Consider the following 57671-nt stretch of genomic DNA (forward strand, 5'->3'; position numbering starts at 1 on the left):
CGAAATGATGCCGGCAATCCGTAATGAGCAGAACGAATGGCAGCCCGTTCCTCCGGGCATTTCGGACGGTGACATGGACTTCCCATAATCCCGCATCGGGCCAGAATAACGGCTGATGCCACCGTGGTCTGGCTGACGCGGGAGGGATGAGGTTGGAATTTTCCGGTGAAAAGCCGGAAGGAGCGGATACTGTCACCGAAGCTGAATGTTTTTTCACTGCGCCAGGCCTGGATACGGGCATCGCAGCGTGTAGAGCCGCCCGGGGATGATAGTGTACGTTCGACCCGGCTGACATGACGGCCTCAATTTCTGGGGCCATTTTGCGGCAGAAAACAAACTGATAATCTAAAAACGCCATTACTGCCACGTCCGCTTTACCTGTTCCTGTGGACTATATATCCGGATCGTTCAGCCGGTGCAACATCAGCATGGCGGTGAGTATGCGCAGCTATTCAGGCATAGTTTATTCAATTAATCTCCCTCCACTAAACAATTTCGTAAACAAACACCAAACAACACGGTATTTAATATGTTGATATCAGTAGGAATATTGTTATGAGTAAGTTTCTTTACCAGGTCTCACAAATATATTAACAACTATAAAGTGAATCATTTTGTTTTATTTATCAGAAGATTATAGCTTCGTTGGCTTTGAAGTATAAGGCATAAGAAACCTCTCATTAACACGCTGCGCAATATTCTCTATCAAACCCAGGGTATTGATCGGCATTTCCGATCGATTAGGTTTTTGGTTATTATCCTCCTCAACGTAACTACAGTAGCTATTCACGCCTGGAAAACACCTGATGTTATCCGGGGTTTATTTTACAGAATAAAGGTCTGAGAAGCGCTTTTGTATTTAATAACCCTATTTATCCGATGTTTTACTTTTCTCAGGCGCACAACCTGGACTGAAAGGGCTTATTTCAATCAGCAAATGGGCGGCTTTGAATGCCATCCGGATAAGACACAGACCGGCCGGGTATGCAGCGGTTTTGACTGGCCGGGCATCTGGTTCGGGGCTGAGGGGCCCTCCATCGCTCTCCGGGCATTAAACACTCATCGCGAACGGCGCGTGCGGCTTTATGAGCAGGCCCGTGCAGGGGGATGTCTCATGAGGCAGCCTCTAAGCGGGTGCAGGCGTACGAGGCGCGATGGGCATCATGGGCTAAGGGGCTACTGCGTGTATGCAGTGCTCCCTGAGCCTGACTATCAACTTCTCTGACGTGCGAGTGACCCCTACGGGGGTAACACGCCGATGAGGAATACACTGCAAATGTTGACTAAATGAAACGAATTCTCCCCATACTATTCATGTTACCCTTGGCGGTGATGGCGAATGCCGATCTGACGAGCCAAACTACCGCAACGACATCATTCGAGCCGAACAAAACATCAGGTAACGACATTATGTGCAACGTTTCCCCAGAAGGTACCGCTAAACTAAGATATGCGGATAATTGGTATCCGCAGTCCATTGACTTAGACTTAGACGTGTGGGTGCAAGTGAGCAATATTTCAACTATTTTCCTTACAGCAACTGCCACGTCGAATACACCTCCTACCATAACCTGCGACTATCAGGCCAACGGCGTTACCAAGAGGGTGTGGGACATCACTTTGAAGCCATCTTGTACCTCCACCGTCAACGACTCTGCCATGGGGAACCTGAACCCGGGGACTAGCGACCACCACATTGGTGTCTCCGGCACATCGAATGGCACCGTCCGCTTTACAAGCCCGGATATGGACTCCTCCGGGGTCCTTCATCTCGGCGGGTCGGCCGACGTCTTAGTTCAACCCGATGCTAACCACATTAGTACATCGCCTGTCTCCTGGACCACTCCATCAGACTCAACGCTCAACACTCACGTAACTGTCAACACTAAGGCGAAAGCCGGGCCCCTGTCATCCGTCCTGACTGCCACGTTGACGTGCCAATAACTACCCGAATTCTGTAGGGAGCACCCACAGGGCACAGGGCTAAATAATAAACGTCGGCTTTTACCCGTAGGGTATCTCCTGCGATGGTCTGGGACGAAATGATGCCGGCAATCCGTAATGAGCAGAACGAATGGTAGCCCGCTCCTCCGGGCATTTCGGACGGTGACATGGACTTCCCATAATCCCGCATCGGGCCAGAATAACGGCTGCGAGGTCAGCTTCCAGAGTAATTCCAGTATGCATTCATCCGGTAGAATGAATGCATACAAACGCGGTAGTCTATTAGTAATTCAGCGGAGTAATATCTGAGCGTCAGGCATTTACTACCTTCATTAAATAAATAAGCCTGGACTTATCTTAACAAAAAGCCAGGCCGCATTTGCGGGCTCAGACCCAGCTAAAAGCGGAGAGAATGTTACCCAGATGACGGAAGGTATCGTTCATCAAATCGTAAAAGATAGGCCCGAAGTTGTACATCATTAACAAAAAGGCCCCCATCCCAACGGCGATAGAAAGCGGAAAGCCGATAACAAATATCGACAGCTGTGGCGTCAGGCGGTTCAACAAGCCCAGCGTCAGATTAAGCGCCAGAAGCAGAGTAATCATCGGCATACCGACCTTTAACCCACAGCTAAAAATAACCCCAGCCGTTTGTAGTAGAAGGTAAAATCCACCGTCGCTGAGAGGCGCGGCATTCACCGGCAATAACGTAAAACTCTCCGTCAGCACATCAATCAGATACAGATGACCATTAAATGCCAGAAACAATAAGGTGAACAGCACATTCATAATACTGCCAAGTACCGGCATCGTCTGGTTGCCGGAAGGATCAAAAAATGAGGCAAATGAGAGCCCCATCTGTAGACCGATAATCTCACCCGCATTGCGCATAGCAGCAAAAATAAACTGCATGGTCAAACCGATAGACGTACCGATAATGATCTGTTTAGCGGTGACCCAAAGTCCATCGATGGACCACAGCACAATATGCGCGTCTGGTAGATTTGGCCCAAGTAAAAATGCAATCAGCACGGCCAGACCGATCTTCACTTTTTTTACCGCCGTTTTTTCACTAAAGATGGGTGCCGTACTGAATAATGCCAGGGTGCGGACCAGAGGCCAGAAATAGTGACTGAGGAGGTTGTAGAGATCGGGTAATAAAAAGCTCTGCATATCTAACGAATTACATTGGGGATATTATTAAATACCGATCGCATATAGTCCATTAACGTTCCCATCATCCACGGGCCAATCGCGATAATGACCACAATGACCGTCAGCACTTTGGGAATGAATGAAAGGGTCGATTCATTAATCTGTGTTGATGCCTGCAATATACTCACAAGTAGCCCTGTCAGCATTGAGCAAAACAGCAAAGGTGCGGCTACGGTTAACGCAACCTTTATGGCCTGGAAACCTAGTCCCATTACGCTTTCTGGGGTCATAGTAGTACCTTACTTAGCTATAGAAACTCTGTGCCAGTGAACCAAGAATTAACTGCCAGCCATCTACCAGAACAAAGAGCATCAGCTTAAAAGGCAGTGACATCGTTGCCGGCGGCACCATCATCATACCTAAAGCCATCAGCACGCTGGCAACGACCAGATCAATAATTAAAAAAGGCACAAATATGGTAAACCCAATTTGAAAACCACTTTTTAGTTCGCTGGTCACAAACGCTGGCAACAGAATACGCATGGGGACGTCATCCCGGCTGTTATAGGCAGGCTGTTTGGCGATGCGAGTAAAAAGTGCAAGATCGGTTTCACGCGTCTGTTCAAACATAAAATTGCGCATCGGCAATGCACCTTTATCCAGCGCCTCCTGAATGCTGATTTTATCCTGCGACAGAGGCAGCCAGGCATTATCATAGACTTGCGAAAAAACCGGCGACATAACAAAAAAGGTCAGGAACAATGCCAGCCCCAACAGCACCTGATTTGGCGGTGACGACCCGGTACCGAGCGCATTACGCAGAAGGCCCAGTACGATAATAATGCGGGTAAAACCGGTCATCATTAACAGGACGGCGGGCAATAAAGTCAGTGACGTCAGCAACACCAGCGTCTGTACCGGTAACGACCAGCTTTCGCCATGCGCACCATGACCAATCACAACATCACCGCCTGCTGCCAGGACCGCATGAGAAGGTAGCATCACCAGTAGAAAACAGGGCAGAAAACGAAAAGCAAAGCGTAGAATTCTGCTCATAGATCGTTCCTGTGCTTAGTGGTGAAGGCCTTCGTCAAAGCTTGCTGAAAGCCGTCTGTCGCTGGATGAGCTGCCGTCTCTGAACTCTCCGCGTCTCTTTCGATTTCGGTAAGAAAAGTGACAGCGCCGGGCGTGACCCCGAGCAATAACCAGCGCTGGTCAACTTCCACCACCACGACACGCTCACGCTGACCTAATGACTGGCTACACTTCACAGTCAGAAGAGTCTTGTCTTTCATCAGCGCGCTACACCATCCGCTGCGCCGTACCAGCCAGGCAATGGCGAGAATTAGCATCAGAACGACTGCCAGCGCGCCGGTTAAATTCATCAGCATCGAGCCCGCAGATATCGGCGCGGCAAACTGAGAGGCCATAGGGAGTTGAGATTGCAGCGGTTGATTCATTATCGACTCAGACGCTGCATTCTTTCTGAAGGCGTAATAATATCGGTAATGCGCACGCCAAATTTATCGGAGACTACCACGACTTCGCCCTGGGCAATCAGATAGCCGTTAATCAAAATATCCAGCGGCTCACCCGCTAACCCTTCCAGAGGAACGACAGAGCCCAAACTCAAACGCAGCAGTTCTTTAATCGTCATCTTGGTACGTCCCAGCTCCACGGTCATTTTTACCGGGATATCCAGCACCAGATTAAGATCCTCTAACGCGTTCATCATTTGATCGTTTCTTGAGGAAACCGGCGCGGTGTCGCCGTTTTCGGTCGACAGCTGTTCGCTCATCGCCTCTCCCCAGAGATCGTCAACAGACTGCTCGCCGGCCTCTGAGGGCGGATTGGTAGCACTCATTTAGTTATTTCTCCTTATTAAAAGTTAGTAGAGAGGGGGTGAAAATTTTTTCAACTTTAATCGCCATTTGCTTATTAAGCTGGCCATATTTACCGGAAAAGACAGGGTGACCATCCGCAAAAACATCAACGATCTCTGGTTTATCCAGAGGAATTACGTCCCCTTTCTGTAACGTCATAACTCGGGAGATATGAGAGGGAATCTCTGCCAGTCTGGCGACCAAATCCAGCTCGGTGTCGCGGACCTGCACAGCCAGAGTATTATGCCACTGCTGATTTTCTTGCCTGGAGTTTTCAAGCGGCGGATTTGTTAACAGTTCCCGAAGTGGCTCAATAATGCTAAAAGGAATACAGATATGTAGCTCACCGCTATGCGAACCAATTTCAACAGAAAAAGGTGTCGTTATCACAATATCATTGGGTGACGATGTAATATTGGTAAATTTGATCTGCGTTTCAGAACGTACATATTCGGTCTGAAGTTTATAAATAGAACTCCAGGCTTCGTCGTAGGACTGCTGCGCCATCGACATAATACGCCTGATAATACGCTGCTCAGTTGGCGTAAAATCCCGACCGTCCACTTTGGTCGGGAAACGCCCGTCACCACCAAACAAATTATCGACAGCCATCGATACCATCTGCGGTGAAAAAGCAAAGAGTGCGGTTCCACGTAGCGGATTCATATGCACTAAATTAAGATTTGTCGGCACTGGCAGATTACGCGCGAACTCGTGGTAAGGCTGTATTCTGATATTGCCCGCAGTAACATCAGGATTACGGCGCAGCAAATTAAACATATCCATACGAAACTGACGAGCAAATCGCTCATTAATTATTTCAAGCGACTGCAAACGCTCGCGAATAACACGACGTTGGGTGTTAGGATCATAGGGCCGGATCTCATCAGTGCCCAGTGATTCCTGGGCACTTTCATTTTCTGTACTACTGCCACCATTTAAAAGATGATCAATCTCAGCCTGAGATAATAGACTGTCGGACATAAAATTTACCGTAGTATAAATGCATTCAATAATACATCGGTAACCATCACACTTTGCTGGTTCGCGAGTGGAAGGTTAACAGCGTTTTTTATTTTATTGATTAACTCAATTTTTCCATTATCCGTTGCCAGCTCATCGCCAGTTTGCCGAGAAAAAAGTAATAACAGCCGACTCCGCACTTCAGGCATAAATTGTTGCAGCAGCAGTTTGCTGCTTTCATCTTTTAGTTGCAAAGTTAAACCTATATATAAAACGCGATCGCCATCGTTTTCACCGGGTTTAAGACTAACCGTAAAGGTATCCAGTGAAATATAGATCGGCGAGGGCGCCGGCACGTTTTTTTTCGCAGACGAAGATTTTGTTATCTCTGCCTGTTGTGCCGATTGAATAATATGCATCTGATAAAACACGTACCCGACCAGTGCTGCTAACCCAAGGATGATTAACACCATCATCAAAAAAATAAAAGAGTGTTTTTTTCCGTTGCCGGATACTTTCTGTTTTGTTTTCGGCATTATGTAACGAAGTCCCGTTTATAATTCAGCCAGGTCAATTAAGCAATTGCCCCGATGAGCAGCATTCTATTATATCTGTCACCGAGGTAATTGATGTAAAAGTTAAAATTACTGCCAACAATTCCCCGAATAAACGAGGCGACTAGGCAAAAGTATTAACGCCAAGGTTATAACTTACTGTTGTGGAAGAAGTTTCAACATTATCGCCGACAAATGACAGCGCCTCGGGTTGATCCTGTCTGACAAAATTTTGTTGTGAAGACTTCTCCTGCTGCGATGAATCACTCCAGGAGGATGTACCGCTGTCAACACTGCTCTGACTCAGCTCAATTCCCGACTCGGCCAGCGAAGTACGCAAATGCGGCACTGCAGCCTCAATGGCGGCGCGGACCTGATGGCTATCTGAAACGAAGTGCAACTGTGCCTGATCATTTTTGAGCTGCAGATTGACCTGGAGTGAACCCAGCTCTTCGGGGTGCAGGCGCAGTTCGGCATGTTGGACGCCATTGCGCGTGAAACAGGCAATCTGCTGGCCCAGCGATTGCTGCCATCCTGGCGTGCCCATTTCCTGATTCAGAACTCCCGTATTAAGCGTACTATCCGCATTGATTGTACTGTTGTCAGAGCGGGATGGAGCGGGCGCTGACAATGTCAAATCTGGTTTCAATGATTCCTGACTCGCCTCATGACGGTCCGCGTTGACCTTTGCCATAAGCCCCTGATTTTCCAGTCCCGAAAACGGTGTCTTCATTGCCGGAGTGCTGGTCAGCTGGCTTTGTTCGACTGCCAGCGAAGCCCCTGGCTCGGTTTGCGACGCATTGTCACCGCTACCTGCAGGCAGAGAATGAAAGGTCGGATTGATGTTAACTCCAGTAACGGGTAGTGCATTACTGTCAGCTTTATTTATATCGAGCCCCGCAACCCGATCCTCGCTGAAAGGCGCCGGCATCCCGTCTGATGATACTTGCGCAGCCTCACCCGACAATACAGTAGTTGCAGGCTGTGGCTGTACTACATCGGCTGTAATCGCCTGTGGCAAAGGCTGAACGACATCATCACCCGGCGCGGCTTTACCTTTTTTCGCATCTCCCGCAGCCGTGGCTTCCCGCTCCTCCAGGGTCTGATTCAATAATGCCAGCAACGACTCCCCAGACATATCGGCCTCTGGTGAATCCGCGTCATCAGTTGACTCTTCTGCAGCGAATCTTTTCAGCCTGTCAACCAGTCCATTGCTCGCTGGCACAGTCGCTGGCCCCATTGCAGATGTCTTCTCATTGAGAAGGCTGGTGAACGCCTGTCCATCGTTTAACATTTCGCCCGACGCTGGCGTCCCCTCAGCCAGCGGACTGACGGCCGGTATTTTTGCAACCATCATGCGGATTTTTTCCTTAAAAAGATCTGGCTGGCAAACTCATCCATCAGCTTTTGTTCCTGACGACTCTCGTTCAACTTTGCAATATCATCAGCACGGCATTTTAGCGTGGTGAAGGCATTTAACCGCCGACTGTCATTTTTCCAGTCGCTAAGCGCCTGAGTAACAGAATCCTCGCAGCTCGCCACGCGCACACTACACTGCTCAACCACCTGATTTAACGAATTAATAAAAAACTGGTAGCTGAGAAGATGCGTGACAGCAAGGCCTTTCCCCTGCTTTCTGGCCACTAGCTCTTGCTGATATTCCTGCTGATAACACTGCAGCTGAGTCAGCTCAGCCCGGGCCTTCTCATAAGTCTGACGTACCTTGCCTAATTGCAGGGTGGCGTCATTCAGCTTGTCTTCCGCCCTTTCGCGCAGCAGGTCCATCACAGAACGTTGTGCCATGTCAAATACTCACTTACAAATCGGTTTTTTCAGGAAAAAGAGATTCCAGTTGTTCAAATGAGGGTTGATACTCACTGCTCTCAAAAATGCCCTGCTGCAGGTAGCTTTCAAGCTGCGGATAGAGCGCGATCGCTTCATCCAGGATGGGATCACTCCCAGAGGCGTAAGCACCAACGCTTATCAGATCGCGATTGCGTTGATAAGCGGAAAGAAGCTGTTTGAAACGCTGGACTTTCTTGTAATGGGCTGGCGCGATCAGCTCTGTCATTGCGCGACTGATAGAGGCTTCAATATCGATAGCCGGATAGTGCCCCGACTCGGCCAGACGACGCGACAGTACGACGTGACCATCAAGAATAGCGCGAGCGGAATCCGCAACCGGATCCTGCTGATCGTCGCCTTCGGTCAGTACCGTATAGAATGCGGTGATTGACCCGCCCCCTTTTACGCCGTTCCCCGCCCGTTCAACCAGCGCAGGTAATTTGGCGAACACCGAGGGCGGATAGCCTTTGGTCGCCGGGGGTTCACCGATCGCCAGTGCGATCTCTCGCTGCGCCATCGCATAGCGCGTCAATGAATCCATAATCAGCAGCACATCCATGCCGCGATCGCGGAAATCTTCAGCAATGCGCGTAGCATAGAGCGCACCCTGCATACGTAATATCGGCGAAACGTCGGCGGGCGCGGCAATAACGACAGAGCGACTCAGTCCCTGTTGCCCCAGAATATTCTCGATAAAATCTTTGACCTCGCGACCACGTTCGCCAATCAGCCCCACGACAATCACATCCGCTTTGGTATAGCGCGCCATCATCCCCAGCAGCACGCTTTTTCCCACTCCGGAACCGGCAAACAACCCCATCCGCTGCCCACGGCCAACGGTCAATAAACCATTAATTGCCCTGACGCCAACATCCAGCACATCTTTAATTGGATCGCGCAGCAGTGGATTAAAGGGCGCAGTAAAAAGTGACCCCAGCGGCTGGTTGGCTGGTAAAGGCAGGCCATCCAGCGGATGGGCTCTGGCGTCCAGCACGCGGCCCAGCAGCCCAGGGCCTAGTGGAAGCTGCTTGCCGCTTGTCATGGTGCCTGGCGGGGTGAAAACACGAGCACCAGGCAGAATACCTTCAACATTTTCCAGCGGCATCAAATAGAGGATACGATCGTTAAAACCAACGACTTCGCCCTCGACAAACGCCGTCTCGCCGCCGGACTCCCGCTCAATAAGGCATAGCGTCCCTATCGGTAACTTAAGCCCAACGGCTTCCATCACCAGCCCGGTCGCACGCAGCAATTTGCCGTACTGTTGGTATGGTGGAAGCGTCATGATCTGCCGCTCGCACTGCACAATCGCGTCCAGCCAGTGTTTAAAGCGCGTGGTCATCAGTGGTAATCTTCCATGGCCAAATTACAAAGCATTTGCCAGTTCGCGGAAAGCGAACCGTCCAGTTCACCCTCCTCTGCCGTAATGCGACAACCTCCGGGTACCATTTTCGCGTCGGCATGCAGCGCCCAGCCACGCCCTTGAAGCATTTCACCCAGATGCTCCTGCACCATAGGCAAATCTTCGTCGCTGACCCATAGTTCAATTTGGTTGGTAAATTGTAAGTTCTCCTGTAGTAGCTGGCGAATCTTCTCCAACAGCACCGAGGTATCACAGACAATTTGCTTACCCAGCATCGAACGTACCGCATTCAGGGAGAGCTGAACCAGCCGCGCGGGGATAACGCTGTCAAGACTGTCCAGAGCGGCCTGAAACTCATCGACCAACAGGGTAAAACGGCTGATTAACGCCCGTTGCTGGGTATTCGCTTCTGCCGTGCCCTGCGCCAGTCCCTCTGCCCGCCCATGATTGAACCCTTCGCGATAGCCCCTGGTCTGTCCCTCTTCCAGACCGTTGCGCTCACCTGTCGCATATCCTTCCCGCTCTGCCTGCTGGCGCAGACGGGCAAGCTCGGCCTGGAATTGCGCTTCTGACGCGGGATCAACCACAGCCAGAGCATCCGTTTGCGAAGGTTCAATAACCGGCGACTCAAAACTGTCCAGCAGGCTTTCAGGCTGCCAGAGTCGCCAGTCGCGATCAGACGTAGACATCGTCACCTCCGCCAATGACAATTTCACCCGCATCCGCCAGGCGACGAGCAATCATCAGGATATTTTTCTGTTCGGCTTCCACCTGAGACATACGCACCGGACCACGTGAATTGAGGTCGTCTCTCATGATGTCTGCCTGACGCTTCGACATATTGCGGAAGAAGGCGTCGCGCAGTGGCTGTTCAGCGCCTTTAAGAGCAATGAGCAAAGATTCATTTTCGATATCCTGTAGCAGACGCTGGAGGCTGCGATCTTCGATCTCGACGAGGTTTTCGAACAGGAACATTTCATCAATAATCTTCTGCGCCAGTTCGTGGTCAAACTCACGTACCGCGTCGATAGCCACCTCTTCCTGATTCGACTTCATCAGGTTGAGGATCTCGGCCGCAGGCCGCACGCCACCCATTTTGCTGCGCTTCATATTCTGGCCGGTCAGCATGTTATTCAATACTTCGGTGAGTTCCTGCAAGGCAGCAGGCTGCACGCCGCCAAACGTGGCGATACGCAGCATAATGTCGTTACGTTCCTTATCGTCAAATTTTGCCAGCACATCGGCAGCCTGCCCACGCTTGAGATGGACCAGAATGGTGGCAATAATCTGCGGATGTTCCTCACGGATAACGTCAAAGACCATCTGAGGTTCCATGAAGTTCAGCGTTTCGAGGCCATTAACATTATTGGAATGAGAATCAAGCAGATCCTCCAGCAGGCTGGAAGCGCGCTCCTCACCCAACGCTTTTACCAGCACATTGCGCAGGTAATCGTTAGTGTTGAAGTCCAGCGCCGCAAAATCGGATACGTCGCGCTCAAATTCTTTCATCACGGTGGCCAGGCTATCATGCGTGATGCCGTTCATGTTAAACATGGCGCTACTTATCTGGGTCACCTCGTGCGAATTGAGGTGCTTGAATACTTCAGCCGCACATTCATCACCCAATGTGAGCATCACCATGGCACATTTATCAGCTGCGTTCATTACGACTTCTTCTCCCTAATAAGCCACTTACGAATCACAGCGGCAAGAACATGAGGCTCCTGCTCTGCAAGGTTTCGCAAATGCTGCGTCGTGATTTCAGTATCCACCCGCTGCTGCGCCTTCTCTTTCTCAATGTTTTCGTTTTTACGGTTCTGGGCATCCAGTGCCGCCTGGCGAGCCTCTTTCTCCAGTTCAAGCCGCTGAAGCGCCAGTTCCTGATGTTTAATCCAGAAAGGCTGTACCGCTTTGCGCCAGAGAATCCAGGCCACCAGCGCAATAAACAGATAGCGTGCAACCTCCAGCAACATATTAATGAGGTCCGGCTGCTTCCAGAGCGGAACGGCAACGTCGTCATCGGAGTCGCTGAACGGTGAGTTAACCACGCTCAGGGTATCGCCACGCTGCGATGAAAATCCCATCGCCTCTTTCACCAGCGTGTTGATTTGATCCATCTGCTCTTTGTTCAGTGCGACAGGTTTGCCATCTTTTCCGACCATGTAGTTGACCACAACCGCCGCGGAGAGGCGTTCGACACCACCGGGGCTCTGGCGCGTATGTGTTAACGTGCGATCAAGCTCGTAGTTGACGGTTTCATCATTGTGATTGCTGTAGGGAACGCGTTTAACAGCGGAGGAATCTGACGTTGCAGGCTTTGCCTGATCGATCGGCGCCGATGCCGACTCCAGCGGCTGATTACTCAACGCGCCAGGTACTCCACCAACGGCCTCTTTTCCGCCCTGCTCACTACCGCTCGTCTGGCGACTACGGATGGATCGCTTATCCGAAGAGTTATTCGGCTGATACAGTTCTGCGGTCTGTTCATTGGTAGAGAAATCGATTTTAGCAGTCACCTGCGCCCGCACGTTATTACTCCCCACAATGGGGGCCAGGATGGCCTGAATACGATTTTGATAATCGTTTTCAACCTCGCTGGTGTAATTAAGCTGTGACGTCTGCGTGGCCCGGTCACCGCTTTGCGTTAGCAGATGCCCATTCTGATCGACGATAGTGACGTTATCGGCAGACATGCCAGGTACGGCACTGGATACCAGATGGGTAATGGCGCTAACCTGTCCTTCATCCAGGGTGCGCCCCCCTACCAGATTGAGCGTAACTGAGGCTGAAGGTGGCCTCTTCTCCTGCACAAAAAGGGACTCTTTCGGCATCGCCAGATGCACGCGTGAACTTTTTACCGGCCCCAGAGTATCAATAGTGCGGGAGAGCTCCCCTTCCAGCGCACGCTGAAAGTTAATTTGCTCACTGAATTGGCTGATACCAAACTTTTCTTGATCCAGTAGCTCAAACCCTACCGACCCGCCTTTAGGTAATCCTTGCTGAGCCAGTTTTAGTCGCAGATCGTAAACCTGTTCTTCCGGAACCATAATAGCCCCCTGCCGCTCATCAAAACGGTAGGACACATTCATTTTCGTCAGTTGGGTCACAATCTCGCCGCCATCACGATCGCTGATATTACTGTACAGCACGCGATAATCAGGGGTTTTAGCCCAAAAAAGCAGCGCAATAATAATAGACAGCGCGGCGGCAGCAGAAATAATAAATATAACTCGGGGATTCGAACGAACGCGCCCAAGGACAGCAATCAGACTGTCCATTGTATTCTTGTTATTACCGTTAGTTGCGGCATTCATGCCATGTTCCTGTAAAAATTATAATGACCCAATATGAACGAAACATTAAATTCAGATGCGCCATTCATTGGTAAGCACTCATGCCGTCACAGCATCCAAGGACAAATAAATCAGGCCGGGTATTATGTACAAACTGGGGGAAACTTTAGTCGGTGATAAGCTAACGCTTCTGTCAGCTATTCAAATTATATTTTCGCATTGTACTCCTGCTATTCTGTTTCGGTTGAACTGGCAAGAAGTTAACGCCGGGAAAAGTAGCGAAGGATTATAAAGATGTCTATTCAGTCAATGCACGGTATTATCGATCAAATTCAATTTCAGGCCCGTCAAGCGTCCGCTCTGAGTAAAGGCATCCAGTCCGAAGTCGGCGCAGCATCCACTAGCGGTGGTAACGCGTCATTTTCTGACATGTTGCTCGGCAGCATTAAATCTATTAGTCAGGTGCAAAGTACGGCCCAAAATCAAGCTGAGGCCTATATGAGCGGCGCATCAGATATTGAATTGAACGACGTTATGGTGTCTCTGCAAAAATCATCCCTGGCCCTTAACCTGGGCGTTCAGGTAAGGAACAAAATGGTCAGTGCGTACCAGGAAATTATGGGAATGTCATTATAACGTAAGTCCGTTGATGCGACGCATTGCACAGAGAATAATCGCCTGCATCTGACATTATTACCCATCAACACATAATGCTGTCTTCCGGACAGCATTATGTGTTGATGGGTAATGAATGCTATTTATAATTGCCTCCAACAGGTATTTAGCGCCGCTCCGTTCGGAAACTCCCGGTATTTTCTATGCCGGATTATTTGCCAACAGGATTTATTTTAGGATTACCCGGAATGCCTAACATCGCTCATAATAATAAAATCGAAATTAGCAATCAGTTTGTGCAAAATCATCTTTCAGAATCAGAATTAAACACGTTTATTGAGCTAATTTATCAGCAGGCTGGCATAGTCATTACCGCTCAGAGGCGGGATATGGTCTATAACCGTCTTGCACCGCGACTGCGTGCTCTTGGATTAAACAGCTTCAGGGACTATATACGGCTACTGGAAAATTCGCCTAATCATAATGAATGGCAGCAATTTGTTAATGCATTGACAACAAATTTAACGTCCTTTTTCCGTGAAGCCTATCATTTCCCCATTCTCACTGAGCATGCGCGTACCAGAGGTGGAGGATATAACGTCTGGTGCACGGCAGCATCAACGGGTGAAGAACCCTATTCTATTGCAATGACGCTGGACGAAGTATTAGGCCATTCAATTGTTGGGCCCCGCATTCTGGCCACGGATATTGACACCGGCGTATTAGAAAAAGCCCGTAGCGGCACCTATCGCATGGCTGATTTAAATAACTTATCCCTGGAGCAGAAAAAAAATTATTTTTTACGCAGAAATGATTCCGGGAAGCGGGATCAGGTGAAAGTAAGGAGCGTCTTACAAAACGCAGTGCATTTCCAGCAGCTAAACCTGATTTCAGCAAACTGGGATATCCCGGCGCCCTTTGACGCCATCTTCTGCCGTAACGTAATGATCTATTTTGATAAAAACACCCAAGATCAGCTACTTAACCGTTTTGCGAAACTGCTGAAACCCGGCGGACTGCTTTTTGTTGGTCACTCGGAACACTTTAGTAGTACGGCCAGCCCTTTCCGCCTGAAAGGTCAGTCGGTGTATTGTCTGAAAAAGGAAAAGGCATGAACAAAATAAAAGTACTCTGCGTCGATGACTCAGCCCTGATCCGCAATATCTTGACCAAAATAGTTAATCAGCAGCCGGATATGGAAATGGTGGCGACGGCGCTCGATCCCATTATCGCCCGCGATCTGATTAAACAGCATAATCCGGATGTTCTGACCCTGGATGTGGAAATGCCGCGTATGGACGGCCTTGATTTTCTGGAACGCCTGATGCGCCTGCGCCCCATGCCCGTCATCATGGTCTCTTCACTTACCAGCAAAGGATCGGATATCACCCTGAGCGCCCTCGAACTGGGGGCCGTCGACTTTGTGACTAAACCGCAAATGGGTCTGCAAGAAGGGATGATGCAATACAGTGAACTGATGGCAGATAAGATCCGTACCGCAGCGAAAGCGCATATCAGACGACGGGAAGGGCAAATAGCAGCGCCCAAAATCATCAATAGCCCGCTAGTCGGCAGCGAAAAAATTATCGCTATCGGCGCGTCTACCGGCGGTACCGAAGCCATACGCCACGTTCTGATGCCCATGCCTGCGTCCTGTCCAGGCATTGTCATTGCGCAGCATATGCCGCCAGGTTTTACCCGCTCTTTTGCTGAACGGCTGGATAAAATTTGCCAGATCACGGTTAAAGAGGCAGAGGATGGCGAGCGTGTATTACCGGGGCATGCCTATATCGCACCGGGCGGCAGGCATATGGAGCTCTGTCGTAGCGGCGCCAATTATCATGTGCGGCTCAACGATCTGCCACCGGTTAACCGTCACCGGCCATCTGTGGATATGTTGCTGCAGTCGGTCGCCGAGTCCGCCGGGAAAAACGCCGTCGGGGCGATCCTTACCGGTATGGGCTATGACGGAGCAAGAGGCCTGCTTGAACTTCACCAAACCGGCGCAAAAACGCTGGCACAAAGTGAAAAAACCTGCGTGGTGTATGGCATGCCACGTGAAGCCGTTCTCCTCAATGCTGTTGACGAGATCGTCGATCTCGATCAAATAGCACAAACCATTCTGAAAAATATCGTCGGGCAAGCCCGCAGAATTTAAGTTTGCTGCATCACTGTTATTCACTACCGCGTTCCCAGCAAGAGCACAATTAACCAGGACTCCATATATGGCTGATAAGAATTTACGTTTTTTAGTGGTCGATGATTTTGCCACGATGCGACGCATCGTACGCAATCTACTTAAAGATCTCGGTTTTAATAACGTTGAAGAGGCCGAAGATGGTCAGGATGCATTAAATAAAATGCAGCAGATCCCCTTCGACTTTGTCATAAGCGACTGGAATATGCCCAATATGGACGGATTACAGTTACTGACCGAGATCCGTAATTCGCCGACATGGAGCACCATGCCGGTATTAATGGTTACCGCAGAAGCTAAAAAAGAAAACATTATTGCAGCTGCGCAGGCTGGGGCCAGTGGTTATGTTGTAAAACCCTTCACTGCGGCAATCCTTGAAGAGAAGTTGAATAAGATTTTCGAAAAAATTGGGTGGTAAACAAGTGGACAATCAACCAAATAATCCGGCGGCGGATAGCTTTAAAAGTATTTTTTCCCGCATTGGCCATTTGACACGTCAGCTACGCACTAGTATGAGCAGCCTCGGGCTGGACCGCGCCATTATGGATGCCGCCGAAGCTATCCCGGATACCCGTGATCGCCTGAACTATATTGTCAGTAAAACGTCCCAGGCCGCCGACAGAGCGTTAACTTCTGTGGAGGTGGCTCGTCCTTTACAAGATCGTCTGAATGAGCGGGCCTCTGAGCTAAACGGACGCTGGGATGAATGGTTTGCAGAACCTGTCGAACTTCCTGTTGCCCGCGATTTGGTTAGTGACACCCGCGATTTTTTACAGGAAGTGCCAACGCTGACCAATAAAACCAATAACGAACTGATGGAAATCATGATGGCCCAGGATTTTCAGGATCTTACGGGTCAGGTCGTTCAACGCATGATGCTTCTTATCGAGAATATTGAAAACGAGCTGATTCAGGTGCTGGTTGAAAATATTCCGAATATGACCATCACTTCCGACCAGGAACAGGAAAGCCTGAAAAATGGTCCACAAATTGATCATACCCTGACTGGCGTGGTGGCCACACAGGATCAGGTAGACGATTTGCTCGCCGATTTAGGTTTCTGATGCATGTCTGAAGCAAGCGACGAAGACAAAACAGAAGACCCCACCCCCCAGCGAAGACAAAAAGCACGGGAAGAGGGACAGATCCCGCGCTCAAAAGAACTGACTTCGCTACTGATGCTGCTGGCGGGCTGGTCGCTGATTTTTATCAGCGGAGAAAACACCGCTGGCCAACTTGCACAGTTACTGCATGACGGGCTAGTTTTCGATCGCCTGCTGATAAGTGATACAACCAGTATGCTGCACAAATCCAGCGGATTACTGTCGCTGATGCTAAACGCCCTGCTGCCGCCGCTGCTGGGGCTGTTTTTTGTCGCTATCGCCTCTTGCGCCCTGATTGGCGGCCTGCATTTCAGCACTAAATCATTAAAATTTGATATTACCCGTCTCTCCCCTGTTTCGGGTTTTAAACGCCTCTTCTCGTTTCAGGTGTTATCAGAGCTGGCAAAAAGTTTGATGAAAGCGGCGCTGGTTGGCTGCGCCTGCGGCTTATATTTTTTCACCAATAAAAGCCAGTTCATCCGCCTGGTTAATGAATCACTCTCAGACTCTCTGAGCGACTCACACCTACTGATATCCCACTGCCTGCTGGTTGTGATTAGCGCACTGGTACCAATGGTAGGCTATGACGTCTTTTATCAATTAATGCGCAATATCAAAAAGTTGCGCATGAGTCGCCAGGAGATCCGCGATGAATTTAAACAGAGCGAAGGCGATCCACATGTGAAAGGACGTATCAGACAGATGCGCCGCAGCCTGGCGCAACGCCACATGATGCTGGATGTCCCCAAAGCGGACGTCATCGTGAACAACCCGACCCACTATTCCGTCGCAATCAGCTGGAAAGAGGGAAAAATGGCTGCGCCGACCGTCCTTGCAAAAGGTGCAGGCGAAATCGCTTTACGTATCCGCGAAATGGGGCTGCAGCATAAGGTCCCCATGCTTGAAGCCGCGCCGCTAGCGCGTGCGCTCTATCGCCACTGCGAGATAGGCGATCCAATCCCGTCTGAGCTTTACGGCGTGGTCGCGGAAGTCCTCGCCTGGGTTTATCGCCTGAAGCACTGGCGTAAATCAGGCGGAAAAATACCCAATAAACCGGAAAACCTTTCAGTGCCGCCGGCGCTGGATTTCACCCATGAGAGCCAGGAATGATGGCCAATTTAACCACCAAACTACGCTTACCAAATTTTAAAGAGACACAGTGGCAAATACTGGCAGGGCCGGTATTGATCATGATGATCCTGGCGATGATGGTGCTGCCGCTGCCCGCCTTTGCACTTGATACACTGTTTACTTTCAATATAGTGCTGTCGCTGATGATATTGCTGGTAGCAATGTTTACACAGAACACGCTAGATTTTTCATCTTTTCCCATCGTGTTGCTGTTCTCCACCTTGCTACGTCTGGCGCTCAATATCGCGTCTACCCGCATCATACTCATGGAAGGTCATACTGGCGCTTCCGCTGCAGGCCGGGTGGTAGAAGCTTTTGGGCACTTTCTGGTTGGCGGTAATTTCGCTATCGGCATCATCGTCTTCACTATTTTGATCATCATTAACTTTATGGTGATCACCAAGGGTGCGGGGCGTATCGCCGAAGTAGGTGCTCGCTTCGTACTCGACGGGATGCCGGGAAAACAGATGGCCATTGATGCCGATCTCAACGCGGGCCTGATTGGCGAAGAAGAGGCAAAAAAGAGACGTCGTGAAGTCACCATGGAGTCCGATTTTTATGGCTCCATGGATGGTGCCAGTAAATTCGTACGCGGAGACGCCATGGCCGGCTTGTTAATCATGGCGATTAACATTGTTGGCGGCCTGATTATCGGTATCCTTCAGCACGACCTGTCATTTGCCGACGCCGCACAAACCTATACGCTTCTGACCATTGGCGATGGCCTGGTCGCGCAGATCCCGGCCCTAATTATCTCGACAGCTGCAGGTGTCATCGTTACCCGTGTATCCAGCGAAACCGATGTTGGCGAACAGATGGTTAGCCAGTTGTTCAACAATCCGCGCGTGATGCTGCTGGCTGCTGGCGTCATCGGCCTGCTTGGTATTATCCCCGGAATGCCCAACCTGGTATTCCTGCTTTTCACTGCGGCGCTGCTTGGCCTGGCCTGGTGGCTGCGCGGCCAGCAGATGGCAGAACTGAGCGGCACAAAACGGAGTACCGGCATGGATAGCGCAGAGATCAGCGAAGCCGTTCAGGCACCTGAAGCCTCCTGGTCCGATGTTGAAATGGAAGATGTGCTGGGACTGGAGGTGGGTTATCGGTTGATTCCGATGGTGGATAATACTCAAGATGGACAGTTGCTGACGCGTATTCGCGGCATCCGTAAAAAATTTGCCCAGAAGATGGGCTTTCTGCCGCCCGCAATCCACATTTGCGACAACCTCGATCTCAAACCGACCGAGTATCGCATCTTACTGAAGGGAATAGAGATTGGCGGTGGGGAAGTCAAACCCGAACGCTGGATGGCCATCGACCCTGGCTGTGCGGAAGGAAAACTGGAAGGGCTGCCCGGCATCGACCCCGCCTTTAATTTGCCCGCCGTTTGGATTGACGAAGTCATGCGGGAACGCGCCCTAACGTTAGGCTATACGGTGGTCGATCCGGCATCGGTCATCGCTACCCATCTGAATCATTTGATCGATACGCATACGGACGAACTTTTCAGCCGTCAGGAAACCCAGCAATTGCTGGAACGTATCACCAAAGAGATGCCCAAGCTGATAGAGGATTTAATTCCGGATACGATATCGCTCTCCCTGTTCCATAAGGTGCTACAAAATCTACTGGCGGAGCGAATCTCAATCCGCGATATGCGTACGATTATTGACACCCTGGCGGAACATGCTCCAACACAAACCGACGCTGATGAGCTTACCGCTCAGGTCCGCATCCGCCTGGCGCGAGCGATCACTCACCAGTGGTTTGGTAATAGTCCTGATATTGAGGTCATTGGGCTGGATCCTAATCTTGAAAGGTTGCTGATTCAGGCCACGCAGAACAGCAGCGCCCTTGAGCCTGGCATCGCGGAAAAAATGATTGAACATGCCGGGCAGGCCATCAGTCAGCAAAGTACACTTGGCGTGGCGCCAGTGCTGTTAGTCAACCAACCGCTGCGGCTGATGCTTTCACGGTTCCTGCGCCGTGTTTACCCGCAGTTAGTGGTGCTGTCTAACTTTGAAATCAGCAGCAACCGCACGGTACATATGTCTTACACTATCGGAGGCGCGCAGTGAAATACCTGCCGTTAACGCTATGGTTTGTGATCCTTCCGGTAGCCGCTACTGGCGGTAGCTGGACCGGCAAAAGCGTCGGCGGTAGCGTCAGCGTCGGCCAGCAGATCTTAACCAGCCGGCCGTTGCAGGCGCAAGGTCCGCTTTCGAGAGCGGCCACCATTACAAGCGTGGTCTGGCGCATTGAGCTGCTCAGCCCGCCACCGACAGGTCTGCAGATTAAGCTCTGCGCGCCGTCTTTTTGTATTCCGCTCAGAGATCTGACGGGCACACAGCAGGTTAGCGTTCCCCTTTCAGCGGGCAACACTTTTCGCTTTCTCTACTCTGTAAACAGCCGCGGGCCGCTGATGCCCGCACTTCAGGTGGTCAGCAATCAGCTAACGGTTAATTACCGCGCGCCATAGACAACGGGGGATATCGGGAAAGGTGTCGTACCGGCTTCAGAGCGAGGCCGGTGAAGATTCAGGCAAAGCGACGGGGCATCTGCTCAGCATAATACCGACAGCCCGTTTTCCCGTGCTGCAGTTTGAGCATATTCTCTCTCAGCATCTGCATTCGGGCCTGCAATCGCCTGCCGATTTCAGCTTCGCTGGCTTGCAGGCTGGCTATCAACCGGGCCAGTTCTTCTTTTTTTCCGGCTTCAGCGCTCTGTTGTAAATGGGCGATCGTCGCCTCAACGGCCTGACTATATGCCGGTGAGATATCGGCAAGCACCTCCCACTCTTCCCGCCTCAGCGTTTCAAGCAGCGTCAGGTGCATCTGCAGAATATCCTGCAAAGGGGAGTTGGATGAATCCGTCATCGTTGCCCTGCCTGATTCAGGGGCGAAATTGCTTCCCATGTCTCTGAAATGTCAGTAATCAATTTAGCGGCCTGCTCAAGCTTTGCCACATCGCTATGCAGATTGGCCTGCATCAGCAAACGTGAAATATACTCATATAACCGCTCAAGATCGGCAGCGATTTCCATGCCTTTTTTGTGATCGAGCGAGGCTCGCAACCCATTGTCAATAATGTTAATCGCTTTAGAAATCATCTCGCCGCGCTTCGCCACTTTGCCATCTTCAAAATAGATCTTTGCCCGTAAAATGGCACTGCGCGCGCCGTCAAACAGCATCGAGATAAGCTGATGCGGAGAGGCACCAGCCAGCTTGCTCTCCAGAGAGACCTGTGCATAGGCCTCAGGGCCTTGTGAGTGATACATATGGGTATTCCTGGATATAAACAGGGCGCACAGCCCTGTATCAATAATCGATTAATCAGACAACCGGCATCACAATTGGCTAAACATGGTGGCCAGCGTATTCTGTAAATTGTTCGTCTGGTTAACGATAAGATCCGCATTGGCAAACTGCTTCCTGTACAGCTCAACCTGAGAATCGATCAACACTTGGGTCTTTGTAATCTGATCGCCGATGTCAGTCAGCTGGGTATTCAGGTCGTCGGTGGTAGTTTTTATCATTCCGCTGGTTTTGCCATCACCCTCATCCCCCGCGAATTTGGTGATAATCGACTCCAGCGATGATGCCAGACCCGCAGTTTCGCCGCTGCCTTTGAATATTTTGCCAATCTGATCCGAATTATCCGCAATAGCCTTATCCAGCTTATCCTCATCAAGGGTCATCTGGCCGTTTTGCGTATCGATGGAGATGCCTAAATCAGCCAACGAACTGTAATCACTGCCGGTGTCGCCATAGGTACTGGCAACCGCGTTGCGGAAGCCACTTACCAGGCTTCGTAGCGTGGAGTCGCCCATCAGCACCCCGCTTTTCTCGGTGCTGCTACTGCTGGTATCAAGAGGAACAAACTTGCTTTCCGCAGAGGCTTCCGATAACAACGCATTGTACTGTTTGACAAAGTCCTGCAACGTCGTTTTGATGGCAGAAGTATCAACGCTCAGGGTCAACTGTTCAGGCGTGTCATCTTTTGATACTGCATTCAGGTTCAGCGTTACGCCATCAATGATGTCGCTGATATTATTGATGGAGCGGGTATATTGCGTGCCATCAACGGTAACCTTCGCGTCTTGTGCGGCGGAGACTTGGGTCATTTTGTCATTCCCGGTGCCGCCGTTGCTGGTATTAAAAAGAGCGCCCAGTTGCTCATCACCCTCGACGCTGACGGTCATTTCACCGTCTTCTCCGGTTTTTTTCGAACTCAGCATCAGCTGATACTGGCCGTCACCGGTACGCTGAACGGATGCGGAGACGTCGCCACCCTTATCGTTGATCGCTTTGGCGATATCATTCAGCGATGTCTGTTCGTCCTTCAACTCAACCTGCACCGACGCGCCGTCCTTCTGCGTGATAGTCAGGGTACGTGTCCCGCCATCCTGGCTTCCCAGCGCCTTGTCACTGCTGTCAAAGGTTGCAGTTTTCAGTTTATGCGCAACGGCAAGCTGATCAACTCTTACAGAATGCGTATCGGCGTTGGCACTGTCAGTGGCCGTCGCGGTAAAGGCGGTTGTCTCACTGACCTTCATGGTATTGAATGCAGAGTTTTCAAGCTTCTTTACCGTCCCCTGCAGTGTGGTCATTAAGCTGCTGATGGTTCCCCAGGCGGAGATCTTGTTCTTACAGGTGGACTGCGATGTGGTGTAGGGCGTCAAACGTTGCTGTTCCAGGTCGGCCAGATTATTCAGCAGGGTGCTGTAATCAAATCCGCCCACACCTGGTATGGCCGTTGCTGATGATACTGCCATGGTTATCTCCTTTAGGCTTAAACATACATTTTGCCAATGTCATTAGTTAAATATCGGCACAAGGACAAATAAATGAATATCTGGATAAAAATTTTCGCATCATCCATTACCAGCAAAAAAACAATGCCATGAAATACCAGCAATCGTGTTTACTAATCATCGAAATGAAAAAATATGAGCATATACAGAAAACCCTCTTCCATTAAATACACCAGCACCGACAAAATTAACACCTTCAAACAATAAAGGAAGAGCACCCGTTTTCTTTTCAGTAATAAAGCAATCCGCAATAAAAAAATTTCAGAATATTTTTCCCGCGCCGATATTTTAGATTATGCGAACTAAAAACGCATGAGTGATTTAATACCCCATCATGAACAAAGGAAATAAATATGACCCAGGTCGTTAACACTAATACCCTGAGCCTGATTGCACAGAACAACCTGAACAAATCTCAGTCTGCACTGGGCACCGCTATCCAGCGTCTCTCCTCCGGTCTGCGTATTAACAGCGCAAAAGATGACGCAGCAGGCCAGGCGATCAGTAACGGCTTTACTTCCAGTATTAACGGTCTGACCCAGGCTGCGCGTAACGCCAACGATGGTATCTCAATTGCGCAGACCACTGAAGGCGCACTGAACGAAGTGAACGACAACCTGCAGAACATTCGCCGCCTGACCGTTCAGGCGTTGAACGGCACCAACTCAGACGAGAACAAGGCGCAAATCCAGGCTGAAATCACCCAGCGCCTTGCTGAAATCGATCGTATTTCCCAGCAGACTCAGTTTAACGGCGTAAACGTCCTCGGCTCTTCTGCCGGTACACTGAGCATTCAGGTTGGTGCAAACGACGGTCAGACTATCGATATCGCCCTGAGTGAACTGGATGCCAGTACCATGGGTATGACTGGCTTCGATGTCACGGATGCTGCTTCAGGTTCAGCTGGCATGCTGGCGCGCGTGGATGCTGCGATTAAAGATGTTTCTAACCTGCGTTCCGATCTTGGTGCCGTACAGAACCGTTTCGATTCTGTGATTAACAACATCAACAGCACAATTACCAACCTGAGCTCTTCCCAGTCGCGTATTCAGGATGCCGATATGGCAACCGAAGTATCCAATATGTCCAAAAACAACATTCTGCAGCAAGCGGGGACTTCCGTACTGGCACAGGCCAACCAAACTCCGCAGAACATCTTGTCTCTGCTGCGTTAATTATTCATTTCTACGTCTTAACCCGACCTTAGGGTCGGGTTCATAAGATGGCCCCTCACCCTTTAAGCGTACCGCTTAAAGGGTGTTTTCTTTTTAGGGGAACCGTCGCTCTTCCTGGTATCGCGTTTCTTTCACCGCCAACCTCAGGCAGCAAAAGGCCATGCAGTAAAGATGCTGCCCCCGTCCCCCAGGACAAGACAAGAGACGATTCCTCTGATGTCTTCCCGAAGGTAGCCCTAATCTGAGGATGTTCATCAGCAACAGGGTTAGATCCGCTCATCGTGTTCGCCAGCGTTTAGAGGATATCCAGGACGCCCAGCCGTTGACTCGACTCTGGACGGCTAATCGCTGATGCTGGCGAGGGAGTTATTGGCCACCGGAGCCTGCCAGTCGCAGCGGATACGGCACTGATCAGCCTGGCGCTGAATAGGGTATGGGAGAGCTATCGGAGAAATGTTCTATTTTTTTCAGCCGTGCCACGACATCCTCTTAAAGGTTCGGCATGGCTGTAGCGTAAGGAGCAGTGTATAGCGGGATAAATAAAGGCCTGCGGAAATAACACCCGCAGGCCTGATAATAAAAAAAGAGGTATTACTCGCAGCTGGCAAGCATGGCACTTTTCTCGATCAGTGCCATCTCTTCACTGTTCAGCAGTTTCTCAATATCCACCAGAATCAGCATCCGATCGTCAACCGATCCCAGCCCTTGCAAATATTCCGTCGACAGCGTAACGGAAAAATCAGGTGCCGGACGGATTTGTTCCGCAGCTAATGTCAGCACATCCGAAACGCCGTCGACAATAATTCCGACAACGCGGTTGCCGAAATTGAGGATAATAACCACAGTACTGTCATCAAATGCAGCAGCACTGAGACGAAACTTAACGCGTAAATCAACAATCGGGACAATGACACCACGTAAATTTGTTACGCCAGCAATAAAGTCAGGAGAGTTTGCAATACGGGTAACGCGCTCACAGGCACGAATTTCCTGAACCTTTAGAATATCAATACCGTATTCCTCAGCCCCGAGCGTAAAGACCAAATATTCATGACCAGCAATATCGCCGGCAATATTATTTTCTGAACCAGACAGATTCATTTTTTCACCTTAAATGAGAAGTGTTATTAACCCGCTTTTGTTGCCTGTCGTTGTTCTTTTGCCATCGTCGCCAGGACTGCCACATCAAGAATCAGCGCTACGCTGCCATCACCGAGGATCGTTGCCGCAGAGATACCGGGAACTTTACGGTAATTAAGCTCAAGATTTTTTACCACGACCTGATGTTGCCCAACTAACTGATCGACCAATAAGGCGTAGCGACAGCCTGCGCTCTGTACAATAACGGCAATACCATCGGTAATATTATCAACCTCGCCAGGTAGGTCGAACACCTTACGCAGCTCAATTAACGGCAGATACTCTTCGCGGACCTGGAACATCAATTCGTTGCCGGCCATACGATAGAGCGCATTCTCAGAAGGGAGACGCGACTCCATAACCGTTCCCAGCGGCAGAACGTAGATTTCGTCCCCTACCCGCACCGACATGCCGTCAAGGATAGCCAGCGTCAGCGGCAGGACAATACGCATTGTGGAACCTTTGTCCTGCTCGGAACGAATTTCAACGTAGCCCCCCATCTCCTGGATGTTACGTTTCACCACGTCCATGCCAACGCCCCGGCCGGAAACATCGGTGACTTTCTCTGCGGTAGAAAAACCTGGCGCAAAAATCAGCATCCAGACCTCTTCATCGCTCATATTTTCGCTAACCGCCAACCCCTGTGACTGCGCCCGGGCAAGGATCTTCTCGCGATTCAGCCCAGCGCCATCATCTGTCACTTCAATCACAATGTTGCCACCGTGATGTTCGGCGGAGAGAATCAAATTCCCTTTATCCGCTTTCCCTTTGGCCCGCCGTACCTCAATCGGTTCAATACCGTGGTCAAGGCTATTGCGCACCAGATGCGTCAGCGGATCGATAATCTTCTCAATCAGGCTTTTATCCAGCTCAGCCGAGCCGCCAATAAGGGTCAGCTCAACCTCTTTGTTTAATTTACCGGCCAGGTCGTGTACCAGGCGCGGGAACCGACTGAAAACATACTCCATCGGCATCATACGAATTGACATCACCGATTCCTGGAGATCGCGCGCATTACGTTCCAACTGACCAATACTGTTAACCAGCGTGTCATGCTGGGAGGGATCCAGGCGGCTGGCGAGCTGGGTCAGCATCGCCTGGGTGATAATGAGTTCTCCCACCAGGTTAATGATCTGATCAACCTTATCGACAACAACCCGGATGCTGCCGCTTTCACTCGCTGCCGATTTAGCCGGCGCTTTTTGTCTGGCTGGCGCTTTGTGGCTCACCGCTGGAACAACGACCGGCTCCTCCTTGACTGGCACTATCTCAACGCTGCTGGCTTCTACCACTGCGTTCTCAACAGGCGAAATAACAATTTGATGCGGTTCCAGGACAAAACACATCACAGCGATAATATCGTCGGCGCTGGCGGTGGAGTTAAGCGTGACCTCGAGCTGGTTGTCCTGATGCCGCTGATTGATGATGACACCCAGATTGCCCAGTTCTTCCGCCAGCGGTCCTTTATCCTGCTCCTTAATATCCAGCAGGGTAATGGTAAGCAGCGTATCTCCTGTCGTTTTATCTCTTACACTCACCGGTGAAGGCTCTGCCGCGGCCAGTTCAGCCTGCACCTCCATCGGTGTCAACACCTTTGACATCGCGACGGATGTCGTCGGGCTGGCGCTATTCTCTAATGCAATCTGGCGTAGCGCTTCGCAAATATAGTGAAAACTGTCACTATCTGGCTCCTGTGAGGATTTATACGCATCCAGCTGTTCCTGCATAATATCTTTACTCTCCAGAAACAAATTAATAATGTCCCCCGTAAGCTGTAGTTGCCCACAGCGGGCCTCATCCAGCAAGTTTTCCAGAATATGCGTCGTTTCCTGTAAGACCGTGAAACCAAAGGTTCCCGCGCCGCCTTTTATTGAGTGGGCAGCACGAAATATGGCGTTCAACCGATCGCTATCGGGGGAAAGAAAGTCAAGATCCAGCAGGTGTCTTTCCATATCTGCCAGTAACTCATCAGCTTCATCAAAGAACGTCTGATAAAAATCACTTATGTCCATCTTGTTCCGTCTGCTCCTGGTTTATTTCTGAGGGGGGAGTTACAGGCCGCCCGGAGAGGCTAACGCCAGGAGGCATAATTTTTAATTGTGGTTTTAAATCTGCCGTTTCAGGCGTTGCCGTTAATTTATTTAACAGCGAATCTTCTTGAAGAATCTCATTCTCTTTTTCTTTGCTATTAACCAGAATCGTAATTCGCCGATTAAGCGGGCTGTCCCCATCTGAATGGCTGTCAATGCTTACGCTATTCGCGAGGCCGATAATGCGCAGGAATTTATCAGCAGCAAGCCCGCCGCTGATAAGTGCCCGCCGTGAGGCATTTGCACGGTCAGCCGACAGCTCCCAGTTACTGTAGGCGGCGTCACCACCCGCGTAGGGTAGGGAATCGGTATGTCCGGAGAGGGTAATACGGTTAGGCAACTCATTAAGCGCAGGAGCCAGCGCCTGAAGAATCGCACGCATATATGGCTCAGGCTCTCGACTCCCCACCTTAAACATAGGACGATCCTGACTGTCAGTAATTTGGATCAGCAGGCCGTTATCCGTTAATGACAGCCGTAAATTCGACTGAAAATTGCTCAACCGGGGATCCCGTTTAATCAGGCTAACTAATTTCTCACGCAGGTTATGTAACTTCTCATCTCTGGAATGTTTTTGCTTATCCAGAATGCGTTTGAATACTTCGCCATCCTGCTTAATTACGTCGTCACCACCACCGGGGATAACGCTGGCGCTCAAACTGGATTTGTTACCATGCGCCAGCGCCGTGCTTAACGGCATTTTAAAATATTCCGCAATTTGCTCACGTGTTTCTGGCGTGGAGGAAGCAAGCAGCCACATCACCAGGAAAAAAGCCATCATCGCTGTCATAAAGTCGGCGTAAGCAATTTTCCAGGAGCCGCCATGATGGCCACCATGCTGATTCCCTGCTTTTTTTCGTACCACAACAACAGAGTGGTTTGATTTACTCATGAGCCATTTTCCGACGCCGGGCTTTGTACGGCTGATTTCACCTGACGAACATGTTCTTCCAGTTCGTAGAAGGTCGGACGCACGCCAGAGAAAAGCGTTTTGCGACCAAACTCAACGGCAATTTGCGGCGCAGAACCATTAATTGCCGCCAGCAGCACGGCTTTAATGCAGAGCAGTACTTTCGTTTTCTCTGCGCTTTTTTGACGCAGCAGCGAAGCCAGCGGAAGAATAAAACCGTAAGCCAGCAAGATCCCCAGGAAGGTTCCCACCATAGCATGGGCAATTAACTCGCCTAGCTCAGCGGCCGGACGATCTGCCGAGGCCAGCGCATGAACCACGCCCATTACCGCCGCAACAATACCAAATGCCGGGAGCGCATCCCCCACTGAATTAATACTGCCGGCTGGTTGCTCAGCTTCGTGTTCCGCAGTATCAATTTCCTCATCGATTAAGGCTTCTATCTCAAAAGCGTTCATGCTCCCGCTGACCATTAAGCGTAAATAATCGACCACAAAATTCATGATAGTGACATCGGCCAACAACCGGGGGTAATTCATAAAAATAGCGCTATTATGCGGATCTTCAATATCTGCTTCGAGCGACATCATGCCGTACTGACGGCTTTTCCCCAGCAACAAGAATAATAACGCCAACAGGTCCAGATAATTGGATTTATTATATTGCGAGCCTTTAAACATCAGGGGAAGTGCTTTCAGCGTGGCCTTCAGAGCTTTAGCATTGTTGCCAACAATAAATGCCCCAAGTCCAGCACCGCCAATAATTAGAAGTTCACTCGGCTGAAAAAAAGCGCCCAGTTCACCACCGGTCAAAGCAAAGCCACCAATAACCGCGGCGAGAACCACGAAATATCCTAAAACAACAAGCACAATACCCCCTTTACCATCGAAAAAGCACTTTACAATTCCAGCATCAGAAAATGCCAAAATACAAGATGGATATTTCATTATTAATAAAAAAAACCCGCCAATCAGCAAGGGTATATTTGTAGAAATTATATCCCGTTAAGTTTTTGATTCATCCTTAGGTTTCTCCTTATACTGCTAGCTGGCAACATATTATTTCGCAGACTGCTCGTTGATAGTAAGGGAATTCATAACACTCGTTGACAAAATAATACCAGTATGGATTCCCTGAAGCGCCTCGAGGCGAGATTTTTTAGTGACACATTTTAATACTGACTCATTATCAATGCGCAGTTGGCAGACAAGCCGATCGCCTGATGCCAGCTGAATGAGCTGTGGTAAAGATAACCCTTTGATGACATCAAGAAGATCTTCATCTATTATTCCCAAAAATAAGCCAGCAGAAAAAGAATCATTTTTTATCAAACGCTGAGCCAACAACAGATAAGAGAGATTAAATACATAAATACTTTGTAAGCTCACATCATAGCTAGTCACTTTCATCATATTATTTGCACCCTGTGTTATTAGTGCGCACCCGCCGATAGCTGGCAGATTGTTAAGGTAAATGAAAAGTTATTTACTGGCATCCATTCTGGCCCGCAGACGTTTAATGGCCTGGCTGTGCAGCTGACTGACCCGCGTCTCCGTGATATCGAGGATATAACCAATCTCTTTCATGTTTAGCTCTTGCTGATAATAGAGACTGAGCAGTAACTGCTCCCGCTCCGGCAGTTTTTTTATTTCGCTGCTGGTCTGAGATACCAGCCGGGAAAAAAATGTCTCATTCAGCGGATCCAACGCTTCATGGCTGCTATCCGGTTGTTCAAAACTATCGCCATATTCTTCCTGAAGCTCATCCAGAGAAAAAATAATGCTGTTATTGCTTTCTGCCAGCATCGCGTGATACTCAGCCAATGAGACGCCCATTTCTTCCGCTATTTCCGCTTCAGAAGCCGCTTTGCCCGCCTCCTGCTCAATACGCCGAATAGCAGCTGATAGCTGACGAGAATTGTTGCGCACGCGTCGAGGAACCCAGTCACGTTCGCGCAATTCATCAATTAATGCCCAGCGAACACGTTGGGTAAGATAAGTACTTAGGGCGATACCTTTTTTCGGGTCAAAATTGTCAATTGCATTCAGCAACCCCAGCGCCCCGGCCTGGATAAGATCGTCAAGTTCCACACTCGCGGGTAATTTAACCTGTAAATTTAGGGCTTCTTTACGCACCCAAAACCGATACTTTAACCACAGCGCACTCTTGTCTACGATACCCTCAGGGGTATAAATACCATCCAAAATTGAAAATTCCAGTGCGAATAACAGAACTCAATTGTTATCGAACAGAGCCTAATCAAATAGCCTGATAAGCGAAAGGAAATAAACCTATTTCAGTCGAAAACAGCGTCATCAACATTATCAATAAATAAACAACGACAGCATGCCGTTGTTTATTTTACACGCTGGCTCTGAGTCCCGATTAGAAGCTTACCCAGTCATCTTCAACTTTGTTCTGACTAAGTGCTGGCTCACTATTCATTAGTTTTTTTTTGGCCGGGCTGGTGACATACTCCTTATTATGTCCTTTATCTGACGATTTTTCTGCCTGAAGCGAGAACAGCGAAACCGCACGCTGCAGATCGTGGGCATAATCTTCGACACTCTGGGCTACACCTGCGGCCTGCTCCACCATGCTGGCATTTTGCTGAGTCACCAGGTCCATCTCATTAACCGCCTGAGCTATTTGGTTGATACCCGTGCTTTGCTCTTCGGAAGCTGAAGTGATCTCAGCCATAATATCCGTCACCTGAGTCACCGATTTCACGACTTCATTCATCGCTGCACCGGCCAGTTCCACTTCCTGAGAGCCAGTATTCATATTGGCGACGCAGACATTGATCAGCTGACGAATCTCCTTCGCAGCATCTGCGCTGCGCTTCGCCAGACTGCGAACTTCCCCTGCAACCACAGCAAATCCGCGCCCCTGCTCGCCTGCTCGCGCTGCCTCAACGGCCGCGTTCAACGCCAGTATATTGGTCTGATTGGCAATGCTGTCAATCACGCTGTTGATGTCCGCAATCTGCTGCGAGTTTTCCGTGATCTCACGCATAATGCCATCAAGATTAACCATCACTTCGCCCCCTTTACGGGCGCTGCAGTTGGCACCTTCAACCAGCTGTTTCGCACTGTGGGCGTTATCGGCATTCTGCCGTACGGTAATTTTTAGCTCTTCCATACTGGCTGCCGTTTCTTGCAGGGCGGAAGCCTGCTGCTCAGTGCGCGAAGAGAGTTCGTTATTGCTACTGGTCATTTCTTGCGCGCTACCGAAAACGTTGGTGACGCCATGACGAATGTCAGAAACCGTACGGGACAGGGAGAGACGCATTTGGGAAGCCGAATATAACACTTCGCCAAGTTCGTCATCCGCGCCTTTTTCAATTTCGTTGCGTAAATCGCCTGATGCAATAGAATCAAGTGCGGTTTTAACCTCCACCAGACGCGCAAAAAGCCGCCGCTTCAGCCAGACCCTGCTCATCATGAGAATGCTTAGCGAAATAACCAGAAAAAGAGAAATGATGAACAACATTCTGGCATTATTGCTATGCACAGTTTGCATATGCTGCTCGATGGCGTCATGCAGAATATCATTATATTCCTCCAGGCCGTGGTTCAAGCCAATTTGCAACTGATTCAATTCCGTACTCAGTACGGACGCATCAGCCAACGTTAGTTCCGGATTAGCCAGTATATCTCTATTCTTGATGATCAAATCAAACAGATTACCAAACGCCTTATCAATCAACAGACGTTTGGCACGTGCGGCTTCAGATACCGGAGTCTGAGCGTCAAATTCTTTATAATCTGCTTTGGCACGATTAATATAACGGTCAATGTTATCCAGCGTATTTTTATCCGTAACGTGGGCTCCCGTTTTATTGTAATGGGTGCTTTCGATAACAATAAATCGCACCGCACTGTTTATATTACCTTCCGCACTCCAAATTGGATTATTGGCGCTAGAGACTTTCAGAACATATTTCAGCTCATGATCAAAAATGCGTGAATTGTTAAAGTTGAAAAAATAGGATATTGCCAGAAAGACAATAAAAACAATCATTATGGAATTTATACCCGTGGTGATCTTTATATTTTTAAACATACCAACCCTGATAATTAGATAAACCTGTAATTTTTTTCAGCCACATTAAAAAATACAGCTAAAAATATAAGCTGCAAAAAAATGCAGTATGCCTACAAATTATTAACCAATGTAATTGAAAATGGACATTTTCTGCATGCTCTGGAATACCACCATTGAAGAACTGAGGGCAAACTCAGCCATTTTAGACTGCGTGATCAGAGTAATGCTGGTGTCAGGATCGGAACCCACCGCCTGTTGTAAACGCGAAGTTAATGAGATTTTTTGCGTATCTGAACTTTCACCAAGCGAATCGATCTGTTGCAGGCTTGTCCCCACCTGCGCCTGGATTTTGCCCAGATTATCGATATTTTTCTTAACCGCTTTGTTGACGCTATCCAGCGTATCCTGTAGCGCCTTACGGTCATCGGCGTTGACGACCGGCTTATTTAATGCATTTATCGCCTGATCAATCGACGTCAGCAGGTCAGTGTCACTACCACTCATAAACAGCTGCTGCCCGGTATGTCCTACCTGCATAGTGGTACTGTCACTAACCTGCTGGGTCATCGCTGTATCGCCACCGGCATAATGACCGTCCTGGCCGAAAGGTTCAGTACCTGTTTTGTAACCGGAGAAAATATAACGACCGCTGCTGTCGCGAGTGTTGCCAAGATCGCGCAGACTATCGCGAATTCCCTGCAGTTCAGTCGCTATAGCCTGGCGCGCCTCATCGTTCATACTCCCATCGCCCCCGGCAATGATTTTTTCCGACAAACTACTCGTCAGGATATTTCCTATACTGTCCAGAACGTTATTTTCCTGGCCTAACGCATCCTGCGCGTATGTCCTGGCCGTATCGTACTGACTCATGCCGGCAAGCGCATTTTGCAAAGAAACCGCCAGCGCGGCTCCGGCAGGATCGTCGGAAGGCGTTAACAGAGTCTGTCCAGCCGCGAGGCGGCTATTAATATCATCTCCGTTGGACATCGCGTTGGTAATGCTTTCAATATTCTTTTGAAACATATAGTGAGTCGTGAGACGCATCGCTATATCCTTTTTTACTAAATGAAGACCGTGACGAAAAAGCGTTATTTAATGCTGAGTATGGAATCGAACAACGTCGTTGCCGTTTGTAATACCTGAGCGTTGGCCTGGTAATATTGTGTATACATTTGCAGGTTGATGTACTCTTCATTAATATCGACCCCCGAAACCGACTGCTGCTGCTGCAGCCACTGGGAGGCTACATTTGCTGAAGTGGTAAGCTCGGATTTCACATCCGTCATGGCGGATCCGACTGAGCTTACCAGGTTGGCGTAAGCATCACTGAGCGTTGCTCCGTCGACAATTTGCAGGTCTTTAATCGCCAGCATATCTTTAAGATTTTCGTTATTACTTTGCTCGCTGGGATCGGAGGAGCTTGATGCAGCAATCTGGTCACCATCGCTGAGCGCTACACTGAGCGAACCCGCCGCGCCAGACACGGGATTAAACATAAAGCTGTCGCCCGCCTGCGGCGTTCCCTGTGGCGTCACCGTAATACCGTCAAAGCTGAGCGAGCCATCACTCCCTACGTCTGGCGTAATCTTCCGCCCATCGCTGGACGTGACCGTCCAGGTGGAGCCGTCATAAGTCATGGTGTAATCCTGCGCTTTAACCGCCGACACATCGCTACGGGTAATATTCAGCGATGCATTACCGGTGTTATTGCTGTTGGCGATGGCCTGCGGATCGGCAATCGAAAAGATATCCGTGCCAACTGCGCCATTCCGATCGTAACCCGCTTTGTTGACCTCGTTAAATTTGGTGGCCATTTGCAGCGCCAACTGATTGAGCTGGTTTTCCGCATCCTTTAAATCCGTATTGCGAAACTTGAACAACCCACCCAATGTGCCGCTGCTCATTTGATCTTCATCGACCGGCATGGCGTTACCGGAAGCGTCAATATAGGAGACGATGGTTTTACTGGGATCCTCAGGCGATACTTCCGCTTTCAGTTCACAAACGCTATCGCCATCGACCAGTAAGTTGCCGTTTGCCAGCGTGACATCCACGCGCCCGGTGGTGCTGTTTTCATTCACCTTAATACCGGTCAGGCCGCTAAGCTTACCTAATATCTGATCGCGCTGATCGAGCAAATCTGACGGCAAGCCGCCGCTACCTGCCTGGACTTTGGCAATTTCTTTATTCAGCGTGGCGAGTTGTTTAGCATAGCTATTGATATCATCAACAGTCTGACTGATTTTGGTATTGGTGCTTTTTTTCAGACCATTCAGCGTGTTGCTATTAGTCTGATACTGGTTCGCTACCGCTTTGAACTGTGATAATACTTCCTGACGCGCGGCAACATCGGCCGGATTGCTACTCATTTTTTGCATCGCGCCAAAAATATTATTCGTTGTTACCGAAATATTATTGGTGCCATCACCGAGCAGGTCATCTATCTGGCTAAGCTGCTCATAACGTCCATTCACCGCCTGAAACTGCGAAGTGGAACCACGGACCTGATTATTCAAAAATCCGTCATAGCTGCGTATAACATCATTCTCCTGCACACCATAACCGAAAAAGCCATAGCGCGTAGTTAGCCCACCAGCCTCTCCGAGCATAATATTTTGTCGACTATAGCCATCCGTCGTCGCATTGCTTAAATTGTTTCCCACAACATCCAGAGCCAGCTGAGCGGCACTTAATCCACTTTGAGCAATATTGAATAGGTTCATCAGTTACTAACCTCATATTGTATGAGGCGAGAGCGCACTCTGGCCTTAAAATTTATACTGTTATTTATATATCGAGAGTTACAGGAAAAACTAAACCCAAAAGGCTAAAATAATGCATCAAAATTTGTTTTAGCGTCTTTTCTGGCACTGGCGATTCTATTTTCTACATGATGAATAATATTTATTAACTTTTTCGCATAATTCGGGTCGGTAGCATATCCCCCTGCCTGTAAAGCATGCGCCGATTTTTCTACAGAATTATTGTTAATCACTTTTTGATAACGTGGATTGCGGGTTAAAAATGCCGCGTAATCACTCAATGCTTCAGCATAATTTTTGTATACCCTAAAGGCGGCTTTCACTTTTCTGGCCACGCCGTTGATATATTCAGTGGTGGTGATTTCCGCCGTTTCACCTTTCCAGTCAGGTGTGGCTTTAATACCAAACAGGTTATGGCTTGGTTTCCCCTCTCGGGTCAGGATCTCGTGGTTCCCCCAGCTCGACTCCAGCGCCGCCTGAGCGATGATTAGCTGGTGCGGAATACCACTGGCGCGCGCAACATCCCGTGCCGGCGAGATCAGGCGAGAGATAAAATCGTCGTTTTCCGGCTGACTGCCATAGCACGCAACGCCGCATTCCTCTTTGGCATATCGCTCAGCGGACCAGGCTTCTGGTTTGGGATGCAGACTTGCCGTCACCAGAGAAGAAATAAGCGGTTCCTGTTGATGTCCGCTGGCTGCCGATGGCTGGGCCCCACCCAGCTGCTGTGAGATCAAATCGGCAAAACCCAGTTTGCCCTGTGACGCAATATCCTGCGAGATTTGCTGGTCATACATTGAGGTAAACATCTCTGACTGCTGGTTGTCAAAGAGCCCTCCTTTGAATGACGCATCGCGCATGCTTTTCAACATCATCTGGACAAACAACCCTTCCATCTGCTGCGCCGCTGCTTTCACCCCCTGCTGCGGCGAGCGTTTAACTGCCAGCTTCAGTGCATCAAGGCCATGCAGATCGAAAGCGGCACCGGAAGTAAGTACTAACTTATCCATCAATCCGTCTCCAGACGGGCATGCAGGCAGCCTGCGCTTTTCATAGACTGCAGGATCGACATCAAATCGTTCGGTGTTGCCCCGAGGTTATTCAACGCCCGGACGACACTGTTGAGATCGGCGCTGGTGTTCAGCCGCTGCAACGAACCGCCGCCTGACCGCACCGAAACAGAGGTATTCGGCGTCACCACCGTCTGGCCACCGGCAAGAGGTGTGTTGGGCTGGCTGACATCATTCGTCCGGGAAACCTCTACCGTTAAATCGCCCTGGGCAACTGCACAGGCATCCAGCATGACATGACGGTTCATTACTACCGAGCCTGTACGTGAGTTAACAATCACTCTGGCATCCCCGGCCCCGGCGTTAATCGGTATATTCTGGATATTCGCAATAAAACGCACGCGTCCGGCACTGTCCGATGGCGCATACAAGCGAATCGTTCGGGCATCTTCCGCAGCCGCTGTCGCCCCCCCGTAACGCCGGTTAATTTCGTTGCTAATCTGCTGAGCAACGGAGAAATCCTCCTCATTCAACTGCAACCTGAGCTCTCTGCCATCGGCGAAACTGGTCGGTACTTCACGCTCAACCGTCGCACCACCGCTGATGCGTGCGCCGTTAAGCTGGTTAACCTGTACGCGACTTCCGCCTCCCTGAGCACCCGCACCGGTCACCAGCAGGTTCCCCTGCGCCAGCGCATAGATCTGGTTATCCACCCCTTTCAATGGCGTCATCAGAAGTGTGCCACCACGTAAACTTTTGGCGTTACCCATTGAAGAAACGACGATGTCCATCCTGTCGCCGACGCGGGAAAATGCGGGTAGCTCGGCCGTAACCATCACTGCGGCCACATTTTTCAACTGCATGTTGGTGCCGCTGGGCACAGTGACCCCCAACTGAGACAGCATATTACTCAGGGTTTGGGTGGTAAATGGCGTCTGCATCGTTTGATCGCCCGTACCATCCAGGCCCACGACAAGGCCGTAACCTATCAGAGAATTGCTGCGAACCCCCTGCAGTGTCGTTAAATCGCGAATGCGTTCTGCTTTTGCCGCAAAGGGTGCGAGCAGAGGAAGGCAAACGCAGAGCAAGCTCAGGTAATGCGTAAAAGATGGGGTTTTCATAATTCAATTAAAATGGAGAAAGAGTAAGGAACAGACGCTGTAGCCAGCCCATTTGCTGCGCTTCATTAATGTAGCCATTGCCAACATATTCAATACGCGCATCAGCAACCTGGGTTGAGGCTACCGTGTTACTGCCGCTGATGGTGCGCGGATTTACCACGCCAGAGAAACGAATAAACTCCGTGCCCTGATTAATTTCGATTTGCTTTTCACCCACCACCTGCAAATTGCCGTTTTCAAGCACTTGCTTTACCGTGACGGTAATCGTGCCGCTAAAGGTATTTTTGGCGGCCGCACCACCTTTACCGGAGAAATCATTTTTGCTGGTGATGGAAGTATTGGCTTTGTCTCCCCCAAACAGCCCGGCCATAAACTTCGGCGTGGCATCAAATGACAGCGAGTCGGAGCCATTGCGATTAGCGCTGGCGGATGAACTTTTACTGGCACTGACATTTTCCTGCAGCACAATCGTCAGGATATCTCCGACATTGCGTGGTCGGCGATCTTCAAACATCGGCTGATAGCCGTAATTCATCGTCTGGCCTGTCTGAAATACTGAACCATTGGCGACCACAGGCATCGCCGATGAAGGTTGTGCTGTGGTACTTCCCTCTATCAACGGCTTGTGCGGTATATACGCGCAGCCACTGAGTAGCAACGCCAGCATAGTGCCAAGGGATACAGGGCGAAGAGAACGTCCTATCTGACCCGAGTCAGATAGCGCACAACGGGAGTGATTGCTCATTTTATAACCAGATATCAGTAAGCCGCGGCGCTGCTTGTCGACACGCCGTGACCAGACTTAAAGATTCGATAACCGTTGCAACATCTGATCGGATGTTGAGACAGCCTTGCTATTTATTTCATAGGCACGCTGGGTCTGAATCATATTGACCAGCTCCTCCGCGACGTTCACATTCGACGTTTCAACGTAGCCCTGCTTGAGTGTGCCGCCGCCGTTCAGACCCGGCGTCGTTTCATTCGGCGCGCCGGAGGATTGCGTCTCGCGATACAAATTCTCGCCAATGCTCTCCAGACCGGACTCGTTAATAAATGTGTTGAGCGTCAGCTGTCCTACCTGCTGCGGAGCCGTCTGACCAGGCACCGTAACGCTGACGATGCCGTCGTTACCCACCGTCAACGATTCGGCATCCTGCGGAATTGTAATGGTTGGCTGAACCGGGTAGCCGCTGGAAGTCACCAGTTGACCGTTCTGATCAAATTGAAAAGAGCCGTCGCGCGTATAAGCTGCCGTACCATCCGGTAACTGGATCTGAAAGAAGCCTCCCCCTTGAATCGCCACATCTTTACTGTTGTTGGTCTGCGTCAGACTTCCCTGGCTATGAATGCGCTCCGTCGCCACAGGGCGTACGCCAGTGCCGATCTGCAGACCGGAAGGAATGGTCGTCTGCTCGGAGGACTGGGCGCCAGGCTGGCGCAGCGTCTGATAAATCAGGTCTTCGAATACCGCACGCTGACGTTTGAAACCGTTGGTGCTGACGTTAGCCAGGTTGTTGGATATCACATCCATATTGGTCTGCTGTGCTTCAAGACCGGTTTTCGCAATCCATAAAGAGCGGATCATGCTTTAAGTTCTCCTCGCCGGGCATCAGCCCAACGTTAACAGCTGGTTGGCGCCTTTTTCGTTATCATCAACGGTGCTGATAACCTTCATATTCATGTCGAAACTGCGCGCGGTAGCGATCATATCGACCATGGTTTTGACCGGACTGACGTTACTGCTTTCCAACATCCCCGGCATCAGCCGCAGATCCGGATCCATCGGCATCGGCGCGCTGTTACCCGCTGACGCATTACTGTCAACATGGAATAGCCCATCATCGCCCATCTGCAGCGTACCGGCCGGAGCATTGACCATTTTCACCCGTCCCACCTGCGCCAGCGCTTTCGGTTCATCCCCTGCCCCCAGGGCGCTCAGGGTGCCATCGGGTGCAATAGTGACCTGGGACTGCGGTGGCACAGTCAGCAGACCGCCGTCGCCCATAAGCGGCAGGCCGCGTACGCGCAACCCTCCCTCGCTGTCTACTTCAATATTTCCATCCCGGGTATAGCCTTCGCTGCCGTCCGGAAGCTGCACGGCAAGCCAGCCATCCTTTGGCAAAGCAACATCCAGAGCGCGATCGGTCTGATGGACAGCACCCATCGTCATGTCGTTATAAGGAGTTGACTCTGTAACCAGGGTACGTGTGGCAACGGTTGGTCCGTTTACCGGTACCGCCCGATAAGCCGTCAGTTGTGCACGGAAACCGGTGGTTTCCGCGTTCGCCAGGTTATTCGCCGTGACCGACTGGCGGTTAAGCGCGGCATTTGCCGCGCCCAACGCTGTATAAATCGCACGATCCATAATTAGCCCAGATTAACCAGTGTTTGCAGCAGTTCTGACTGGGTTTTAATGGTCTGCGAGTTGGACTGGTAGTTGCGCTGATAGACAATCATATTGACCATCTCATTACTCAGATCCACGTTGGAGGCTTCCAGCTTGTTGCCGTAAAGGGTGCCCAGGTTCCCTGAACCAGAAATACCGGTTACCGGCTGGCCGGATTCCGGCGTCTCGGTCCAGCAGTTATTGCCTTGTGAGGAAAGGCCGCCCGGGTTAGTGAAGTTACTTAATACCACCTGCCCCAGCAACTGCGTCTGCCCGTTGCTGTAAGATGCGATAATCTGACCATTGTCGCCCACGGTGTAACCATTCATTAGACCCGGGGCATAACCGGTGGTTGTCGGACTGTTCATGGCATTATCAGAAGCCTGCTGCGTCATGCCCGTCAGGTCAAAATCAAAATTCAGTGGCTCTCCCCCGTTATAGGCGGCACCCTGCACATTCAGCCTTGCCGGCTTGGTCGTCAGCTGGCCTGATGGGTCAAACTGCAATGCGGTCTGCTGATAACTTCCGGTCGGCGCCGAGCTATCATTGGAGTAGACCGTCCACTGGTTATCCGCCGTTTTGGCATAGTAAATATTGATGGTGTGCTTGTTCCCCAGACTGTCGTAAGCGTCGGCCTGAGTCATATAGCTGTAGCTGGTGTTATCGGTCGGATCAAAGGTGGTATTGGCAACAACGTCAGTACCGGAATTGAGGTTGCCATTAAGCGTACCGCTGTCTGAGGCACGAGCCAACATCTGCCCGTCGGGGATCTGAATCGGGCCAACGGGGGCACCTGACGGAATCGCTGGCGGTGTGCCAGTTGCCTGATACCCCGTCAGAAACATCCCCTGATTATTCACAATGTAGCCATTAGCATCTTTTTTGAATTGCCCGTTACGGCTGTAAAAAATGCGGCCTGCTTCATTCTCCATGCGGAAAAAACCGTTGCCGGAAATACCCATATCCAGGCTGCCGGTCCCGGCACCCAGTACACCATCGGTGAAGCTCTGATTAACAGCGGAAACCTGAACCCCCATACCAACCTGGGAACCGGCAAAAACATCGGCGAAAGCGATAGATCCTGATTTGAAACCCACTGTTTGGGAGTTAGCGATGTTGTTACCAACAACATCCAGCGCTTCCGAAGCTGCATTCAGGCCGCTCAGGCCCTGTGAGAAACTCATTGTGATTAATCCTGATAGCTAAATAATTAATTGAAACTATTCGATTTCGTAAACTTGACCGAGGGTTGCCGAGCCATCCACGCCCAACTGCAACACGGAACCTGAAGGTGAAAATGAAACACTCTCAACGTTCGCCTTTTTCAACGCCACGATTTCCGGCGCATCGCCCGTACCGTTTGTTGCAGTAAACGAAACGGTATAGGTAGTGTCTTCCGGCGGATCTGAAGGCTGAAAATTATTCAGATCATTAAGATTGCAGGTATGGATACCCGACTCGACATTTGGTATCTGGGCGCGATACGAATTGCCCTCTTTATCGGTTAAGGTCACTTCAACATTGTCTGCGCCACTGGACAGTGAGAAAGAAAAGGTTTTGTTCGCCCCCTCGGTATCTGAGGTTTCTACCACCGGTTGCCCTTCCACCAGCACTGAGCGCCCCACCCATTCTGCCGCGTTCATCTGCTGCATACTGCTAACCAGTGTGCCGACACTATTTAATGTGCCGTTAAGCTGCTCCACACCTGCCGCAGTATTGAACTGCGCAAGCTGCGTGGTCAGCTGACTGTTATCCATTGGGTTAGTCGGATCCTGGTTTTGCATCTGTGCCACCAGCAGCGTCATAAAGTTATTCAGTAAATCTGAAGCGCTGGTTCCCGTTCCGCCGGTGTCATCTGACGCTGTGGAAACCTTCGGTTGTGCATTGCTATTCGTACTGCTCATTAACGGCGCAACTGCCATGGTGGTTTTCCTTTATTGACCCAGCGTAAGAGTTTTGAGCATCATTGTTTTAGCCGTATTCATCACATCAACGTTTGCCTGGTAACTGCGCGAAGCAGAAATGGTATTCACCATTTCGCCGGCCACATCGACATTCGGCATGTGGACATAGCCTTGACCATCAGCCAGGGGATTACCCGGCTCATATACCAGCCGATCCGGTGCATCGCTTTCCACAATATCGCTGACGCGTACGCCGCCGATTTCCTGATCTGGCCCACCATCGACGTTGAAAATAACCTGTTTAGCGCGGTACGGTTTACCGTCTGGTCCGGTAACGCTATCGGCATTGGCCATATTGCTGGCGCTGACGTTAAGCCTTTTTGACTGAGCGGCCATGGCTGAGCCGGAAATATCAAAGATACTGAACAGTGACATATTGATAGTTAACCCTGATTAATTACACTCATCATATTTTTAATTTGCGTACCCAGAATCGTCAGAGCCGACTGATATCGCACGCTATTGTCAGCAAAATTAACGCGTTCCCGATCCATATCCACCGTATTACCATCAGCAGCAGGCTGGTCAGGAACACGATATAACAACTGAGCATCACTCATTGCTGGCGCTGTTGCCGCAATATGATGGCCAGAGGTCAGCGTTAACGTCAGCGGACTTTCACTACTTTTATTTCTCGTCACTGCCTGCTTTAACTGGCTGGGAAAATCAATATCCCGCGCCTGATAGCCAGGCGTATCCACGTTTGCCATATTCGAAGCTAAAATAGACTGACGTTTATTAAGTAAACTCAGTGCCTGCTGCTGAAAATTAAGCTCTCTGTCGAGTTTATCAAGCATAAAATAGTTTTTCCCGCTGGTAGATCGGACGTTTTAATAGCGGCATATTAGAAGAGAGCAAGAAAAATCTATAACTTTAAAAATAGACAAAAACAACTCTACTTAGCTGCTTTACCTTTACTCAACAAAACACCGAAGCTATCCTCACAAATAGCGACAGAGATATTCTCATTTCACCCATCGGTAAATTTTATTTTTCGATACACTATAAGTGCAAAAAATAAACGAGATATACCTTATGTTTGCCACTGTATTACGCGTCACGCACCTGAAGACCAGACCCAGTCTAAGCATTAATATACTGCGAATAACAATGCCCATTCTCTTTTTAACTCTTAGCGTACCTTCACCAACGTGGGCTAATGACGACACGTTAACGAGGAAAATCGTTACCCTGCTTAACAGCAATATGAATTTGCCGCCGCAAGCCAGACCTTCACTGCATGTAAAGCTGCTTACCTCCCCCGATCAACGGGCAAAACTTTGCGCAGATCCCGTAGTAACGTTGAGTGGTAATCTGAGCCGACTGGCAGGTAACCATAGCGTCATTGTGCAATGTGAGACGCAGCGCCGATTTATCCAGATTAATGTTGATGCTGTGGCAACCTGGTGGCAGGCCGCGCATGCGCTGCAGCCGGGCCAGACGATCAGCATGGATGATATTCGCGCACAGCGTGGTTCACTGGCGCACTTGCCCGCCGGGTTAATTCTCGATCCGCAGCAGATTATTGGTCGCATCGCCATGCGTGCTGTTCGCCCAGGCGAGAACCTGGTAGCAAGCCAGTTTCGCCAGCATTGGGCCATTACCACCGGACAGAAGGTACTGATGACCTGGATGGGTACCGGATTCAAAATCAGCGCCACCGGTAAAGCGCTGGATAATGCCGCGCTCAATGGCAGCTTACGCATCCAGACCGCTTCCGGACAGATCGTTACTGCAACTGCCATTGCCGACGGTAAAGCGACGGTGGCAATGGAGTAGCCGCAGCAACATCAGAGATAACTCAATGGCTCCCTTTAGTTTTTTCAACCACGACCGATAATTTAGTACAGGAAAAGAAAAAAGCATTAGTCACAATCTTGTCGAGGATGATTATGAGCATAAACCGCACACAACTGATATCCCCCACTACTCTCACAGGAATACATCAGGAATCAGCAAAAAGAACGGGCAGAGGGACGATTCAGGTGCCCTCCGCGACGACCAGAACGCGTACCGATACTAAAGTGAACCTGAGTAATCAAATCCAGTCGCTGAAAACTGATGATAGTCAGGATCTGGATATTGAAAAATTGGAGCAAATTAAAGCGGCGTTGAACGCAGGGGAACACTCTATTGACACCGATAAAATTTCTGCGTCTCTGGTCCGGGATATGTTTCAGCTATGTTAAGTGAAAACGGCAAGAAAATTAAGCAATTACATACCACGCTATCCAAAATGCAGCAAATGCTGGAAGAACTGCAGTCTGTATTATCAGAAGAGCTGAATCAGCTAAAAAGAGCCCAGGTGAATCCCGTTTCGCTCCAGATGCTGTCTGATAATAAAAGCCGATTATTATCCACAATTAACTTTTATGATGAACAGCGTAAATCGGAAGAGCAGCAGTTAAATCTGGCGGCACCCTATCCTCAGCATATTGCGTTGAAAACGATATGGGAAAAGATTATATCTTCAGCGAGCAAGGCAAAACTGATCAATTCCAGTGCTTTTCCTCTTATTGAGGTTCATATGCAAAAAGCCGTCACATTGAAAAGCATGGTCAGAAAAATAGACTCTGGTGTATCCCTTTACAGCGCAAGTGGTAAAGCGCAGAAAAATTTAATGGGCAAATCTTATGACATCAACATTTAATTAACTGTTAATCAGACAGAAAAAACTTTGACTATCTATAAACATCACGATGCATAATTTTGAACAAGTTACTCGCAAACCGTCAGTAAGATTTTTAACCGGCAAAAAGCCTGCAATTTACTTCTCTTTTTACTGAAATAGTATAAGGCCATTCGCACTTAAAAATAATTTAAAATATTACCTGTTGTATCGATAGCAGGTATTTTGAAGTGGCAAAACCTTTACTGCGTAGTGGCAAGCTGGATGATTTACAGGCGTTAGGTGAAAATGTTCAAATGATATTTATGTCAACATTACGCTTGCGCAGACAGCAGAACTTATTTAATTGTCTGGCCATCCCGCAGCGCTATGAAGACGATAATCGGATGAACGGGTACGCCCCGCTGGAAAGCAAAGTTATCGTCTGGTCTGCCGCCAGCGAAACAGAACAGCACTCGGCGCTGTGTCATCTTGGAGATTGCCAGACAGCGCTGCTAAAGCGCACGCAGAGGGAGAATGCATCGGACGCATCACGGCTGATATGGGCGATTTCGTCGGCTGGCACTCATCATGCCAGTCTTCGTCAGTTGGGCGCCCGCGTTCAGCACATTATGACTCGTGCCGAAGAAGGATAAAGCACTCTGCCATCGTTAGCCATCGACCTGTTTGCTGAATCAGAAAACAGCGGATATGCGAACGCTGACCACCAGGACTTTGCCGCCCGGGCCCACCGGGCATGGGTTAATTATCTTCGCCAGCTGACACCGCAGGAACCACCGTTACAGGCTCCAGAGCTGGAGCCAATGCAGCTACGGATCCTTTACGCTCAACTGATTAACTTCAGCTATCGCTATGACCTCAGTGCGGTACGGTGGAACAGATTAAACCAAACGGAAACGTGCCATGGGCCAGACACCGCCAGCACTAAAGCGGCAATCAGCGAGTTCATTGCCTGGCTGGGCTACGCCAACATGGCCGTAGAGGAACGCCCGCGCAGCAGAATCAACCCACAGACGGCAATTTTCATGCCCCTCCGGCGGGTAAATGTCACGACGCGGTTTATCCATCAGAAGCTCCAATCGGTCGGTCAGGCCACCCACTGGGCTTACGACTGGCTGATCGCGCTTGATAACCGAATGAGAGAACAGAACAAAGTCGACAACGCTTACGGCCTCAGCCATCAGTAGCGTGAGGCTATGAGTGCTGCCCTGATGGAAGTCAACACCTCAACATCAGAGTGCATATCATCAGGATAAACGGTGGCGAGTTTCAATTGAGTTAAAGCGTAGAAGTGCGTGTACACAAACGCTATTTATCACACTTGCAAGGCTATCTTATGAACTTATGGATTAAAAAAATACCGTGCTTTACCGGACGTCGACCTCATCTTCAAAATGTGCGCCCTTCAGAACCGGTGAGCAATCACCGTGCCGCCCCGGAGCAGGCTTATGAACGTATTATTTGCTCACAGTTACTGAAAGGCGTCTCGACACTGGAAGTGGTAAGAGACGCTTTGCTTAAATCGAGCCAGGATCTACGCAATGAACAGCAGGCTATCGACGAGTTAAGCAGCCGTAATAGCAGCGCCAAGAATTCACTGGAAAACTTAGTGAATCTCATCGAGACAATTGGGACCAGCGTCGAGCAAAGCACCGGGTCGCTGACTAAATTCAGGGCTTCTTTTGAAGAAATCAATAAATATATAAATGAGATCGATCAGCTATCGAGACAAACCAACCTTATTGCTGTCAACTCCGCCATCGAAGCTGCGCATGTCGGCAGCAAGGGCGCGGGGTTTAGCGTGATTGCTAAAGAAATAAAGTCCCTGTCCGATCAGGTAAGTCACAGTGCCAGTAACATCTCGGCCCTGACCAAAAGCATTGAAAGCAGCGCCAACAACGTCTGCACCGTGGTTTCAAACCAGCAACCGGTGATTGAACATATGAATCATGATATTCACCATATTGTTGAGTCCATTAAAATTGTTATTTCTCGCTCAGTAAGAACGCAGTCGGTTATCACGTTTATCTCCACGCTGCAATTTCTTAACACCGTTAAGCTGGATCATGTGATCTGGAAACTGCAGGTCTATAAATTGCTGCTTGAAAAGAACAAAGATCACCATGTCAATACCCATACCGATTGCCGCCTGGGTAAGTGGTACTACGAGGGAGAAGGGCGTAGCTTTTCACATTATGCTGCCTATGCGCAGCTGGAAAAACCCCATGCCGAGGTTCACTCCGCCGGACGACGCGCGCTGGAAGCCTTTTTTGACGATGATATGCAAGGCATGACGGCAGCGCTCGAGAAAATGGAACAGGCCAGCAACAATGTGGTCCGTCTGATAGATGAGCTGAGCACAGAGATTCAATTGAGCGAGTCGCAGACATCGCTGCAATATTCATAGCTCAGGTTCGGCCAGCGATTCAGTTATGGTAAAACATCGTCACCGGCCAGACCATTTGCTACCAAAGGCTACGAAGCAGGGCCGTTCTTGCGGATGATCGAGGCGGCAAAGCCGGTGACAATCTTCTTTAGCTGTAGCAGTAACGTAACCTGTCGATAACACTACAGCTTTTTTTTTACCTTATTTGGAATTCTCTTCATCAACGGTAAATACCGCGACAATATCAGCCAGTTTTTTAGCCTGTACATCCATCTCAAGCGCGATTGCTGATGATTCCTCTACCAGGGTAGCGTTCTGCTGCGTAACGTTATCCATTTCATTGAGCGCGCTGGCTACCTGGTTGATACCACTACTCTGCTCTTCGGAGGCGTTTGTGATCTCTTTCATGATATTACTGACCTGCATGATCGAAGACACAATCTCTTTCATTGCGTTACCAGCGCCGGAGACCTGCATTGTCCCCTCACTGACGTTAACCATTGACCCCTGAATCAGCGAACCAATCTCCTCCGCAGCTTCTGCACTCCGTTTGGCCAGGTTCCGTACCTCTGAGGCGACCACGGCAAAGCCGCGTCCCTGCGTCCCGGCTCTGGCAGCCTCAACGGCGGCATTAAGCGCCAGAATATTGGTCTGATTTGCAATCCCATTAATCACACTGTTAATTTCGGCAATCTGCCGGGCGCTTTGCTCAATTTTCTGCATACTTTCAATAACAATTGACATTATGCTGGATCCTTTCTGCGCAATCACGTTCGCCCTGGATGCCAACTCGTTCGCTTGTCGGGCGTTGTCGGTATTATGCGCCACGGCCGTTTTAATCTGCTCCATGCTGGCGGCCGTCTGCTGCAGAGAGCTGGCCTGCTCTTCGGTGCGTGCCGAGAGATTCTGATTACCATTCGCAACCTCCCTGGCAATATTGTTTATCCGTGATGAAGCAAGCTTAATCGAAGAGGCAATAATGGTTAAGGAACCACGCATCCCATTCAGCTCATGATGAATGCCATTGATATCTTCATAGCTACCGCTGTGCTGTTCTGTTAAATCACCCTGAGAGATATAACGAATGTTCTCTTTAATACGATTGGTTACCGACATAAATTCATTGCGTAGGAGACGGTAAAAAACGATTGATAAGATGAGAAATATTATCAGGATGGCGAAGACAACGAACATAGTGACATGGTAGGCATCATTTACACTATCTTTGGTACCCTGCACATCATATTTAAGGATTAATTCGCGAAAATCCATTGCCAGCTTATCGAAAATTGCAATATTCGCTGCGCTGGATTCCGCCTTGATCTTATCTATTGCCGCTTTAAGCTCATTTGTTTTCTGTATTCCGCTGGCCGTTTTAACCGGCGCAACAGTGAGGAAACCGTCGAAAGCCTGGTAAGCTTTCTGCAAAGAGTCAGCGATCTCTTCTTCTGATTCCCCCTCGTGTAAATAGCTGCTGGTTTTCGCCAAATAGTCATGCTGATAAAAACCCAGCGCAAAACCTTGAACTTTCTCGTCAATCAGCGATGTAGAATATAAAGAAACGGCTGATAACAGCAGGAAACAGGAAAGCAGCACTATGAAAGCTACTGCAATAATAAATTTAAGCTTACTTCTATTCACATTCACTATAAGCCCTCTGATTTAGCCTTAACTTTTAACAGGTTAGTACCGAAAGATAGCAGTATTTTATACGCAGGAAAAAGATTACATATTCTATTGATTTTCACTTCGAGCTTCAATGAGCACAAAGAAAGGATAAGCCATCAATTATTACCGTTTTTCGCCAACTCAGCCTGACCAGTGGTTAAATCCCCTCATCCAGAAAATACATTGCAACTGATAGTTACTGGCCGAACAAACACACATTCTGTTACGTTATCACCATCTAATAATAGTTTCGTTGAGCTTTCATTTGGTTTTCTGCTGCTAAATTCGACTGCGTTATCGACAGGGAAATAATTAATAAATTTTCTTTAACATATTAATAAATATACTAGCATTAATTTTACATTTCTGAGGAGCAGGAGCATATGATACCGAATAACGACAATCAAAGTGAACAAGCGCAAAATATTAATGATTTAAACCTTTCTTACCTGCTACTGGCACAATCTCTGATAAAGCAGGATAAGAATGCCGCTAGTTTTCGACTTGGTTTACCCGAATCGCTGATGGATCTCCTCAAAAGTCTGTCAGTTTCACAATTAATTAAACTGGCCTCTACTAATCAACTAATTTGCCAGCTACGCATTAACAGCGAAGCCATTATTAATTGCCTGACAAAGGATTCCCGTATAGACGCACTGCAATGTGTACATACGGGGATTATCCTTTCAACCGATCTGCTTCAGGGCCTTTCCGCGTCCGATATGACAAGGTGATACCCCATTATGAAAGAATCATGCATCATTAATGAAATCAACGACATAGTCATCGCCATGGAACTGATATCCTACGGGGCTCGTATGCAAGTTTTAGAAAGTGAGACCATACTCAGTCGCAGAAAATTATTACGGTTGTACAAAGAAGTTAAAGGGTGTTCACCCGCAAAAGGAATGCTGCCATTTTCACCAGACTGGTTTATGTCATGGGAACAAAACATCCATTCATCCCTGTTTTATAATATCTATTTGTATCTACATAAAATGGAAAAAAAACGTCCTATTGAATCACTACTTAAGGCCTGGCGGCTTTATAAAGAACAGTGCCCGGACGAACCGCGAGAAAAACCCGTATTCGAATTCACCCGAGCCTGGACATTATTACGCTTTATAGATTGCGGGATGCTTGAGCAGATCCCCTGTTCTAACTGCGGGGGTAAATTTATTTCAACAGTGCGTTATACAAATGCATCCTTCACCTGTAGCCTGTGCTACCCACCTTCTCGAGCCAGCAAGAAAAGCAGTGTTACTGTCGAACTAAACGCTTGAATATATATTTCTCAGTGCCCGGCTTTTGCAAGCCGGGCAACCTGCCTTTATGCTAGCAAGAAAAAAGCCGACACTTCCTCCAGATATTCACGTCATATCAGAATTCATTCATCTGGTAAACTATGCAAAATTTTAAGACCAAATTTAGAACATTATCCCGGTACATAATCAATGAATAACACCTCCCTGTCTTTTGCAGAAATTGAACAACGTTTTTTGCATAGCGATGTGAAAGTTTTATCACTGGATTGTTTCGATACGCTGTACTGGCGCTACGTTTCACGACCATTTGATATATTCACCCGCATTCAACACGGACTATGCCCGAGTGCACGTTCTAAGGCCGAATCAAGAGCCAGAGGGAAAAAATATTTTACTACCGGGAAGGACGAAGTCAGCATCGCAGAAATTTACGCTGAGTTGAGCAGTCAGTTTGATAGCGAAGAGCAGAAAAAAATCATTGAATATGAACTGACGCAGGAAATTGAGAATGGTTTCCTTTTCCCCCCGGCGCTGGGGTTGCTGCGCAAGGCGAAAGAGCGTGGTGTTCGCACTATTATTGTTAGTGACATTTATTACAACTCTGAGCAATTGAGTCGCCTGCTATCAGCCCACAGTGATGAAATCCCAACGCTGATTGATAAAATTTACTGCTCTGCCGAATTTGGCCACGGAAAAACAACAAAGCTTTGGCCTGAAATTGTCCGCCAGGAGCAAATTGCGCCGCAGGATATCTTTCACGTTGGTGATAATTTTATCGCAGATTATCAGAAACCAGCAAAGCTGGGCGTGAATGCTGTTCACTTTAAACAGTATGAAAAGCCGATCGTCAACGTGCTGGAGCAACGAGCAATTGCCGCTAACATACTCTTTCCATCCAGTCGCGCCACCGCTCCTATTCCCTCGCTTTTCCATGCCTGCTATTCAGTGGCATTACGCGGTGATATCAGCAGTGAAAAACTGACGGCATGGACCATGCTTGGGCCGGTGATGTACGCATTCGCCCGTTTTATCAAGCAGCAGCGCGATAAAATCCCCGGTGTAAAACTGGGCTTTCTGATGCGTGATGGCTATATGCCGCGCGAGGCATACCAGACGCTTTATCCGCAAGATAGCTGTGGCACATTGCGGATTTCACGCTTCACCGCTATTTGCAGCTCTTTCCACAACCGGGAGAGTATTGCCAGTTATCTGAGCGACCTGTTGCATGAAATAGTGAGTTCAAACGAGCGGATTACCCAGGACGGGTTTAGCATGATTGCTAAGCACCTGATGGTAAAGACTGAGCAATCCAAAAAAATCCAGGTCCGCCTTGAAGAACTCAACTATTCTGCTGAATATCTGTACGAATCCCTGCTTGCCGATGAGATCGTCCAGGAGACGCTTGCCCGTTCGGCCGACTTCCGCAGTCGCCTGATTGCCCACTTACGTAATGAATTAAACATCGAGCCAGGCGACACCCTGATGCTGGTAGACCTGGGCTATTCCGGTACTGCACAAAATCTGTTAGCTCCCCTGCTGGAAAAAGAGCTAGATATTAAGGTTCGCGGCTGTTATATGATTTCTGTCTGGATCCCCGGCTGGCATAAAAACCGCGCGGGAATGATTAATCCTGACAATGCCGATTTCCGTCTTATCAGCACCCTGATCCGATTTATCGCATCGGTTGAAATGCTCTGCTCCTCGCATGATTTTTCTGTCACCGAATACAGTGAAGAAGGCCAACCAACAGGTAAAAACGATAAGATGTCGCCGCTGGTGCTGCCGAAGATCCGCCAGATTCAACAACAAGCGCTCGACTGTATACGCATGGCGGCAGAGCTAAATATTCCTACCTCTCAATCACTATGGGAGGCGGCGATCATTGATCTGGCGCGCTATATTTATTTGCCACTGGCTGGAGAGACCAAACAGCTTGAAGAGCTGACCTTTGATATTAATATGGGCACGGACGTAGTAACAAAGATGGCCGATATTCAGGACGCGATTGACTATATGCGTCGCTACGGCATTTCCCGTCTGACGCTTGGCGAAGATACTAAAATACGTACCAACTACCCTTCCGAGTTACGCAGCTGCGGCATTGAATATTCCCTCTCGACATTCGTTATTTCTCGCTATGCGATCTCCTGGTCGATGGCAAACAGTACCCAGCGTAAGCAGGCGCTGCAGACCATGTTTGTGCTGGATCAACAGCGTACCGAATGCAGGACGATTAACGCGACCAGTACCTTTGATGGTTATTTCTCACTCTATATCCCTCAGATCACCCCGGAGATAGTGGTGCTGATGGGGAAAACTCTGCGTGATTTTGAAATTTTTAGCATTAATCTCGTACCGCAACACTCCGTTTATAAAGAGAGCGAGAACCGATTCTCGCATCCGCTGAAGCTTAACCAGGACTATTTTATCGATGGTGCCACACTTACCAATAATCTGGTTTTGAATATGTCGGATGAGGGATTTATCTATTTCCGCCTTCAGCAGATACCGATGAAATCAATTATTCATATTGTTTATCGTCCGTTGAATATGAAATCTACGTTAACCTCGATCGAAAATTGCTAACTCAAAAGGTCATATCGCGTGTCTGTTCCCGAACTTGTCAGCATTATTATTCCCGCCTGGAAAGCAACCTGGTTTGAAATCGCCCTACAAAGTGCGATGCAGCAGAACTATGGGGCTTGCGAAATTATTATTAGCGATGACAGTAAAGATGACAGTATCGCACGCATCGTCGATAAGCTCAGCCCCATATCCCGATGGCCGATCGTCTATCAGCGCAACGTATCGTCACTGGGGGAAATGGGCAATACCGCATCCTGTCTGGCTAAAGCCCAGGGAAAATATATCAAGTTCCTGCACGATGATGACGTTTTAAAAATTAACTGTGTCAGTGAACTGGTACAGGCAATCAATCGCCATTCGGATATTGTGATGGCGACATCTCATCGCGAAATGATTGACGTTCAGGGAAATCCGCTACCGGTTAACCTGGGAACGACACCCCTTTTTAACGTAGATAGCGTACTCCATGGCAGGGATGTCATTAGCTTACAAGCGGATACGCCGCTTAATTTCATTGGCGAACCCAGCGTCGTGCTTATCCGCAGCGATATCCTGCGTACAATACTGGCTGAGGGAGAACCTCTTTCCTCACTGGGCGGCGAACCAATGCCTTTTTTAGGCGATCTGGCTATGTATCTTAAAGTGCTACATTTCGGCCATCTGGCGTTAGTTTGTCAAACGTTATCTCAGTACCGCATTTCACGCAGCCAGTCCCTCGCCACAGCAACAGAAAAAGCCGACGTGGTGAGTGAAACCCATAAAAAAATGCCGCTGGTGATTAAAAAACTGGGTTGGTACGATCCTTCAAGAAAGCAAGACCATATTCGGATCGCTCCACTCTCTCATCCGGAACAATTTACCGAGCAGAATCTCCTGCAGGAAATTGCCCTCTCGGCGGTCAATAGCCGTCTTAACAGGTGGCTGGCTGAACGCAAATTGTATCCGGTGCAGCAGCAACAGGCCCTGGACTTTTTTGCGGCGCAATCCGCATGCCCTCGCTGTACGGTTTATATTGATGCCCGTAACAGCGAACGTAACGCCTGGGACAGAACCTTTAACAGCCTGTCTCATCAGGTTGCAGGGGTAAGCTGGCAGATTATCGCCCTGATTAATGAGCACGTTGATTATCTTCCTGCCGGAACAGAACAGATACGCCTCGATTTACCGGATGGTCTGGAGGCGCTAAACACCAAAAATCGCGAGCTAAGCAGCGACTGGCTGCTCTTTCTGGATGCGGGTTGTCAGCTACTCTCCTCCGGTCTTGTTGCCCTCTCCTCTGTTCTGAGCCGCGCTAGCCAACTTGATGCCATCTATACGGATATCATTTGCCCACTCGGTGGTAAACCGTTGGATACACTGTGCCGCCCTGATTTCAACCTGGATTTATTATTAAGTACTCCAGGACAGATGTCAGGGCGCTGGTTATTTCGGCGCGACCGGGTGGTTGCGGCTGGAGGATTTAATCCAGCTTGCCCGCAGAAATTCGAATTCGAATTGCAACTGCGTCTTATTGAAAATACAGGGGCAGAAAAGATTGGCCATCTCAGTGAACCGCTTGTACAGGAGATCAGGGCATGCAGACCGGGTTCCGCAGAGCCAACTCTGCTGCTCAGCCATTTGCATCGTCGCGGTTTTCCCCATGCAGAGATACAAGCCACTGATTATGGCCCATGGCGGGTGAAATATCACCATCAGGACACGCCGAAGGTAACCATTGCCGTGCTTGGCGGCGATATTGATAGCATTAGCCGCTGCGTGACAGGCTTACTGAATGTGACCCGCTACCCGAATTATGAGCTGGTTATTGTGGCGGATAAGCGTGCGGAAGCGGGACGAGAAATCTGGTTAGAAAGCGTCGCTAAGCTCGACCCTGAACGTATCAGGGTAGTGTACTACCCGGCCCTCTGGCAGCGGGCAGGCATGGCAAATATGGCCTCCCTTAATGCGCAGGGCGATTATTTGCTGTTTTTGAGTAGTAGTATTCAGGTTATGGATGCTGAATGGCTAGATAATATGCTGAATCACGCCCTGCGACCGGAAGTCGGTATCGTGGGCGGTAAGCAGCTATATGATAACGGCATGATCCGCCACGCCGGTTATATTCTGGGTCTGCAGGGCGGCGTGGCCGGAGAACCTTTTTACGGGACAGATGACAAAAACAGCGGCTATATGGGTCGCCTGCATGCCGATCAAAACTACTCCGCCGTTTCAGGCGACTTTATGCTGGTCAGTAAAGATATCTGTTTTGCCGTTAACGGTTTTGACGCCGATCTTAACTGTTATGATGATATTGATTTTTGCCTGCGGGTCCGTGAACTCGGCGGACTGACAGTCTGGACACCCTACGCCAGAGGATGTCGTCACCCCGAGAAAACCGTCTCTGCCACTACGCTGGCACAGCGTGAAGCGGAAACCGACACGCTGTTTGAACGCTGGCGATCCTTAATCAGCCAGGATCCGGCTTATAATCCCAATCTTTCTCTCACAGCCGCCTTTACACTGCAGGATGATAGCCGGCAAAGCTGGCGGCCACTGTTCTGGCGTCCTGTGCCAGTCGTGCTACCCGTAACCGGCGAACAAAACAGAGAGAGCACCTGGCGCATCGCCGCGCCTTTTGCTGCACTGCGCGATGCAGGTTTTATCGACGGGAAGTCAAACAAAATCCTGCCAGGGCTGCCCGAGTTCATTCATTACAACCCGGACGTGGCCGTTATTGAACAGCAAAGCGGGATGGGATTGCATAACTGGATAAAAAAAGTGTCGCGATTTGGTTCGGCATTTACAATTGCTCAGTTAGCGCCCCCACCCCCTGCAATAACGCTTTCCCATACTGAGTTCACCGCCGTGCAGGACGACTATGTTGCCAGCGTACGGCGAAATCTTACCTATGTTGATCGGCTGATTGTTGCCGACGAATATCAGGCTGAGGTGTTCGCAGATGCTCATTCTGACGTTATTATCGTCCCCACCCGCTTGCCGCATGCAAGCTGGGGCCAGCTCTGCTGTCTACGCAATCAGGGGGAGAAACCGCGTATTGGTTTGCCGGGCAGCCTCTGTCACCGCAGCGTGCAGGAACTGATCGTCGGGCTGATCACAACCTTAGCTAACGATGTCGAATGGGTGGTTTATGGCCCTTGCCTGCCCGAACTTCGTTCTCTGCTCAAAACATTACGGCGCGAGACAGATACTGAAATTTATCATCAGGAACTGGCCTTTATGTCTCTTGATCTTGCTCTGGTCCCGCATGATGGCCATCCGCTGACTCACGCGCACGCACATTGTCATCTGATTGAATATGGTGCTTGCGCTATCCCGGTCGTGTGCAGCAGTACGCTCAATGATGCAAAATCCCTGACGGCTACCCGTGTCACCAATCAATTAAGCGACTGGCAAAATACCATAAGAATGCATCTGGCCGACACAACTGCCAGTGAAAAAATGGGTAAGGCGTTACAAAGCGAAGTAAGGCAGCACTGGCTGCTGAATAACGACGGGTTAAATTTGTGGTCACAGGCCTGGCGAATCCGTTAAGCGCTTAATTGATTCCGCAAGATATTGCCGGAAAAAAACAATGCTGTGCCATCAATTATTTTTCCGCAGTAGATATAAATAAAAAAGGATGTCGTCAGGGGGTGAACATGTTTCACTCATCGGTTTAAGACCACTTCATCTCGCTTTTAGAACTATTAGAAGGCAAACAACATAGAATAGACTAAGGAAATAGTCATGTGTTGCAACTTTTAGGTTAAGAATGAAAAATAATGTAATGGTAACAAGTCCGTTACTGCCACCTCTGGAATCGTTTATTCCCTATATGGAAAAAATATGGGAAAGCAAAAAATTAACCAACGGCGGACCTTTTCATTCTCAGCTTGAAGATGCGCTGGCCGCCTATCTTGGTGTCGAATATTTAAGCTTATTTGCTAATGGTTCAATGGCGCTAATGACAGCAATACAGGCTCTGCGGATCACCGGGGAAGTGATCACCACTCCATATTCTTTCGTAGCCACATCACATTCCTTACTGTGGAATAATATAAAACCGGTTTTTGTCGATGTGGATCCTCTTACATGTAACATCGATCCAGCCAAAATTGAGGCGGCGATTACCCCGGCAACAACTGCAATTATGCCAGTGCACTGTTATGGGATACCATGCGACGTTGATTCTATTCAGCGTATCGCTGATAACTATGGGCTGCGGGTTATTTACGATGCTGCGCATGCTTTCGCTGTTCGTAATAATGGAGAGAGCATCCTTAATCATGGCGATCTCTCGGTACTCAGCTTTCATGCTACTAAAGTATTTAATACATTTGAGGGTGGCGCAATTATATGCCCAAACGACAAAATCAAAAAACGAATTGACTATTTGAAGAATTTTGGTTTTATCGATGAATTAACTGTTGTTGCTCCAGGCATCAACGGAAAAATGAATGAAATGCAGGCCGCATTTGGTTTATTACAACTACAGTATATTGATGAAGCGATCGGGAAGCGTAAAGCGATATACGAACGTTATCGGCATGTTCTCAGTGGGATCAAAGGCCTAAGTTTTATCAACTATGCCGAGTCACTAAACTGGAACTACGCCTATTGCCCGATATTTATAGACGAGCGTTATTTCCCGTTGAAGCGAGATGAGTTGCATCACCAGCTTAAAAAACAAGAGGTGTTTGCTCGTCGCTATTTTTATCCACTGATATCAGAATTCCCGATGTATAAAGGATTGCCGTCAACAGCCAGCTATAATCTGCCAAACGCACTTCATGTTTCATCGCAGGTACTCTGTCTCCCCCTTTACCCTGACCTTCGGGATGATGAGTTTGAACGCATTGTGAATATTATCATCAGGATTAGTCAATTAAAGGCTCTATAATGAATTCCAAGGATCACTACGTTATTTTTAGCGGCGCCAACGAGCGGGCTATTGTCGCCTGTTGCCGATACTTCATGGAAAATAATATCCCCTTTTCGATTATAGCCCGGCCCACAAAAGATAAGATTTTACTGACTACCTATAAAAAAAATGTAGCGCGCTTTCGCGCCCTTGACACCCTGAATGCTGAGGATATGCTCGCGCAAATTGTCGCACTCAGGCATAGCCTACCGGATAAGCGTCTGATTTTTATCCCCACTGCCGATTCAGTGAATCGCGTAATCTTATTACACCGGGCGAAATTCAACGCCGCAGGGTTAACCATTACGCTGTGTGATGCAAATTTGTATTCCACATTATCAGATAAATCCACCTTCAATGCCTTAGCGCAATCCTTCGCCATCACGATTCCAGAATCACTGAACACGCTTTGCGAAAATAAGTTGCCAGTGGTTGCAAAGCCAATGACCGAATTTTCTACCATCAACGACAAAAAGCTTTATCCACAGTTGTTGTTTACCCCTGAACATTTGGCAGCTTTTAAACAAAGTTATGCCAGGGAAAATTTTTTCTATCAGCGCTATATTGACGGGCAAAGTTTTTACCTGCTCCTGTTTATGGATAAGTCTGAAACCAAAGTATTGTGGCAGCGTAATATATTACAGCAGGCAGAAGGCAAATCGATAATTGCAGCGGAGATTTGCGCCTGCCCGGATCCACATTTTGAGTCATCGGCCATTAAAATGCTTAAGTCGACAGGCTTTTCCGGTTTCATCATGATTGAAATAATGCAGGAA

Annotated in this window: 56 protein-coding genes (1 of these 56 running past the window's edge); 21 read left to right on the forward strand and 35 right to left on the reverse strand. The window is 49.2% G+C overall.

From position 1 onward, the window contains the following. Positions 1 to 2331: 2331 nt before the first annotated feature. The 13 genes from fliR to fliF all read right to left on the reverse strand — a co-directional run bounded on the left by fliR (position 2332) and on the right by fliF (position 13021). On the reverse strand, positions 2332 to 3117 hold the full coding sequence (gene fliR / locus BM427_RS23615; protein WP_090126750.1) for a flagellar biosynthetic protein FliR: 786 nt from the start codon (positions 3115 to 3117) through the stop codon (positions 2332 to 2334). A 2-nt stretch (positions 3118 to 3119) separates the two neighbouring features. Next, positions 3120 to 3389 (reverse strand): flagellar biosynthesis protein FliQ, encoded by a 270-nt coding sequence (fliQ, locus tag BM427_RS23620; protein WP_090126753.1) that lies wholly within the window; start codon positions 3387 to 3389, stop codon positions 3120 to 3122. Between the two features lie 13 nt (positions 3390 to 3402). Continuing rightward, positions 3403 to 4155, reverse strand: a complete 753-nt coding sequence (gene fliP, locus BM427_RS23625; protein WP_090126755.1) for a flagellar type III secretion system pore protein FliP — start codon at positions 4153 to 4155, stop codon at positions 3403 to 3405. Continuing rightward, positions 4152 to 4490 (reverse strand): flagellar biosynthetic protein FliO, encoded by a 339-nt coding sequence (fliO, locus tag BM427_RS23630; protein ID WP_167518528.1) that lies wholly within the window; start codon positions 4488 to 4490, stop codon positions 4152 to 4154. Before fliO ends, fliP begins: the two co-directional genes overlap by 4 nt. Positions 4491 to 4558: 68 nt before the next feature. Further along, a complete protein-coding gene (fliN, locus tag BM427_RS23635) occupies positions 4559 to 4963 on the reverse strand; it encodes a flagellar motor switch protein FliN (protein ID WP_090126761.1) in 405 nt (134 codons plus the stop codon). Between the two features lie 4 nt (positions 4964 to 4967). Next, a complete protein-coding gene (gene fliM, locus BM427_RS23640; protein ID WP_090126764.1) occupies positions 4968 to 5966 on the reverse strand; it encodes a flagellar motor switch protein FliM in 999 nt (332 codons plus the stop codon). A gap of 5 nt (positions 5967 to 5971) precedes the next feature. Continuing rightward, on the reverse strand, positions 5972 to 6481 hold the full coding sequence (gene fliL, locus BM427_RS23645; protein ID WP_090126767.1) for a flagellar basal body-associated protein FliL: 510 nt from the start codon (positions 6479 to 6481) through the stop codon (positions 5972 to 5974). Positions 6482 to 6623: 142 nt separating this feature from the next. After that, positions 6624 to 7856: a flagellar hook-length control protein FliK gene (locus BM427_RS23650; RefSeq protein WP_244316604.1), complete on the reverse strand. Its 1233-nt coding sequence runs from the start codon at positions 7854 to 7856 to the stop codon at positions 6624 to 6626. Then, positions 7853 to 8284 (reverse strand): flagellar export protein FliJ, encoded by a 432-nt coding sequence (gene fliJ, locus BM427_RS23655; protein ID WP_244316621.1) that lies wholly within the window; start codon positions 8282 to 8284, stop codon positions 7853 to 7855. Before fliJ ends, BM427_RS23650 begins: the two co-directional genes overlap by 4 nt. Before the next feature lie 31 nt (positions 8285 to 8315). Next, positions 8316 to 9686, reverse strand: a complete 1371-nt coding sequence (gene fliI / locus BM427_RS23660; protein ID WP_090126773.1) for a flagellar protein export ATPase FliI — start codon at positions 9684 to 9686, stop codon at positions 8316 to 8318. Then, positions 9686 to 10396 carry a flagellar assembly protein FliH gene (locus tag BM427_RS23665; RefSeq protein ID WP_167518530.1) on the reverse strand — a complete coding sequence of 237 codons (711 nt, stop codon included), beginning with the start codon at positions 10394 to 10396 and terminating at the stop codon, positions 9686 to 9688. Before BM427_RS23665 ends, fliI begins: the two co-directional genes overlap by 1 nt. Beyond that, positions 10383 to 11372, reverse strand: coding sequence for a flagellar motor switch protein FliG (gene fliG, locus BM427_RS23670; protein WP_090126779.1), 990 nt, complete (start codon positions 11370 to 11372; stop codon positions 10383 to 10385). The genes BM427_RS23665 and fliG overlap by 14 nt, the downstream gene beginning before the upstream one ends. Then, positions 11372 to 13021: a flagellar basal-body MS-ring/collar protein FliF gene (fliF, locus tag BM427_RS23675; protein WP_090126782.1), complete on the reverse strand. Its 1650-nt coding sequence runs from the start codon at positions 13019 to 13021 to the stop codon at positions 11372 to 11374. The genes fliG and fliF overlap by 1 nt, the downstream gene beginning before the upstream one ends. 273 nt (positions 13022 to 13294) lie before the next feature. Between fliF and fliE the strand changes: the two genes are divergently transcribed. From fliE to BM427_RS23715, 8 genes are all read left to right on the forward strand, one after another. Then, entirely contained in the window at positions 13295 to 13636 is a 342-nt protein-coding gene (gene fliE, locus BM427_RS23680; RefSeq protein ID WP_090126785.1) for a flagellar hook-basal body complex protein FliE, read from the forward strand. A gap of 227 nt (positions 13637 to 13863) precedes the next feature. Continuing rightward, complete coding sequence (locus BM427_RS23685) at positions 13864 to 14730, forward strand: CheR family methyltransferase (protein WP_090126788.1); 867 nt, start codon at positions 13864 to 13866, stop codon at positions 14728 to 14730. After that, entirely contained in the window at positions 14727 to 15773 is a 1047-nt protein-coding gene (locus BM427_RS23690; RefSeq protein WP_090126791.1) for a protein-glutamate methylesterase/protein-glutamine glutaminase, read from the forward strand. Before BM427_RS23685 ends, BM427_RS23690 begins: the two co-directional genes overlap by 4 nt. A 67-nt stretch (positions 15774 to 15840) precedes the next feature. Next, entirely contained in the window at positions 15841 to 16230 is a 390-nt protein-coding gene (cheY, locus tag BM427_RS23695; RefSeq protein ID WP_090126793.1) for a chemotaxis response regulator CheY, read from the forward strand. Positions 16231 to 16234: 4 nt separating this feature from the next. Then, on the forward strand, positions 16235 to 16876 hold the full coding sequence (gene cheZ / locus BM427_RS23700) for a protein phosphatase CheZ (RefSeq protein WP_090126912.1): 642 nt from the start codon (positions 16235 to 16237) through the stop codon (positions 16874 to 16876). Positions 16877 to 16879: 3 nt separating this feature from the next. Beyond that, positions 16880 to 18025 carry a flagellar biosynthesis protein FlhB gene (flhB, locus tag BM427_RS23705; RefSeq protein ID WP_090126797.1) on the forward strand — a complete coding sequence of 382 codons (1146 nt, stop codon included), beginning with the start codon at positions 16880 to 16882 and terminating at the stop codon, positions 18023 to 18025. Beyond that, positions 18025 to 20121, forward strand: coding sequence for a flagellar biosynthesis protein FlhA (gene flhA / locus BM427_RS23710; RefSeq protein WP_090126800.1), 2097 nt, complete (start codon positions 18025 to 18027; stop codon positions 20119 to 20121). Before flhB ends, flhA begins: the two co-directional genes overlap by 1 nt. Beyond that, complete coding sequence (locus tag BM427_RS23715) at positions 20118 to 20522, forward strand: flagellar protein FlhE (protein ID WP_244316605.1); 405 nt, start codon at positions 20118 to 20120, stop codon at positions 20520 to 20522. The genes flhA and BM427_RS23715 overlap by 4 nt, the downstream gene beginning before the upstream one ends. Positions 20523 to 20580: 58 nt before the next feature. On the opposite strand, the gene fliT is transcribed toward BM427_RS23715, so the two are convergent. The 3 genes from fliT to fliD form a co-directional block, all read right to left on the reverse strand. Then, on the reverse strand, positions 20581 to 20919 hold the full coding sequence (fliT, locus tag BM427_RS23720) for a flagellar protein FliT (RefSeq protein WP_167518531.1): 339 nt from the start codon (positions 20917 to 20919) through the stop codon (positions 20581 to 20583). Then, positions 20916 to 21320 carry a flagellar export chaperone FliS gene (gene fliS / locus BM427_RS23725; RefSeq protein ID WP_090126807.1) on the reverse strand — a complete coding sequence of 135 codons (405 nt, stop codon included), beginning with the start codon at positions 21318 to 21320 and terminating at the stop codon, positions 20916 to 20918. The genes fliT and fliS overlap by 4 nt, the downstream gene beginning before the upstream one ends. Positions 21321 to 21389: 69 nt before the next feature. Further along, the gene (gene fliD / locus BM427_RS23730) at positions 21390 to 22817 is read right to left on the reverse strand and encodes a flagellar filament capping protein FliD (protein WP_090126810.1); all 1428 of its coding nucleotides are present in this window, start codon (positions 22815 to 22817) and stop codon (positions 21390 to 21392) included. Between the two features lie 392 nt (positions 22818 to 23209). Between fliD and BM427_RS23735 the strand changes: the two genes are divergently transcribed. Next, positions 23210 to 24031, forward strand: a complete 822-nt coding sequence (locus BM427_RS23735; protein ID WP_090126815.1) for a flagellin N-terminal helical domain-containing protein — start codon at positions 23210 to 23212, stop codon at positions 24029 to 24031. Between the two features lie 591 nt (positions 24032 to 24622). Here the strand turns inward: BM427_RS23735 and cheW are convergent. The 18 genes from cheW to flgB form a co-directional block, all read right to left on the reverse strand. Further along, positions 24623 to 25132 (reverse strand): chemotaxis protein CheW, encoded by a 510-nt coding sequence (gene cheW, locus BM427_RS23740; protein WP_090126818.1) that lies wholly within the window; start codon positions 25130 to 25132, stop codon positions 24623 to 24625. 26 nt (positions 25133 to 25158) lie between these two features. Beyond that, positions 25159 to 27183 carry a chemotaxis protein CheA gene (gene cheA, locus BM427_RS23745; protein WP_090126821.1) on the reverse strand — a complete coding sequence of 675 codons (2025 nt, stop codon included), beginning with the start codon at positions 27181 to 27183 and terminating at the stop codon, positions 25159 to 25161. Then, positions 27170 to 28153 (reverse strand): flagellar motor protein MotB, encoded by a 984-nt coding sequence (gene motB, locus BM427_RS23750; RefSeq protein WP_090126823.1) that lies wholly within the window; start codon positions 28151 to 28153, stop codon positions 27170 to 27172. The genes cheA and motB overlap by 14 nt, the downstream gene beginning before the upstream one ends. After that, positions 28150 to 29040, reverse strand: a complete 891-nt coding sequence (gene motA / locus BM427_RS23755) for a flagellar motor stator protein MotA (RefSeq protein WP_090126916.1) — start codon at positions 29038 to 29040, stop codon at positions 28150 to 28152. The genes motB and motA overlap by 4 nt, the downstream gene beginning before the upstream one ends. 189 nt (positions 29041 to 29229) lie before the next feature. After that, a complete protein-coding gene (gene flhD, locus BM427_RS23760) occupies positions 29230 to 29583 on the reverse strand; it encodes a flagellar transcriptional regulator FlhD (protein ID WP_425280064.1) in 354 nt (117 codons plus the stop codon). Between the two features lie 69 nt (positions 29584 to 29652). After that, positions 29653 to 30375, reverse strand: coding sequence for an RNA polymerase sigma factor FliA (locus BM427_RS23765; RefSeq protein WP_090126828.1), 723 nt, complete (start codon positions 30373 to 30375; stop codon positions 29653 to 29655). 181 nt (positions 30376 to 30556) lie between these two features. Beyond that, positions 30557 to 32194, reverse strand: coding sequence for a methyl-accepting chemotaxis protein (locus tag BM427_RS23770; RefSeq protein WP_244316606.1), 1638 nt, complete (start codon positions 32192 to 32194; stop codon positions 30557 to 30559). 144 nt (positions 32195 to 32338) lie between these two features. Then, complete coding sequence (gene flgL, locus BM427_RS23775) at positions 32339 to 33262, reverse strand: flagellar hook-associated protein FlgL (protein WP_090126831.1); 924 nt, start codon at positions 33260 to 33262, stop codon at positions 32339 to 32341. 44 nt (positions 33263 to 33306) lie between these two features. After that, positions 33307 to 34941 (reverse strand): flagellar hook-associated protein FlgK, encoded by a 1635-nt coding sequence (gene flgK, locus BM427_RS23780; protein WP_090126834.1) that lies wholly within the window; start codon positions 34939 to 34941, stop codon positions 33307 to 33309. Positions 34942 to 35045: 104 nt separating this feature from the next. Further along, entirely contained in the window at positions 35046 to 35990 is a 945-nt protein-coding gene (gene flgJ, locus BM427_RS23785) for a flagellar assembly peptidoglycan hydrolase FlgJ (protein WP_090126838.1), read from the reverse strand. Next, on the reverse strand, positions 35990 to 37111 hold the full coding sequence (locus BM427_RS23790) for a flagellar basal body P-ring protein FlgI (protein ID WP_090126841.1): 1122 nt from the start codon (positions 37109 to 37111) through the stop codon (positions 35990 to 35992). The genes flgJ and BM427_RS23790 overlap by 1 nt, the downstream gene beginning before the upstream one ends. A gap of 7 nt (positions 37112 to 37118) precedes the next feature. Then, positions 37119 to 37778, reverse strand: coding sequence for a flagellar basal body L-ring protein FlgH (locus BM427_RS23795; protein WP_090126844.1), 660 nt, complete (start codon positions 37776 to 37778; stop codon positions 37119 to 37121). A gap of 135 nt (positions 37779 to 37913) precedes the next feature. After that, positions 37914 to 38696, reverse strand: coding sequence for a flagellar basal-body rod protein FlgG (gene flgG / locus BM427_RS23800; RefSeq protein ID WP_090126847.1), 783 nt, complete (start codon positions 38694 to 38696; stop codon positions 37914 to 37916). Positions 38697 to 38720: 24 nt separating this feature from the next. Then, positions 38721 to 39476, reverse strand: coding sequence for a flagellar basal body rod protein FlgF (locus BM427_RS23805; protein WP_090126850.1), 756 nt, complete (start codon positions 39474 to 39476; stop codon positions 38721 to 38723). Between the two features lie 2 nt (positions 39477 to 39478). Next, positions 39479 to 40681 (reverse strand): flagellar hook protein FlgE, encoded by a 1203-nt coding sequence (flgE, locus tag BM427_RS23810; protein ID WP_090126852.1) that lies wholly within the window; start codon positions 40679 to 40681, stop codon positions 39479 to 39481. A 36-nt stretch (positions 40682 to 40717) separates the two neighbouring features. Continuing rightward, positions 40718 to 41419 (reverse strand): flagellar hook assembly protein FlgD, encoded by a 702-nt coding sequence (locus BM427_RS23815; protein ID WP_090126854.1) that lies wholly within the window; start codon positions 41417 to 41419, stop codon positions 40718 to 40720. Positions 41420 to 41431: 12 nt separating this feature from the next. Beyond that, positions 41432 to 41836: a flagellar basal body rod protein FlgC gene (gene flgC, locus BM427_RS23820; protein ID WP_090126856.1), complete on the reverse strand. Its 405-nt coding sequence runs from the start codon at positions 41834 to 41836 to the stop codon at positions 41432 to 41434. A gap of 8 nt (positions 41837 to 41844) precedes the next feature. Beyond that, positions 41845 to 42258, reverse strand: coding sequence for a flagellar basal body rod protein FlgB (flgB, locus tag BM427_RS23825; protein ID WP_090126857.1), 414 nt, complete (start codon positions 42256 to 42258; stop codon positions 41845 to 41847). A 313-nt stretch (positions 42259 to 42571) separates the two neighbouring features. Between flgB and flgA the strand changes: the two genes are divergently transcribed. The 6 genes from flgA to BM427_RS23855 all read left to right on the forward strand — a co-directional run bounded on the left by flgA (position 42572) and on the right by BM427_RS23855 (position 46497). Continuing rightward, positions 42572 to 43240, forward strand: coding sequence for a flagellar basal body P-ring formation chaperone FlgA (gene flgA, locus BM427_RS23830; protein WP_167518532.1), 669 nt, complete (start codon positions 42572 to 42574; stop codon positions 43238 to 43240). Positions 43241 to 43353: 113 nt separating this feature from the next. After that, positions 43354 to 43650, forward strand: coding sequence for a flagellar biosynthesis anti-sigma factor FlgM (gene flgM, locus BM427_RS23835; RefSeq protein WP_167518533.1), 297 nt, complete (start codon positions 43354 to 43356; stop codon positions 43648 to 43650). Then, a complete protein-coding gene (locus BM427_RS23840) occupies positions 43644 to 44111 on the forward strand; it encodes a flagella synthesis protein FlgN (RefSeq protein WP_090126863.1) in 468 nt (155 codons plus the stop codon). Before flgM ends, BM427_RS23840 begins: the two co-directional genes overlap by 7 nt. A 209-nt stretch (positions 44112 to 44320) precedes the next feature. Then, complete coding sequence (locus tag BM427_RS23845) at positions 44321 to 44725, forward strand: hypothetical protein (RefSeq protein ID WP_090126865.1); 405 nt, start codon at positions 44321 to 44323, stop codon at positions 44723 to 44725. A gap of 27 nt (positions 44726 to 44752) precedes the next feature. Then, positions 44753 to 45277 (forward strand): virulence factor SrfC family protein, encoded by a 525-nt coding sequence (locus BM427_RS26405; RefSeq protein WP_367888891.1) that lies wholly within the window; start codon positions 44753 to 44755, stop codon positions 45275 to 45277. A gap of 149 nt (positions 45278 to 45426) precedes the next feature. Next, positions 45427 to 46497 carry a methyl-accepting chemotaxis protein gene (locus tag BM427_RS23855; protein WP_090126868.1) on the forward strand — a complete coding sequence of 357 codons (1071 nt, stop codon included), beginning with the start codon at positions 45427 to 45429 and terminating at the stop codon, positions 46495 to 46497. Between the two features lie 180 nt (positions 46498 to 46677). Here BM427_RS23855 and BM427_RS23860 read toward each other — a convergent pair whose 3' ends face one another. Beyond that, positions 46678 to 48072, reverse strand: coding sequence for a methyl-accepting chemotaxis protein (locus BM427_RS23860; protein WP_208809151.1), 1395 nt, complete (start codon positions 48070 to 48072; stop codon positions 46678 to 46680). Between the two features lie 455 nt (positions 48073 to 48527). On the opposite strand from BM427_RS23860, the gene flhD (BM427_RS23865) reads away from it, so the two are divergent. From flhD (BM427_RS23865) to BM427_RS23890, 6 genes are all read left to right on the forward strand, one after another. Further along, positions 48528 to 48878, forward strand: a complete 351-nt coding sequence (flhD, locus tag BM427_RS23865) for a flagellar transcriptional regulator FlhD (protein ID WP_090126871.1) — start codon at positions 48528 to 48530, stop codon at positions 48876 to 48878. A 9-nt stretch (positions 48879 to 48887) separates the two neighbouring features. Beyond that, entirely contained in the window at positions 48888 to 49427 is a 540-nt protein-coding gene (flhC, locus tag BM427_RS23870) for a flagellar transcriptional regulator FlhC (RefSeq protein ID WP_090126873.1), read from the forward strand. 171 nt (positions 49428 to 49598) lie between these two features. Beyond that, positions 49599 to 51995, forward strand: coding sequence for a hypothetical protein (locus BM427_RS23875; protein WP_090126875.1), 2397 nt, complete (start codon positions 49599 to 49601; stop codon positions 51993 to 51995). A gap of 18 nt (positions 51996 to 52013) precedes the next feature. Next, the gene (locus BM427_RS23880) at positions 52014 to 55526 is read left to right on the forward strand and encodes a glycosyltransferase (protein ID WP_090126878.1); all 3513 of its coding nucleotides are present in this window, start codon (positions 52014 to 52016) and stop codon (positions 55524 to 55526) included. A gap of 220 nt (positions 55527 to 55746) precedes the next feature. Then, positions 55747 to 56874, forward strand: a complete 1128-nt coding sequence (locus BM427_RS23885) for a DegT/DnrJ/EryC1/StrS family aminotransferase (RefSeq protein ID WP_090126880.1) — start codon at positions 55747 to 55749, stop codon at positions 56872 to 56874. Then, positions 56874 to 57671: the 5' portion of an ATP-grasp domain-containing protein gene (locus tag BM427_RS23890; protein ID WP_090126882.1), read on the forward strand. Its footprint extends 321 nt past the window's final position; the window shows 798 of its 1119 coding nt (coding positions 1-798); its start codon is at positions 56874 to 56876; the stop codon falls past the right edge of the window. Before BM427_RS23885 ends, BM427_RS23890 begins: the two co-directional genes overlap by 1 nt.

Source organism: Kosakonia arachidis, from assembly GCF_900116535.1.
Taxonomy (GTDB): Bacteria; Pseudomonadota; Gammaproteobacteria; order Enterobacterales; family Enterobacteriaceae; genus Kosakonia; species Kosakonia arachidis.

Coding starts and splice junctions, on each gene's coding strand:
- fliR (WP_090126750.1), bottom strand. CDS start 3,117: ATGCAGAGCTTTTTATTACCCGATCTCTACAACCTCCTCAGTCACTAT.
- fliQ (WP_090126753.1), bottom strand. CDS start 3,389: ATGACCCCAGAAAGCGTAATGGGACTAGGTTTCCAGGCCATAAAGGTT.
- fliP (WP_090126755.1), bottom strand. CDS start 4,155: ATGAGCAGAATTCTACGCTTTGCTTTTCGTTTTCTGCCCTGTTTTCTA.
- fliO (WP_167518528.1), bottom strand. CDS start 4,490: ATGCTGATGAATTTAACCGGCGCGCTGGCAGTCGTTCTGATGCTAATT.
- fliN (WP_090126761.1), bottom strand. CDS start 4,963: ATGAGTGCTACCAATCCGCCCTCAGAGGCCGGCGAGCAGTCTGTTGAC.
- fliM (WP_090126764.1), bottom strand. CDS start 5,966: ATGTCCGACAGTCTATTATCTCAGGCTGAGATTGATCATCTTTTAAAT.
- fliL (WP_090126767.1), bottom strand. CDS start 6,481: ATGCCGAAAACAAAACAGAAAGTATCCGGCAACGGAAAAAAACACTCT.
- BM427_RS23650 (WP_244316604.1), bottom strand. CDS start 7,856: ATGATGGTTGCAAAAATACCGGCCGTCAGTCCGCTGGCTGAGGGGACG.
- fliJ (WP_244316621.1), bottom strand. CDS start 8,284: ATGGACCTGCTGCGCGAAAGGGCGGAAGACAAGCTGAATGACGCCACC.
- fliI (WP_090126773.1), bottom strand. CDS start 9,686: ATGACCACGCGCTTTAAACACTGGCTGGACGCGATTGTGCAGTGCGAG.
- BM427_RS23665 (WP_167518530.1), bottom strand. CDS start 10,396: ATGTCTACGTCTGATCGCGACTGGCGACTCTGGCAGCCTGAAAGCCTG.
- fliG (WP_090126779.1), bottom strand. CDS start 11,372: ATGAACGCAGCTGATAAATGTGCCATGGTGATGCTCACATTGGGTGAT.
- fliF (WP_090126782.1), bottom strand. CDS start 13,021: ATGAATGCCGCAACTAACGGTAATAACAAGAATACAATGGACAGTCTG.
- fliE (WP_090126785.1), top strand. CDS start 13,295: ATGTCTATTCAGTCAATGCACGGTATTATCGATCAAATTCAATTTCAG.
- BM427_RS23685 (WP_090126788.1), top strand. CDS start 13,864: ATGCCTAACATCGCTCATAATAATAAAATCGAAATTAGCAATCAGTTT.
- BM427_RS23690 (WP_090126791.1), top strand. CDS start 14,727: ATGAACAAAATAAAAGTACTCTGCGTCGATGACTCAGCCCTGATCCGC.
- cheY (WP_090126793.1), top strand. CDS start 15,841: ATGGCTGATAAGAATTTACGTTTTTTAGTGGTCGATGATTTTGCCACG.
- flhB (WP_090126797.1), top strand. CDS start 16,880: ATGTCTGAAGCAAGCGACGAAGACAAAACAGAAGACCCCACCCCCCAG.
- flhA (WP_090126800.1), top strand. CDS start 18,025: ATGGCCAATTTAACCACCAAACTACGCTTACCAAATTTTAAAGAGACA.
- fliT (WP_167518531.1), bottom strand. CDS start 20,919: ATGACGGATTCATCCAACTCCCCTTTGCAGGATATTCTGCAGATGCAC.
- fliS (WP_090126807.1), bottom strand. CDS start 21,320: ATGTATCACTCACAAGGCCCTGAGGCCTATGCACAGGTCTCTCTGGAG.
- fliD (WP_090126810.1), bottom strand. CDS start 22,817: ATGGCAGTATCATCAGCAACGGCCATACCAGGTGTGGGCGGATTTGAT.
- BM427_RS23735 (WP_090126815.1), top strand. CDS start 23,210: ATGACCCAGGTCGTTAACACTAATACCCTGAGCCTGATTGCACAGAAC.
- cheW (WP_090126818.1), bottom strand. CDS start 25,132: ATGAATCTGTCTGGTTCAGAAAATAATATTGCCGGCGATATTGCTGGT.
- cheA (WP_090126821.1), bottom strand. CDS start 27,183: ATGGACATAAGTGATTTTTATCAGACGTTCTTTGATGAAGCTGATGAG.
- motB (WP_090126823.1), bottom strand. CDS start 28,153: ATGAGTAAATCAAACCACTCTGTTGTTGTGGTACGAAAAAAAGCAGGG.
- flhD (WP_425280064.1), bottom strand. CDS start 29,583: ATGATGAAAGTGACTAGCTATGATGTGAGCTTACAAAGTATTTATGTA.
- BM427_RS23770 (WP_244316606.1), bottom strand. CDS start 32,194: ATGATTGTTTTTATTGTCTTTCTGGCAATATCCTATTTTTTCAACTTT.
- flgL (WP_090126831.1), bottom strand. CDS start 33,262: ATGCGTCTCACGACTCACTATATGTTTCAAAAGAATATTGAAAGCATT.
- flgK (WP_090126834.1), bottom strand. CDS start 34,941: ATGAACCTATTCAATATTGCTCAAAGTGGATTAAGTGCCGCTCAGCTG.
- flgJ (WP_090126838.1), bottom strand. CDS start 35,990: ATGGATAAGTTAGTACTTACTTCCGGTGCCGCTTTCGATCTGCATGGC.
- BM427_RS23790 (WP_090126841.1), bottom strand. CDS start 37,111: ATGAAAACCCCATCTTTTACGCATTACCTGAGCTTGCTCTGCGTTTGC.
- BM427_RS23795 (WP_090126844.1), bottom strand. CDS start 37,778: ATGCTGGCGTTGCTACTCAGTGGCTGCGCGTATATACCGCACAAGCCG.
- flgG (WP_090126847.1), bottom strand. CDS start 38,696: ATGATCCGCTCTTTATGGATTGCGAAAACCGGTCTTGAAGCACAGCAG.
- BM427_RS23805 (WP_090126850.1), bottom strand. CDS start 39,476: ATGGATCGTGCGATTTATACAGCGTTGGGCGCGGCAAATGCCGCGCTT.
- flgE (WP_090126852.1), bottom strand. CDS start 40,681: ATGAGTTTCTCACAGGGCCTGAGCGGCCTGAATGCAGCTTCGGAAGCG.
- BM427_RS23815 (WP_090126854.1), bottom strand. CDS start 41,419: ATGGCAGTTGCGCCGTTAATGAGCAGTACGAATAGCAATGCACAACCG.
- flgC (WP_090126856.1), bottom strand. CDS start 41,836: ATGTCACTGTTCAGTATCTTTGATATTTCCGGCTCAGCCATGGCCGCT.
- flgB (WP_090126857.1), bottom strand. CDS start 42,258: ATGCTTGATAAACTCGACAGAGAGCTTAATTTTCAGCAGCAGGCACTG.
- flgA (WP_167518532.1), top strand. CDS start 42,572: ATGCCCATTCTCTTTTTAACTCTTAGCGTACCTTCACCAACGTGGGCT.
- flgM (WP_167518533.1), top strand. CDS start 43,354: ATGAGCATAAACCGCACACAACTGATATCCCCCACTACTCTCACAGGA.
- BM427_RS23840 (WP_090126863.1), top strand. CDS start 43,644: ATGTTAAGTGAAAACGGCAAGAAAATTAAGCAATTACATACCACGCTA.
- BM427_RS23855 (WP_090126868.1), top strand. CDS start 45,427: ATGAACTTATGGATTAAAAAAATACCGTGCTTTACCGGACGTCGACCT.
- flhD (WP_090126871.1), top strand. CDS start 48,528: ATGATACCGAATAACGACAATCAAAGTGAACAAGCGCAAAATATTAAT.
- flhC (WP_090126873.1), top strand. CDS start 48,888: ATGAAAGAATCATGCATCATTAATGAAATCAACGACATAGTCATCGCC.
- BM427_RS23875 (WP_090126875.1), top strand. CDS start 49,599: ATGAATAACACCTCCCTGTCTTTTGCAGAAATTGAACAACGTTTTTTG.
- BM427_RS23885 (WP_090126880.1), top strand. CDS start 55,747: ATGAAAAATAATGTAATGGTAACAAGTCCGTTACTGCCACCTCTGGAA.